Source organism: Rhizobium aethiopicum (assembly GCF_900094625.1).
GTDB classification, from domain to species: domain Bacteria; phylum Pseudomonadota; class Alphaproteobacteria; order Rhizobiales; family Rhizobiaceae; genus Rhizobium; species Rhizobium aethiopicum.
The window spans coordinates 1-54,582 of sequence record NZ_FMAJ01000001.1; the positions used below are offsets into that span (position 1 = coordinate 1).

General features: G+C 61.5%; 57 protein-coding genes and 5 pseudogenes (1 of these 62 only partly in view). 39 read left to right on the plus strand and 23 right to left on the minus strand.

Features of this window, described 5'->3' with window-relative positions; translation table 11 throughout:
- On the plus strand, positions 1 to 1,002 hold a 1,002-nt coding region (locus tag GA0061105_RS00005), incomplete at its 5' end, for a calcium-binding protein (RefSeq protein ID WP_425348738.1).
- A 255-nt stretch (positions 1,003 to 1,257) separates the two neighbouring features.
- Here GA0061105_RS00005 and GA0061105_RS32685 read toward each other — a convergent pair.
- The gene (locus tag GA0061105_RS32685) at positions 1,258 to 1,431 is read right to left on the minus strand and encodes a hypothetical protein (protein ID WP_020921649.1); all 174 of its coding nucleotides are present in this window, start codon (positions 1,429 to 1,431) and stop codon (positions 1,258 to 1,260) included.
- A gap of 125 nt (positions 1,432 to 1,556) precedes the next feature.
- On the opposite strand from GA0061105_RS32685, the gene GA0061105_RS00015 reads away from it, so the two are divergent.
- Entirely contained in the window at positions 1,557 to 1,757 is a 201-nt protein-coding gene (locus tag GA0061105_RS00015; protein ID WP_064692058.1) for a hypothetical protein, read from the plus strand.
- A 1-nt stretch (position 1,758) separates the two neighbouring features.
- Entirely contained in the window at positions 1,759 to 1,968 is a 210-nt protein-coding gene (locus GA0061105_RS00020; RefSeq protein WP_064692057.1) for a hypothetical protein, read from the plus strand.
- 131 nt (positions 1,969 to 2,099) lie between these two features.
- Here the strand turns inward: GA0061105_RS00020 and GA0061105_RS00025 are convergent, their stop codons facing one another.
- A complete protein-coding gene (locus tag GA0061105_RS00025; RefSeq protein WP_245304179.1) occupies positions 2,100 to 2,384 on the minus strand; it encodes a hypothetical protein in 285 nt (94 codons plus the stop codon).
- A gap of 310 nt (positions 2,385 to 2,694) precedes the next feature.
- Positions 2,695 to 3,717 carry a cell division protein FtsZ gene (ftsZ, locus tag GA0061105_RS00030; RefSeq protein ID WP_064692056.1) on the minus strand — a complete coding sequence of 341 codons (1,023 nt, stop codon included), beginning with the start codon at positions 3,715 to 3,717 and terminating at the stop codon, positions 2,695 to 2,697.
- Between the two features lie 311 nt (positions 3,718 to 4,028).
- Here ftsZ and GA0061105_RS00035 point away from each other — a divergent pair, with 311 nt between their 5' ends.
- From GA0061105_RS00035 to GA0061105_RS00125, 18 genes are all read left to right on the plus strand, one after another.
- The gene (locus GA0061105_RS00035) at positions 4,029 to 4,439 is read left to right on the plus strand and encodes a hypothetical protein (protein WP_092747193.1); all 411 of its coding nucleotides are present in this window, start codon (positions 4,029 to 4,031) and stop codon (positions 4,437 to 4,439) included.
- Between the two features lie 393 nt (positions 4,440 to 4,832).
- Positions 4,833 to 6,113, plus strand: a complete 1,281-nt coding sequence (blh, locus tag GA0061105_RS00040) for a bifunctional sulfur transferase/dioxygenase Blh (RefSeq protein WP_092747195.1) — start codon at positions 4,833 to 4,835, stop codon at positions 6,111 to 6,113.
- Between the two features lie 101 nt (positions 6,114 to 6,214).
- On the plus strand, positions 6,215 to 6,778 hold the full coding sequence (locus GA0061105_RS00045) for a hypothetical protein (protein ID WP_092747197.1): 564 nt from the start codon (positions 6,215 to 6,217) through the stop codon (positions 6,776 to 6,778).
- 157 nt (positions 6,779 to 6,935) lie between these two features.
- Positions 6,936 to 7,859, plus strand: coding sequence for an MYG1 family protein (locus tag GA0061105_RS00050; protein WP_092748231.1), 924 nt, complete (start codon positions 6,936 to 6,938; stop codon positions 7,857 to 7,859).
- 255 nt (positions 7,860 to 8,114) lie between these two features.
- The gene (locus GA0061105_RS00055; protein ID WP_245304181.1) at positions 8,115 to 8,504 is read left to right on the plus strand and encodes a c-type cytochrome; all 390 of its coding nucleotides are present in this window, start codon (positions 8,115 to 8,117) and stop codon (positions 8,502 to 8,504) included.
- Positions 8,505 to 8,646: 142 nt separating this feature from the next.
- Positions 8,647 to 9,462: a cytochrome c oxidase subunit II gene (locus tag GA0061105_RS00060; RefSeq protein ID WP_064692051.1), complete on the plus strand. Its 816-nt coding sequence runs from the start codon at positions 8,647 to 8,649 to the stop codon at positions 9,460 to 9,462.
- Between the two features lie 69 nt (positions 9,463 to 9,531).
- Positions 9,532 to 11,307 carry a cytochrome c oxidase subunit I gene (gene ctaD, locus GA0061105_RS00065; RefSeq protein WP_092747201.1) on the plus strand — a complete coding sequence of 592 codons (1,776 nt, stop codon included), beginning with the start codon at positions 9,532 to 9,534 and terminating at the stop codon, positions 11,305 to 11,307.
- Entirely contained in the window at positions 11,304 to 12,017 is a 714-nt protein-coding gene (locus GA0061105_RS00070; RefSeq protein ID WP_092747203.1) for a cytochrome c oxidase subunit 3, read from the plus strand. The genes ctaD and GA0061105_RS00070 overlap by 4 nt, the downstream gene beginning before the upstream one ends.
- Before the next feature lie 24 nt (positions 12,018 to 12,041).
- On the plus strand, positions 12,042 to 12,764 hold the full coding sequence (locus tag GA0061105_RS00075) for a heme-copper oxidase subunit III family protein (protein ID WP_092747205.1): 723 nt from the start codon (positions 12,042 to 12,044) through the stop codon (positions 12,762 to 12,764).
- Between the two features lie 7 nt (positions 12,765 to 12,771).
- The gene (locus GA0061105_RS00080) at positions 12,772 to 13,137 is read left to right on the plus strand and encodes a cytochrome C oxidase subunit IV family protein (RefSeq protein WP_092747207.1); all 366 of its coding nucleotides are present in this window, start codon (positions 12,772 to 12,774) and stop codon (positions 13,135 to 13,137) included.
- Positions 13,138 to 13,292: 155 nt separating this feature from the next.
- Entirely contained in the window at positions 13,293 to 13,874 is a 582-nt protein-coding gene (locus tag GA0061105_RS00085; RefSeq protein ID WP_064692046.1) for a dienelactone hydrolase family protein, read from the plus strand.
- 143 nt (positions 13,875 to 14,017) lie between these two features.
- The gene (locus GA0061105_RS00090) at positions 14,018 to 15,025 is read left to right on the plus strand and encodes a helix-turn-helix domain-containing protein (protein ID WP_092747209.1); all 1,008 of its coding nucleotides are present in this window, start codon (positions 14,018 to 14,020) and stop codon (positions 15,023 to 15,025) included.
- 244 nt (positions 15,026 to 15,269) lie between these two features.
- A complete protein-coding gene (locus GA0061105_RS00100) occupies positions 15,270 to 16,631 on the plus strand; it encodes an efflux RND transporter periplasmic adaptor subunit (protein ID WP_092747211.1) in 1,362 nt (453 codons plus the stop codon).
- 85 nt (positions 16,632 to 16,716) lie between these two features.
- Entirely contained in the window at positions 16,717 to 17,421 is a 705-nt protein-coding gene (locus GA0061105_RS00105; protein WP_092747213.1) for an ABC transporter ATP-binding protein, read from the plus strand.
- Positions 17,418 to 18,554 carry an ABC transporter permease gene (locus tag GA0061105_RS00110; protein ID WP_092747215.1) on the plus strand — a complete coding sequence of 379 codons (1,137 nt, stop codon included), beginning with the start codon at positions 17,418 to 17,420 and terminating at the stop codon, positions 18,552 to 18,554. Before GA0061105_RS00105 ends, GA0061105_RS00110 begins: the two co-directional genes overlap by 4 nt.
- A gap of 4 nt (positions 18,555 to 18,558) precedes the next feature.
- The gene (locus tag GA0061105_RS00115; protein ID WP_092747217.1) at positions 18,559 to 19,785 is read left to right on the plus strand and encodes an ABC transporter permease; all 1,227 of its coding nucleotides are present in this window, start codon (positions 18,559 to 18,561) and stop codon (positions 19,783 to 19,785) included.
- A gap of 380 nt (positions 19,786 to 20,165) precedes the next feature.
- Positions 20,166 to 21,653, plus strand: a complete 1,488-nt coding sequence (locus GA0061105_RS00120) for a right-handed parallel beta-helix repeat-containing protein (protein WP_092747219.1) — start codon at positions 20,166 to 20,168, stop codon at positions 21,651 to 21,653.
- A gap of 312 nt (positions 21,654 to 21,965) precedes the next feature.
- Positions 21,966 to 23,432 (plus strand): right-handed parallel beta-helix repeat-containing protein, encoded by a 1,467-nt coding sequence (locus GA0061105_RS00125; protein WP_167358497.1) that lies wholly within the window; start codon positions 21,966 to 21,968, stop codon positions 23,430 to 23,432.
- Between the two features lie 53 nt (positions 23,433 to 23,485).
- Here the strand turns inward: GA0061105_RS00125 and GA0061105_RS00130 are convergent, their stop codons facing one another.
- From GA0061105_RS00130 to GA0061105_RS00140, 3 genes are all read right to left on the minus strand, one after another.
- On the minus strand, positions 23,486 to 23,767 hold the full coding sequence (locus GA0061105_RS00130) for a nodulation protein (RefSeq protein ID WP_092748233.1): 282 nt from the start codon (positions 23,765 to 23,767) through the stop codon (positions 23,486 to 23,488).
- Positions 23,768 to 23,873: 106 nt separating this feature from the next.
- Positions 23,874 to 24,653, minus strand: a complete 780-nt coding sequence (locus GA0061105_RS00135) for a dioxygenase family protein (RefSeq protein WP_092747223.1) — start codon at positions 24,651 to 24,653, stop codon at positions 23,874 to 23,876.
- 119 nt (positions 24,654 to 24,772) lie between these two features.
- Positions 24,773 to 26,674, minus strand: a complete 1,902-nt coding sequence (locus GA0061105_RS00140) for a potassium transporter Kup (RefSeq protein ID WP_092747225.1) — start codon at positions 26,672 to 26,674, stop codon at positions 24,773 to 24,775.
- Between the two features lie 124 nt (positions 26,675 to 26,798).
- On the opposite strand from GA0061105_RS00140, the pseudogene GA0061105_RS00145 reads away from it, so the two are divergent.
- Both GA0061105_RS00145 and GA0061105_RS00150 read left to right on the plus strand, forming a co-directional pair.
- Positions 26,799 to 27,017 (plus strand): annotated as a pseudogene (locus GA0061105_RS00145) (Na+/H+ antiporter); the annotation flags it as partial.
- A gap of 403 nt (positions 27,018 to 27,420) precedes the next feature.
- Entirely contained in the window at positions 27,421 to 27,843 is a 423-nt protein-coding gene (locus GA0061105_RS00150) for a TIGR02594 family protein (RefSeq protein ID WP_092747227.1), read from the plus strand.
- Positions 27,844 to 27,885: 42 nt separating this feature from the next.
- On the opposite strand, the gene GA0061105_RS00155 is transcribed toward GA0061105_RS00150, so the two are convergent.
- The 4 genes from GA0061105_RS00155 to GA0061105_RS00170 form a co-directional block, all read right to left on the minus strand.
- Positions 27,886 to 28,374, minus strand: coding sequence for a hypothetical protein (locus tag GA0061105_RS00155; RefSeq protein WP_092748235.1), 489 nt, complete (start codon positions 28,372 to 28,374; stop codon positions 27,886 to 27,888).
- 11 nt (positions 28,375 to 28,385) lie between these two features.
- Positions 28,386 to 28,682 carry a hypothetical protein gene (locus GA0061105_RS00160; RefSeq protein WP_092747229.1) on the minus strand — a complete coding sequence of 99 codons (297 nt, stop codon included), beginning with the start codon at positions 28,680 to 28,682 and terminating at the stop codon, positions 28,386 to 28,388.
- Positions 28,683 to 28,817: 135 nt separating this feature from the next.
- A complete protein-coding gene (locus GA0061105_RS00165; RefSeq protein ID WP_092747231.1) occupies positions 28,818 to 30,221 on the minus strand; it encodes a pyridoxal phosphate-dependent decarboxylase family protein in 1,404 nt (467 codons plus the stop codon).
- A 100-nt stretch (positions 30,222 to 30,321) separates the two neighbouring features.
- Positions 30,322 to 31,299, minus strand: coding sequence for a LysR family transcriptional regulator (locus tag GA0061105_RS00170; RefSeq protein ID WP_092747233.1), 978 nt, complete (start codon positions 31,297 to 31,299; stop codon positions 30,322 to 30,324).
- A 94-nt stretch (positions 31,300 to 31,393) separates the two neighbouring features.
- On the opposite strand from GA0061105_RS00170, the gene GA0061105_RS00175 reads away from it, so the two are divergent.
- Positions 31,394 to 31,903 carry a YybH family protein gene (locus GA0061105_RS00175; RefSeq protein ID WP_092747235.1) on the plus strand — a complete coding sequence of 170 codons (510 nt, stop codon included), beginning with the start codon at positions 31,394 to 31,396 and terminating at the stop codon, positions 31,901 to 31,903.
- A 48-nt stretch (positions 31,904 to 31,951) separates the two neighbouring features.
- On the opposite strand, the gene GA0061105_RS00180 is transcribed toward GA0061105_RS00175, so the two are convergent.
- Positions 31,952 to 32,875 (minus strand): phytanoyl-CoA dioxygenase family protein, encoded by a 924-nt coding sequence (locus GA0061105_RS00180; RefSeq protein ID WP_092747237.1) that lies wholly within the window; start codon positions 32,873 to 32,875, stop codon positions 31,952 to 31,954.
- Positions 32,876 to 32,969: 94 nt separating this feature from the next.
- Here GA0061105_RS00180 and GA0061105_RS00185 point away from each other — a divergent pair, with 94 nt between their 5' ends.
- The 4 genes from GA0061105_RS00185 (at position 32,970) to GA0061105_RS00205 (ending at position 36,556) form a co-directional block, all read left to right on the plus strand.
- Positions 32,970 to 33,791 carry a helix-turn-helix transcriptional regulator gene (locus tag GA0061105_RS00185; protein ID WP_092748237.1) on the plus strand — a complete coding sequence of 274 codons (822 nt, stop codon included), beginning with the start codon at positions 32,970 to 32,972 and terminating at the stop codon, positions 33,789 to 33,791.
- 171 nt (positions 33,792 to 33,962) lie between these two features.
- Complete coding sequence (locus GA0061105_RS00190) at positions 33,963 to 34,310, plus strand: hypothetical protein (RefSeq protein WP_245294294.1); 348 nt, start codon at positions 33,963 to 33,965, stop codon at positions 34,308 to 34,310.
- Positions 34,311 to 34,796: 486 nt separating this feature from the next.
- Positions 34,797 to 35,303, plus strand: a complete 507-nt coding sequence (locus tag GA0061105_RS00200; protein WP_092747241.1) for a GNAT family N-acetyltransferase — start codon at positions 34,797 to 34,799, stop codon at positions 35,301 to 35,303.
- A gap of 320 nt (positions 35,304 to 35,623) precedes the next feature.
- Positions 35,624 to 36,556: an ornithine cyclodeaminase family protein gene (locus tag GA0061105_RS00205; RefSeq protein WP_092747243.1), complete on the plus strand. Its 933-nt coding sequence runs from the start codon at positions 35,624 to 35,626 to the stop codon at positions 36,554 to 36,556.
- 302 nt (positions 36,557 to 36,858) lie between these two features.
- On the opposite strand, the gene GA0061105_RS00210 is transcribed toward GA0061105_RS00205, so the two are convergent.
- Positions 36,859 to 37,074 carry a hypothetical protein gene (locus GA0061105_RS00210; RefSeq protein ID WP_064692110.1) on the minus strand — a complete coding sequence of 72 codons (216 nt, stop codon included), beginning with the start codon at positions 37,072 to 37,074 and terminating at the stop codon, positions 36,859 to 36,861.
- Between the two features lie 195 nt (positions 37,075 to 37,269).
- Here GA0061105_RS00210 and GA0061105_RS00215 point away from each other — a divergent pair.
- Both GA0061105_RS00215 and GA0061105_RS00220 read left to right on the plus strand, forming a co-directional pair.
- Positions 37,270 to 37,675: pseudogene (locus GA0061105_RS00215) on the plus strand (VOC family protein).
- A gap of 75 nt (positions 37,676 to 37,750) precedes the next feature.
- Positions 37,751 to 38,224 (plus strand): VOC family protein, encoded by a 474-nt coding sequence (locus tag GA0061105_RS00220; RefSeq protein WP_092747245.1) that lies wholly within the window; start codon positions 37,751 to 37,753, stop codon positions 38,222 to 38,224.
- A gap of 36 nt (positions 38,225 to 38,260) precedes the next feature.
- On the opposite strand, the gene GA0061105_RS00225 is transcribed toward GA0061105_RS00220, so the two are convergent.
- Positions 38,261 to 38,662: a GFA family protein gene (locus tag GA0061105_RS00225; protein WP_092747247.1), complete on the minus strand. Its 402-nt coding sequence runs from the start codon at positions 38,660 to 38,662 to the stop codon at positions 38,261 to 38,263.
- Positions 38,663 to 38,847: 185 nt separating this feature from the next.
- Between GA0061105_RS00225 and GA0061105_RS00230 the strand changes: the two genes are divergently transcribed.
- The gene (locus GA0061105_RS00230; protein ID WP_092747249.1) at positions 38,848 to 40,728 is read left to right on the plus strand and encodes an ABC transporter ATP-binding protein; all 1,881 of its coding nucleotides are present in this window, start codon (positions 38,848 to 38,850) and stop codon (positions 40,726 to 40,728) included.
- Between the two features lie 128 nt (positions 40,729 to 40,856).
- A pseudogene (locus GA0061105_RS00235) lies at positions 40,857 to 41,427 on the plus strand (demethoxyubiquinone hydroxylase family protein).
- A gap of 72 nt (positions 41,428 to 41,499) precedes the next feature.
- Here GA0061105_RS00235 and GA0061105_RS00240 read toward each other — a convergent pair.
- The 3 genes and pseudogenes from GA0061105_RS00240 to GA0061105_RS00245 all read right to left on the minus strand — a co-directional run.
- Positions 41,500 to 42,276 (minus strand): phosphodiester glycosidase family protein, encoded by a 777-nt coding sequence (locus tag GA0061105_RS00240; RefSeq protein ID WP_092748241.1) that lies wholly within the window; start codon positions 42,274 to 42,276, stop codon positions 41,500 to 41,502.
- A 276-nt stretch (positions 42,277 to 42,552) separates the two neighbouring features.
- The gene (locus GA0061105_RS32690) at positions 42,553 to 42,726 is read right to left on the minus strand and encodes a hypothetical protein (protein ID WP_167358498.1); all 174 of its coding nucleotides are present in this window, start codon (positions 42,724 to 42,726) and stop codon (positions 42,553 to 42,555) included.
- Positions 42,727 to 42,962: 236 nt separating this feature from the next.
- Positions 42,963 to 43,175 (minus strand): annotated as a pseudogene (locus GA0061105_RS00245) (argininosuccinate synthase); the annotation flags it as partial.
- A 12-nt stretch (positions 43,176 to 43,187) separates the two neighbouring features.
- Between GA0061105_RS00245 and GA0061105_RS00250 the strand changes: the two are divergent.
- Positions 43,188 to 43,592 (plus strand): Lrp/AsnC family transcriptional regulator, encoded by a 405-nt coding sequence (locus GA0061105_RS00250; RefSeq protein WP_245304206.1) that lies wholly within the window; start codon positions 43,188 to 43,190, stop codon positions 43,590 to 43,592.
- Between the two features lie 128 nt (positions 43,593 to 43,720).
- Here the strand turns inward: GA0061105_RS00250 and GA0061105_RS00255 are convergent, their stop codons facing one another.
- From GA0061105_RS00255 to GA0061105_RS00265, 3 genes are all read right to left on the minus strand, one after another.
- Positions 43,721 to 44,719 (minus strand): DUF808 domain-containing protein, encoded by a 999-nt coding sequence (locus tag GA0061105_RS00255; RefSeq protein WP_064692029.1) that lies wholly within the window; start codon positions 44,717 to 44,719, stop codon positions 43,721 to 43,723.
- A gap of 150 nt (positions 44,720 to 44,869) precedes the next feature.
- Positions 44,870 to 45,355, minus strand: coding sequence for a hypothetical protein (locus GA0061105_RS00260; protein ID WP_092747251.1), 486 nt, complete (start codon positions 45,353 to 45,355; stop codon positions 44,870 to 44,872).
- Positions 45,356 to 45,421: 66 nt separating this feature from the next.
- Complete coding sequence (locus GA0061105_RS00265) at positions 45,422 to 46,234, minus strand: hypothetical protein (protein WP_245304186.1); 813 nt, start codon at positions 46,232 to 46,234, stop codon at positions 45,422 to 45,424.
- A 150-nt stretch (positions 46,235 to 46,384) separates the two neighbouring features.
- On the opposite strand from GA0061105_RS00265, the pseudogene GA0061105_RS00270 reads away from it, so the two are divergent.
- Positions 46,385 to 46,657: pseudogene (locus GA0061105_RS00270) on the plus strand (GNAT family N-acetyltransferase); the annotation flags it as partial.
- An 18-nt stretch (positions 46,658 to 46,675) separates the two neighbouring features.
- Here the strand turns inward: GA0061105_RS00270 and GA0061105_RS00275 are convergent.
- Positions 46,676 to 46,879: a hypothetical protein gene (locus tag GA0061105_RS00275; RefSeq protein WP_064692026.1), complete on the minus strand. Its 204-nt coding sequence runs from the start codon at positions 46,877 to 46,879 to the stop codon at positions 46,676 to 46,678.
- 289 nt (positions 46,880 to 47,168) lie between these two features.
- Here GA0061105_RS00275 and GA0061105_RS00280 point away from each other — a divergent pair, with 289 nt between their 5' ends.
- Positions 47,169 to 48,614, plus strand: coding sequence for an adenylate/guanylate cyclase domain-containing protein (locus GA0061105_RS00280; protein WP_092747255.1), 1,446 nt, complete (start codon positions 47,169 to 47,171; stop codon positions 48,612 to 48,614).
- A 43-nt stretch (positions 48,615 to 48,657) separates the two neighbouring features.
- Here the strand turns inward: GA0061105_RS00280 and GA0061105_RS00285 are convergent, their stop codons facing one another.
- Positions 48,658 to 49,299: a dihydrofolate reductase family protein gene (locus GA0061105_RS00285; protein WP_092747257.1), complete on the minus strand. Its 642-nt coding sequence runs from the start codon at positions 49,297 to 49,299 to the stop codon at positions 48,658 to 48,660.
- An 86-nt stretch (positions 49,300 to 49,385) separates the two neighbouring features.
- Here GA0061105_RS00285 and GA0061105_RS00290 point away from each other — a divergent pair, with 86 nt between their 5' ends.
- Entirely contained in the window at positions 49,386 to 49,904 is a 519-nt protein-coding gene (locus GA0061105_RS00290) for a winged helix-turn-helix transcriptional regulator (RefSeq protein ID WP_092747258.1), read from the plus strand.
- 345 nt (positions 49,905 to 50,249) lie between these two features.
- Here GA0061105_RS00290 and GA0061105_RS00295 read toward each other — a convergent pair whose 3' ends face one another.
- Positions 50,250 to 50,735, minus strand: a complete 486-nt coding sequence (locus tag GA0061105_RS00295; RefSeq protein WP_092747260.1) for an SRPBCC family protein — start codon at positions 50,733 to 50,735, stop codon at positions 50,250 to 50,252.
- A 501-nt stretch (positions 50,736 to 51,236) separates the two neighbouring features.
- Here GA0061105_RS00295 and GA0061105_RS00305 point away from each other — a divergent pair.
- The 3 genes from GA0061105_RS00305 (at position 51,237) to GA0061105_RS00315 (ending at position 54,223) form a co-directional block, all read left to right on the plus strand.
- On the plus strand, positions 51,237 to 51,908 hold the full coding sequence (locus tag GA0061105_RS00305; protein ID WP_064692020.1) for a response regulator transcription factor: 672 nt from the start codon (positions 51,237 to 51,239) through the stop codon (positions 51,906 to 51,908).
- The gene (locus tag GA0061105_RS00310) at positions 51,908 to 53,254 is read left to right on the plus strand and encodes a sensor histidine kinase (RefSeq protein ID WP_092747264.1); all 1,347 of its coding nucleotides are present in this window, start codon (positions 51,908 to 51,910) and stop codon (positions 53,252 to 53,254) included. Before GA0061105_RS00305 ends, GA0061105_RS00310 begins: the two co-directional genes overlap by 1 nt.
- A gap of 105 nt (positions 53,255 to 53,359) precedes the next feature.
- Positions 53,360 to 54,223, plus strand: a complete 864-nt coding sequence (locus GA0061105_RS00315) for a DUF3313 domain-containing protein (protein ID WP_092747266.1) — start codon at positions 53,360 to 53,362, stop codon at positions 54,221 to 54,223.
- Positions 54,224 to 54,316: 93 nt separating this feature from the next.
- Here the strand turns inward: GA0061105_RS00315 and GA0061105_RS00320 are convergent, their stop codons facing one another.
- Positions 54,317 to 54,582, minus strand: partial view of a GNAT family N-acetyltransferase gene (locus GA0061105_RS00320; RefSeq protein WP_092747268.1) — the 3' portion only. It continues 322 nt past the right edge of the window; the window shows 266 of its 588 coding nt (coding positions 323-588); its start codon lies beyond the right edge, outside the window; it ends in the stop codon at positions 54,317 to 54,319.

A 54,582-nucleotide genomic window follows, 5' to 3' on the forward strand; every position in this document is an offset into this window, starting at 1 on the left:
GACACGCTGAGCGTCAGCTCGCTCGACGGCACGGCCAGCTACAACATCGTCGTCGCCATCACCGGCGCAGATGATGGGCCAGCTAGGCAGGCACCGACTGACATTAGGCTGACGCCTGTCGTTCCGGCGGACAGCGTCAACTTCAATAATTTCGAGTTCAGTGGTCTGCTGTCAGCGACTGATCCCGACGCAGGTGGGTTCAGCTTCAGCATTGCTTCGCAGTCTAATCCGGGCTTGTTTTCGATAACCGGCAATACGCTTAATTCGGGTGCGCTATCGACGAACGGCACATTTTCAGTGACGGTAACGGCAACGCAGACCGGTGATCCTATAGGGCCGGCCTTCGAAATGACCGAGACCTTCACCGTTATCACCGGTGGCAATGGCAACTCAGTCGACAATCCGACCGGTGGAACGGGCGACGATGTGCTCTACGGCGGTGGCGGTAACGATATGATGTTTGGGCTCGGAGGTGACGACACTCTTTTCGGCCAAGACGGCAACGACACCCTCAACGGTGGTGCCGGCAACAACACCCTGACCGGGGGCGTGGGAAATGACACTTTCTTTTTGCAGAAGTTTGCCAACACCACGAACCATATGACTGACTTCAACGCTGGGACGAATAGCACAACCGTGGACAGGTTCCAGTTGGACGTTGGAGGTGGCACGTTCGAGTTCGCGGTCGGCAACAACGATACAAACGTGGACAATGTGAAGGTGGGGAACAACGGCACGATCAATGTTGCCGGAACGGAGGTTGCCGTGAAAACGGACGTGAGTGTCACGAATGCAACCGTCCAGAGCACCATCAATGGTTACAGCAACATTACCACAGGTGCATTGTTCGTGTTCCACAATACGGATCTCGGCCATGCGGCGGTCTACTACGATCAGAACCCAAGTTCAGCCGGCGGCGCGGTGCTCGTAGCTGAATTCGACAACATCACCACCCTCGGCGGGCTTGCAAATCTCAACTCCGGCGACTTCTTGTTTGGCTGAGCCGGTCTACGATCACCACCAGCATTCACAGGGCCTGCCGACCATGAGCGCAACCCGATGGAGACCTCGCCTAAGGCGTCAGTGTTAGGATCGGTCGGCGGCGCTGGCAGATGCTCTTCCGACAGCAGCGAGACGCTACGCTCATTCTCGTGCTCGGACCTGACGGGGACGTCGCGGAAGTTTGTGCGCCCAGCACACTGGGCGCGAAGGAATTCATCAGGCAGGGTCATCACAGGCGGTGCGGCCCTGCCGCCCTCAATTGCTCCCGTCGTTCGGCCGGGCCTTGGCACTGTCGTTGGTGGTGTCCGAAGCGGTCTTGCCGTCCGGCTGCTGGCCGAAATAAGTGCCGCCGAGGTGGCCGCCGGCGCTGGTGTTTCTGACCTGCTGTTCCGCGCGTTTTTGCAGTTCACGAACGTTGGTCTTGCTCATGTTCGGCTCCTTTTTCGAGGTTCACGACTTTTCACCAACCGATGGGGGCCGACACGGTTCCAAATTTTCTGCCGGAACACTTCCCGGCTTTCGCGGTTTCCCTTACTCAACAGGGAGTAACGACGATGGGCATGACAACCCCCAAGGACGGGCCTCCGGGCACCACCGATCAGTCCCCCCGCTGGGAAGGACCGAAAGGAAACACTCCGCGCGGTTACCTCAAACCCAAGGACGATCCGGATAAAAACCGCGATGCCAACGGCGAGAACAACCGCGACCCGGAAATGAGCGACATCTCGGACGCGCTGAAGCAGAAGGGCGAATGACATGGGCGATCCGAAAAAGGACGCGGCTGGCCAGTTCGCCAAATCCCAAGCCGACCGCAAAGCCAGCGGCGTGGCGAGCGCCAAGCCAACCGTGATCACCGGCTCCGAGGATGCCACGGTGAACAAAAATCCGCCGGGCAAGAAGAAGCCAGAGAAGGACTGGGACATCAACTACGATCCCGCCGACACGAACGAGGGGCGGATGCGCTGAGCTGTCGGTGCAACCGCCTAATCCGGCGTCCTTCGGCTTAGGTAACCCGCCGAGATGATCCGCCGCGGGACTCAACAAGTCCCGCCTCATGGGGATTTTACCGGCAGCAATTGATCTGCTGGCGGCGGCATTCAATTGACCACTTTCACGCTCAACACGCCATCTTCGGTCTTCCCCTCCTCATAAGGCGAGCGGATGACGAGCCGGTCGATACCGGTGTAGCCTTTGTCAGCCGTATAATAGCCGACGACGCCCTTGGTCTTGACGGTTTCGCATTTCGAGGTTTTTCCGTCGAGTTTGGGGAAAAGCGGCTCGTGGACGATTTCGAGGCGCCCGTGTTTGGGCTTTTCGACAACATCCATGGCCGGATAGTCGATATGGCGGCAGTCGTCGTCGATATGCCAGTTCTTGGCCACCAGCGTTCTGACGCCGCTGCGTACCGTGACTGACAGCGAATGCTGTCGGGAGCCCCCGGAGGTTGTCGTGCAGCTCGAAAGGAGAACCGCCGTTAGTGATAATGCGGCTGATACGAATAGGTTTTTCAATTTTTTGCTCAATTTCTGCCGAGCCCGCTGGCATTTTGACGCGCATCCTCCGACTCCCCTCATGCTGAGGCGCGTAGCGTGAAGGGCGACGAAGCAATGCGCCGCAGCATTCGTCTTGCATTTTTGGGAGCGATGTTTATCCGGCCAGTGCTGGCAAACCGGCCGGTATAACTGCGGTCGTTTACTGCAGCGTACGCGTCTGAATCGGTTCGGCAGGCGCGTGAGAAGGGGACGCGGACAGAGAGGTTGCTTCCAGGCCGGTCGCCACCACCGAGACGCGGAATTTGCCGTCGAGGCTGCGGTCGAAAATCGCGCCGACGACGATATCGGCGTCGTCCTGTACTTCGTCGCGGATCCGGCTTGCCGCCTCGTCCACTTCGAACAGGGTCATATCCGAGCCGCCCGAAATCGAAATCAACACGCCTCTGGCGCCTCTCATAGAGATGTCGTCCAGAAGCGGGTTGGCGATTGCCGCTTCCGCCGCCTTCATCGCCCGGCTTTCGCCGGCGGCTTCGCCCGTACCCATCATCGCGCGGCCCATGCCCTGCATGACGGACTTCACGTCGGCGAAATCGAGGTTGATCAGGCCTTCCTTGACGATGAGGTCGGTGATGCAGCCGACGCCGGCAAAGAGCACGCGATCGGCGGTCATGAAGGCATCGGCGAAGGTGGTTTTCGCATCAGCGATGCGGAAGAGGTTCTGATTGGGAATGACGATAACGGTATCGGCGGCCTGACGAAGCGCCTCGATGCCGGCTTCCGCCGTCCGCATGCGGCGATTGCCCTCGAAGGTAAACGGCTTGGTGACGACGCCGACGGTCAGGATGCCGGCCGCACGTGCGGCGCGCGCGATGACAGGGGCGGCACCCGTTCCCGTTCCTCCACCCATGCCGGCGGTGACGAAGCACATGTGCGACCCCGCCAGATGATCCATGATCTCATCGATCGATTCTTCTGCCGCCGCATGGCCGATTTCCGGCAGGGAACCGGCGCCCAAGCCCTCCGTCACATTCGCGCCGAGCTGGATGCGGCGCGACGCCTTTGAGGTGGCGAGAACCTGGGCATCGGTATTCGCGGCGACGAATTCGACGCCTGCCAGCTTTTCCGCGATCATATTGTTGATCGCATTGCCGCCGCCGCCGCCGACGCCGACCACGGTGATTTGCGGCCGCAGCCCGGTAATGCCGCTCTTGGCGTCCGTCATCGCACTCTCCTTTGATATCTCGTTCCCGCACGCCCTCATCGCGGACAGCGAATCGGCGTTGAGCATAGTCGTCCAACAAGGCAGAGGCGAGGCGAAAGAAGCGGCGCCGGCCTTGAGTCGCGCGAAGTTCTTGTCAGTTCTCTGTCGGCTAGTCCGAAACGGCGGGCACGCATGGCGTCTCCTCTCACCGCCGTGGCGTCTTTGCAGGCGGAACGTTCAGGCGCGTTGCAGATCACAAGCTCCCGCGTGGTGTGAACTAAAGCCGCGCCTCGGTGTTTACAGGCATGTGTCTTCTCTGAAAGGAACATCCCATGCAAAGATTTCTGCTATCCGGTCTTGCCCTTGCAGCATCGGTCGCCACCGCCTTCGCCCAGCAGCCGCCCGCCTCATCATCCGCCCCACCAGCCTCCGGGGAGCCGCCCGCAGCGACCGAGCCGGCGTCGCCCCCTCCGCCGTCTGCGACTGATGACGAGGAGGGGATGCGTCGCGGCCAGGACGAGCCGTCACGAGACCGCCCCGACTACCGGTGGCATGGTTCGAAAGGTGACATGGGCTTCCATGGTTACCGGGGTCATCGCCTGCCGCCGCAGCCCAAGGCAGCCCATTTCGAGATCGAGGATGGAAACACCCGGATCGATTTGAAATGCGCCGAGGACGAACCGATGAAGGTGTGCGCCGATCTGTTGCTCCAGGTGATAGATCGCCTGCAGGGCCAGGATTGACTTCACGCATCCGCTTGACGCGAATGCGTTACGACGACCTAACGCCCGCGTTCTCTTAGGGGCGCGGGCTTCACCAAAGCTCCGGCTTGGTGCGATCTGCTGCTTCAAGCACTGGCAGAAGGGAGGAACTCTTCAGATGTCGATTGCGCAAGGCTCGCGCCAGCTTCGATTGGCAGAAGGGAAGCATTGATTCCTCCCAGGATTTAATCCCAACCGATTTTGAGCATAAGCAGCCCCGCCAATGATTGGCGGGGCTTTTTCGCTGACGCTCGGCAAGGAGGGCGTGTTCTGTGAGCGGGAGAGCAGCCTCCTCTATTCTTGCGCTAATACTTGTGAGATTGTACCACCATACATGCGATACTGCTGCGTAATCAGGGCGGCGCGGAGGCTTCGATGATGCCCGTGAGGGTCAATGAGCGGATATCGGTGGCGGGGCAGCCCGATCCAGCCGATTTTGCCGATTTCGCCACGCAGGGCTTCGCCGCCGTCATCAACGCCAGGCCTGAAGGCGAGGAGCCGGGCCAGCCGGGCAATGCGGCGGAAAAGATGTCCGCTGCCGCTGCCGGGCTTTCCTACAGCTTCGTGCCGGTGAAGGGGAACGAGATCACCGAGGCGGATATTCGCGCCTTTCAGGCGGCGATGGCTGAGGCGAAAGGGCCAGTGGTCGCCCATTGCAAGAGCGGCACACGAGCATTGACACTTTATGCGCTGGGCGAGGTGCTCGACGGGCGGATGAAGGCGACAGATGTTCAGACGTTCGGCGAAGGCCTCGGCTTCGATCTTGCCGGCGCCTGCCGCTGGCTGGAAAAAGTGGCAAGCCAGCGGCCTCAGGTGAAAGCCTTCTTCGAGCCGCATACCTGCAGCGTACAATATGTCGTTTTCGATCCGGTGACGAAACGCTGCGCGATCGTCGATCCGGTGCTCGACTTCGACGAGATGTCGGGCGCGACCGGAACGGTGAACGCCGATGCAATGCTTGCCTTCATCGAGAGCGAGCGGATGACGGTCGAATGGATCCTCGACACGCACCCGCATGCCGATCATTTCTCCGCCGCCCATTATCTCCAGGAGAAGACCGGCGCGCCGACGGCAATCGGCGTCCATGTCACCGATGTGCAGAGGCTTTGGAAAGCAATCTATAACTGGCCGGCGCTCGCAACCGACGGCTCGCAATGGGACCGGCTCTTTGCCGATGGCGACACGTTCGAAATCGGCGGTCTTACGGGCCGTGTGATGTTTTCGCCCGGCCACACGCTGGCATCGGTCACCTACGTGATCGGCGACGCCGCCTTCGTGCACGATACGATGTTCACGCCGGATTCGGGGACTGCGCGAACGGATTTTCCGGGCGGCAGTGCGACCGCCCTCTGGCGCTCGATCCAGGCGATCCTGTCGCTGCCCGAGGATACCCGACTGTTTTCCGGCCACGATTACCAGCCGGGCGGTCGTCACCCGCGCTGGGAAAGCACGGTCGCAGCCCAAAAGCGCGCGAATACGCATATTGCAGGCATAGACGAGGCCGGTTTCGTGGCGCTGCGTCAGGCGCGTGACCGCACGCTGCCCAAGCCGAAGCTGATGCTGCATGCGCTGCAGGTCAACATCCGCGGCGGCCGATTGCCGGAACCAGAGGATAACGGCCGCCGGTATCTGAAGATCCCGCTGGATGCCTTATAGCGGCGGCGAGGAGGGGACGGCCACCATGAGCTGACTGGCCATTTTGCCGGACTGGTCTATGATTTCTTGGGATGTGTCGCCCGGTGGAACGGAGTTTCGAAATGCTGGAACGAAATCAGCTTCCTTTGCGCCCGGCAACGCCCGGTTTCGCCGTCGCTTGGGTCACGGTCATTGCTAGCGCCAGCGTCGCTCTCAGCCTGGTTTTTGCCTGCGTCACGCCATTCGTTGCCCTGGCGGCAGTCTCAGCGGTCGCTCTTCCCCGGCGGATGGCGATTGTGGCGGTGCTGCTCGCCTGGCTTGCCAACCAGACGGTCGGATATCTCGTACTCGGCTATCCCCAAACCGTCGACAGCTTTGCCTGGGGGGTGACGATCGCTATTTCGGCATTTGCATCGCTCGCGGCATCACTCGGCGTACTCCGGTTCAATGCCAGCCCTGCCGTTACCATGGCCGGCGCATTCATGGCCGGGTTCGTTGCGTATGAAGCTGTGCTCTTTGCCGCGACCGCAGCGCTTCCGTCGGGCGATGGCGCGTTTTCGGCAGCAGTCGTCGCCGAGGTTCTTTTGATCAACGCTCTAGCCGTGACCGGGCTGATCTGCCTGCATATCGCAGCAGCGGCCGGCCGTGCGCTTGTCACAGCACAGCCGGGACCGGCGCTGCCATAGGCCTTCGTCACCATATCAGCCGTCGTGCCAAAACTGCCGCGCGCTTGTCGGCGCTTTGCGGAGTGCGCGAAGACGGGTTGAGATCGTGGCCGGCAACGGCTATCTGGTTCCGACCCGCAAGCGGATACTCCCGCGAACGACAAGGCCCGTTGCTTCCATGATCCCCGATTTTCTCATCACCCATTCCGGTGGTTTCCATGCCGACGAACTGCTGTCGAGCGTCATCCTGACACGGCTTTTCCCGCTCGCGCATCTGATTCGCAGCCGGGCGCCGGAATGGATCACGCCAGCCCCGGACCGGATCATCTATGATGTCGGCGGAGCCTACGATCCTGCGGCCGGCATATTCGACCATCACCAGCGCGGCGCGCCACTGCGCGACGATGGCCAGCCCTACAGCTCGTTCGGCCTGATCTGGAAGCATTACGGCCGCGAATATCTCGCAGCCTGCGGTCTTCCCGACGATCATGTCGAGGCCCTCCATGCCTCTTTCGACACCGGCTTCGTGCTGCCGATCGACCTGACCGACAATGGCGCGCTCAGCCCCTCAGGTCCTTTGGCGAGCCTGACGCTGCCGGCGCTGCTCGAAACCCTGAAACCGGTGTTTGATGAGGCCGAGCTCGAGGCCGACGATCGCGCCTTCCACGCGGCGCTGGCCATTGCCCGCAGTTTCGTCGAGGCGGGAATCGCCCAGAGGGCCGCGAAATTGCGGGCCGAGGCGATCGTGTATCGGGCAATCGAGGCTGCCGGGCAGGAGCGTGTTCTGGAATTGCCGAGAGGAATGCCTTTCCGTCCCGCCATCGTCAAGGCCGGCGCAGATCACCTGCTGTTCGTCGTCCACCCGCGCGAAAAAGACTGGTGCGTGACCGGTATCCGCCGCACCGACGAGGGGTTCGAGCTCCGGGCCGATCTGCCGATGGTCTGGGCCGGACTTGCCAATAGTGAGCTCGAAGCTGTTTGCGGCATAAAGGGTGCGAGCTTCTGCCATAATGGCCGCTTCATCGCTGCCGCCAAAACCCGCGAAGCGGCGCTTGCCTTGGCCGAACTGGCGGTGCAAGAGGCGCTTTCGGACGGTATATAGGCGTGATGGCGGCAATGGAGATGGCCCGAGGCGGCGCCGCTCTCCAGTACATTATCGCGCTGGCTGAAAGTCGGTCCGGATGGTTTTTGCGTCGGGCGGATAGGGTATCGAATTGCGCCCAGATGGCAGCGATCGTGGAAGCGATTGACTTGCAGCCGCGAAGGACTAACTTTAACCAATAGCAACCACCACCCCCGCGCGAATGATCGCGGAGGGTGAGAGTGGCTGGCGACCTTGAGGAGGATGAGGTTTGCCGTGGACTACCGTGTTGTTCTGCTGATCGCTACATCCGTCATTAGCTTTTTGCCTGCTGGCGCCGGGGCGCAGGAAGGCGACGCGACGGCGGGAGCTACCGTTTTTAAGAAATGCGCGACCTGTCATGTCGTCGATTCCGACACGAACAAGGTCGGTCCGTCGCTGAAAGGGTTGTTCGGCCGCAAGGCCGGAACGCATCCGGGTTTTGCCTATTCGAGCGGGATGAAGGCGGCCGGTGAGGGAGGGCTCGTCTGGGACGAAGCGACGCTGCGTGACTACCTGCATAATCCGAAAGCGAAGGTGAAGGGCACGAAGATGGCTTTCGTCGGAGTGAAGGATGATCAGGAGATCACCAATCTCGTCGCTTATCTCAAGCAATACTCACAATGACGGCAATACTCCAAATGGCGGGCGGGGCCGGCCATGCATGCTTAAATCGCGGTAATTGCCGACATTTTCTATTTATGCGATAATAAATTCGACAGTTTTGAGGAATGCGGTTTCGCGGTCGGTCGGCCCAGGAGGGGCGGAAATGGCTGTTGTGCTGATTCTCGTCCTGCTTGTCGTCGGCTCCGTGTTGTTCCACGTGCTGAGCCCGTGGTGGTGGACGCCGATCGCGTCAAACTGGACCTATATCGACAGCACGCTCGTCATCACCTTCTGGATCACCGGCATCGTCTTCGTGGCGGTGATTTCCTTCATGGCCTATTGCGTCTTCCGCTTTCGACACAGACCGGGCAACCGGGCCGCCTACGAGCCTGAGAACCGCAGACTGGAATGGCTGCTGGCGGGGGGAACCGCGCTCGGCGTCGCCGCCATGCTCGCGCCGGGCCTTGTCGTCTGGAACCAGTTCGTGACGGTGCCAGACGATGCCGCACCTGTGGAGGTCGTCAGCCAACAATGGCTTTGGAGTTTCCGCCTGCCGGGCGCAGACGGCAAGCTCGGCCGCGCGGAGACCCGCGACATCAGTGCCGACAATCCGCTCGGGCTGGACAAGAACGATGCAAACGGGCTCGACGATGTCATCGTCGAAGGCGGTGAATTGCATCTGCCTGTGGGGAAACCGGTGCGCATGTTGCTGCGTTCGGTCGATGTCCTTCACGATTTCTATGTGCCGGAATTCCGGGCCAAGATGGACATGATCCCCGGCATGATCACCTATTTCTGGTTCACGCCGACCCGGACCGGAAGCTTCGAGATCCTATGCGCCGAACTTTGCGGCGTCGGCCACTCGCAGATGCGCGGCACCGTCGTGGTCGATGAAGCCGCGGACTATCAGGCTTGGCTCGAGCAGCAGCAGACATTCACCCAGCTCATGGCATCGGGAGAGGCGCCGCCGGCAAACTGAACCTGCAGAGCGGCCGGAGGACGCGTGCCGGTTGATATCAACCGGCGGGAAGGAAACGGAGGAGATATCATGGTCGAGATTCCGTCCGGCGGCGCAGATGTCATCCCGCCCGCCGAAGTCGAGGATGTCGAACTCTATCATCCCAGGAGCTGGTGGACGAAATATGTGTTCAGCCAGGATGCCAAGATCATTGCCGTGCAATATTCGCTGACCGCCATCGCCATCGGCCTGGTGGCGCTGGTGCTTTCCTGGCTGATGCGGATTCAGCTCGCCTTTCCCGGCTATTTCACATTCATCGATGCCGATCACTATTACCAGTTCATCACCATGCACGGCATGATCATGGTGATCTATCTCTTGACGGCGCTCTTCCTCGGTGGCTTCGGCAACTACCTCATTCCGCTGATGGTCGGCGCCCGCGACATGGTGTTCCCTTACGCGAACATGCTGAGTTACTGGATCTATCTGCTCGCCGTTCTGATCCTGGTCGCGGGCTTTTTTGCCCCCGGCGGCCCGACGGGGGCGGGCTGGACGCTTTATCCGCCGCAGGCGGTTCTATCAGGCACGCCAGGCGGCAAGGACTGGGGCATCCTGCTCATGCTCTCTTCGCTGATCGTCTTCATCATCGGCTTCACCATGGGCGGGCTGAATTATGTGGTGACCGTGCTGCAGGGTCGGGCGCGGGGCATGACGCTGATGCGGATGCCGCTCACCGTCTGGGGCATTTTCACCGCGACCGTGATGGCGCTGCTCGCCTTTCCCGCGCTATTCGTCGCCTGCGTCATGATGATGTTCGACCGCCTGCTCGGCACCAGCTTTTTCATGCCCGCCATTGTCGAAATGGGCGAGCAACTCCAACATGGCGGCGGCAGCCCGATCCTGTTCCAGCACCTGTTCTGGTTCTTCGGCCACCCGGAAGTCTATATCGTGGCGCTTCCGGCCTTCGGCATCGTTTCGGATCTGATCAGCACCCATGCGCGCAAGAACATCTTTGGCTACCGCATGATGGTCTGGGCGATCGTCATCATCGGCGCCCTGAGCTTCATCGTCTGGGCGCATCACATGTATGTCAGCGGCATGAACCCGGCCTTCGGCTTCTTCTTCGCCACCACGACGCTGATCATCGCCATCCCGACAGCGATCAAGGTCTACAATTGGGTGCTCACGCTGTGGCGCGGCGACATTCATCTGACGCTCCCCATGCTCTTTGCCCTCGCTTTCATCGTCACTTTCGTCAATGGCGGGCTGACCGGCCTGTTCCTCGGCAATGTCGTCGTCGACGTGCCGCTGTCGGATACGATGTTCGTCGTCGCGCATTTCCACATGGTCATGGGCGTGGCGCCGATCCTCGTCATCTTCGGGGCGATCTATCACTGGTATCCGAAGGTCACGGGGCACATGCTGAACGAGGCGCTTGGCCAGATCCATTTCTGGGTCACCTTCCTCGGCACCTATGCGATCTTCTTTCCGATGCATTATCTCGGCCTGCTCGGTGTGCCGCGCCGCTACTTCGAGCTCGGAGAAATAGCCTTCGTTCCGCCGTCGGCCCACACGCTGAACGTCTTCATCACCGTCATGGCGCTCGTCGTCGGGGCGGCGCAGATCGTCTTCCTGTTCAACCTGGTCTGGAGCCTTTCGCGGGGCAGGGAGGCGGGCGGCAACCCATGGCGGGCAACGACGCTCGAATGGCAGACGCCGCAGACGCCGCCGGCGCACGGAAACTGGGGCAAGGAGCTGCCGGTGGTCTATCGCTGGGCTTATGATTACAGCGTTCCGGGGGCGGCAGAGGATTTCATTCCGCAGACAGAGCCGCCAAGCGGCGTCACGCGGGAGGTTCCGGCATGAGCGTCACGCTGATCTTCCTTGCCTTGATCGGCGCCATCATCGTCTGGTGGCTGGCCGGACAGCGGCTGACCTCAAAGCCCTGGCTGGAGACCGGATCCATTCCTCCGCCCGACATTGCCGGCGCCGACCCGCGGCCGGCGCCGGCGGTCAAAATCGGCCTCTTCGTCTTTCTCGGCGTCGTCGGCGCCGTCTTCAGCCTTTCCGTCAGCGCCTATTTCATGCGCATGGCATCGGCGGACTGGTGGGCTACACCGGTGCCGCGGCTGCTCTGGATCAACACCGCTGCGCTGGCATCAAGCAGCGCTGCGCTGGAATGGGCGAAAAGCCAAGCGAGGCATGAGCGCATGGAACGCCTGCGGCCGGCGCTTGTCGCTGCATTTGTCCTTGCCGGCTTCTTTCTCGTCGGCCAGATCCAGGCGTGGCGAGAGCTTGCGGCCGCCGGCTACGTACTTGCCGACAATCCCGCCAATAGTTTCTTCTACATGCTGACCGGCCTGCACGGTCTGCATATTCTCGGTGGGCTTGCCGTGCTCGCTCACACGACCTTGAAGGCATTCACGAGCGAGGCAACGACGGAGCGGCTGAACCTCAGCGTCGACCTTTCAGCGATTTACTCTCACTTCATGCTCGCCGTCTGGCTCATTCTCTTTGCGCTCTTTGCCGGATGGGCGAACGATTTCGTCGATCTCTGCCGCACATTGCTCAATTAGAGCGCCGAACCGGGAGATTTGCAGATGGCACAGACTGTCGAAACACACGGCGACCCCAACGTCATCAGACCGGCGGGCCTGCGCGGTGTCGCTGCGGATTTCGCCTCGGATCAGCGCGCCTTCAAGAGCGCCTCCTGGGGCAAGGCGATGATGTGGATCTTTCTCCTCAGCGACACTTTCGTCTTCGGCTGTTTCCTGATTGCCTATATGACCGCCCGCATGTCGACGCCCGTTGCATGGCCCAATCCGAGCGAGGTCTTCGCGCTACATATAGGTGGCCAGAACGTTCCGCTGATCCTGATTGCGATCATGACCTTCGTGCTGATCTCGAGCAGCGGCACCATGGCGATGGCGGTCAATTTCGGCTATCGACGCGACCGCGGGAAGACGGCGGCGCTGATGCTGCTGACGGCGCTTCTCGGGGCAACCTTCGTCGGCATGCAGGCTTTCGAATGGACGAAGCTGATCACCGAAGGCGTGCGCCCCTGGGAGAATCCCTGGGGCGCGGCGCAGTTCGGATCGACCTTCTTCATGGTAACGGGCTTTCACGGCACCCATGTCACGATCGGCGTCATCTTCCTCCTCATCGTCGCGCGCAAGGTCTGGCGCGGCGATTTCGATGAGGAACGGCGCGGCTTCTTCACCAGCCGGCGAGGGCAGTACGAGGCCGTCGAGATCATGGGCCTCTACTGGCATTTCGTCGATCTGGTCTGGGTCTTCATCTTTGCATTCTTCTATCTGTGGTGAGGTCGTCATGAGCGAGACAACGGTACACGGGCAGACCCATACGGCGCATGCACAGGCACATACCGGGCAGCAACACCCGATCCGGCTCTATCTCTTCGTCTGGGGCCTGCTTTTCGTGCTCAGCGCCTTTTCCTACATGATCGATTATCTCGGCATTCAGGGTTATGTCAGGTGGACGCTGATTCTTGTGTTCATGATGCTGAAGGCCGGCCTGATCGTTGCCGTCTTCATGCATATGGCGTGGGAGCGGCTGGCGCTCGTCTACGCCATCCTGCTGCCGCCGGTGCTGGTGCTGGTCTTCGTGGCGCTGATGGTATCGGAATCGCAGTATACGATTTTCACCCGGCTCGCCTTTTTCGGCGCTACGCCCTGAGCGGCGCTATTCGCTTTGGCGAACTCGCGCCTCCCAGCCCTGACTGTAAAGCGGGCAACTTCCTCTAGTAAGACAGCATGCGCCCATCGACCCGAAAATCGATTCCGATTTTTGGGCCGATGCGCTAGAGCTTTGATCGTCAGGAGGGGCTTGATATGGCTGAAGTGTTATTGTTCCACCACGCACAAGGGTTGACCCCCGGCGTGCGTGCCTTCGCCGACGAGATCGAGGCAGCCGGCCACATAGTGCACACGCCTGACCTATTCGAGGGCCGGACGTTCGCGAGCATCGAGGACGGGCTCGCCTATGTCCGCGAGATCGGATTCGAAGCCGTCCGGGAACGTGGCGTTCGGGTCGCCGACGAACTGCCTGCCGAACTGGTCTATGCCGGCTTCTCATTCGGTGTGCTGCCGGCGCAGAAGTTGGCGCAAACTCGACCTGGCGCCCGCGGAGCTATGCTTTTCCATTCCTGCCTGCCGATCAGCGGCGAGTGGGCCTTCGGACCTTGGCCGGACGGTGTCCCGGTCCAGATCCACGGCATGGACAAGGATCCGATCTTCGTCGGCGAGGGCGACATCGATGCCGCCCGCGAGATCGTGGCAAAGGTCGCCGACGCGGAGCTCTTCCTCTATCCCGGCGACCAGCACTACTTCGCCGACAGCTCGCTTCCGTCATTTGACGCTGATGCAGCCGCGCTCCTCACTGCCCGCGTGCTTGCGTTTCTGGGGCGCGTCTGATTTCGGCGTTCATGGCTTGCTCGTACCCAGCGGCCGACAATCCAAAAAATGTCAGATAAACGCGTCCTAAAACACGATGGAGGTCGCGCTCAAAGGCAGACTCGGCAATGATGGCGCCGTTTGCCATACCGGTCTTAGACCCCATGATCTTCATTCCTCTTCCCTTCGTCGCTGCCCTCCTGCTGCTCATCCTGTTCGTCGTGGTCCTCAGGCGCGACGAGGAGGCGGCGCCAAACCTGCCTTTTCTGGCGCTGATCCTGCTTTCGGCGCTGCAATCCGTGCTTTCCGGCCTGCGTTGGGGTTATGGCATGCAAGCGGTGGGGCTGGTTGCGCCCGTGATGGCGGCGATGGTGCCGCCGCTTGCTTATGCCGGGGTTTCCAGACTGATGAGGACGAGCCGGCAGCCGCTTGCGGCACGGATCGGGCTGCATGCCGTGCCGGCTATCCTCATCCTGCTGCTGGTAGCCTTATGGCGGGACGCCATCGACATGGCGCTGGTGCTCGTCTTCGTCGGTTATGCGCTGGCGATCCTGCTTCTCATGCGCCCGGGGGCGGATGCACTGCGGCTCGCGCCATTCGAGGGGGCCGTGCCGGCCTATCGAGCAATTATCTTCGCGGCCGCCGCACTGTGTCTCTCGGCCGCCGTCGATATCTTTGTCTTTTTCGATTTGACCTCGGCACATGGCGAGCGGGCGCTGGCGCTGATCAGCGTGGGGAACCTCGCCGCCCTGGTTATTCTCGGCATCGCGGCGGCGGCCGCCAGCCGCAGCCGCGCGCCGGCGGAGGTGGCGGAGGCAGCGTCGAGGCCCGAATCCACCGAGGACAAGGAAACAATTGCGGCGGTCGATGCGCTGATGGAGGCGAAGAAGCTCTACCGCGACGCCAATCTCAACCTCGACAGGCTCGCCCGCAAGGCAGGCATCCCCGCCCGCCAGATCTCGGGAGCGGTCAACCGGGCGATGGATAAGAACGTCTCGCAATATGTCAATGACTACAGGATCGGCGAGGCCTGCCGCCTGCTGTCCGTCACGGAAAAATCGGTGACCGAGGTGATGTTCGAGGTCGGCTTCCAGACCAAGTCGAATTTCAATCGGGAGTTCAGGCGTGTGACCGATATGACGCCAGTGGCTTGGCGGCAGAGGAGGGAGTAAGGTGCGGGGCCACCCGGCCTTGCTCTTCTATTCGGGACTCGCCATTGATTGTTGTGGCGGGCATGCCATGGGACACCCCCCTCTGCCCTACCGGGCATCTCCCCCACAAGGGGGGAGATTGGCTGGGCGACATAGCTTTCTCAAACAACTAAAGCCCAAAACAACCAAAGCATTGTAATTGTCGATGCCGTTCGAGAGGGACCGATGGTCAAGCCTCTTGCCGATCTCCACCCTTGTGGGGGAGATGCCCGGCAGGGCAGAGGGGGGTGCCACACGGCAATACAGTTGTTGGGCGAGGCGCGCATGCGCAGTCACGGCCGCCAACAGTGCAGCCACCACGTACATAATCGCGATCGAGGACCGCCTGAAACATGTTCGAGGTCGCGGTTTTATCGCCGGCGGCCATTCTGTGGGCATGAACACGACATCGGAACATGAACGACACCTTGCCGCCAGCCTCAGATCGCTTTCGATTGTGCCCGCGGCCGTCGAGACGCAGCCGCCGGAACGCCGAGCCCGGCGGCTGGGAGTGTCAACGATGCTGGTCCTTGCGGGGGCGGTGTCGCTGACGGCGGTTCTTCTTTATCGGCCGGATGCGCTGGAGCGGATCGAGGCGACGCTTGCAAGGCTTATGGATGGCGACGCAGCGTCATCGGCTGGTGGAGCGGCGCTGCCAGTCATGGCTTTGCCCGAGGATACGGCGGTCGACAAAGCCGCGCCTAATCAGGACACGGTCGCACCGATCAGGGGTACGACCGCGCCGAGCCGCGAGATCAGCGGCTCCGGTTATGTCGTAGCGCCCGACATCACCACCGTCTTTTCCAGATATGAGGGGCGGATCGTCGCCGTCGAGGTAGAGGCGGGCGATCGCGTCGTCGCCGGGCAGGTGCTCGTGCGGCTCGATGATGCGGGTGCAGGCTTTGCGCTTCGAGGCGCTTACATAGAAAGGCGGGCGGCGGAGCTAACGCTGGAGGCGAGGAATATTACGCTCGTTCAGGCGCGGTCTTCGCTGGATCGTGCCGAGCGGTTGGCCGGGCGCGACGCCATGTCGGCCGAGGCGCTGGAGGCAGCGCGCACTGCCTTCGACACGGCCGGCAATGCCGCGGCACAAGCAAGGCAGGATCTCGAAAAGGCGAAGCTCGATATCGACAGGGCGCGCGAGCAGGTCGAGGCGCTGACCGTGCGGGCGCCGATTGCTGGCACCGTGACGCGGCTTGATGCGCATTCCGGCGACACGGTGCTGTCACGCGAGGACAGCGTGCGTGAGAATGAAAGCCTGCTCGCCATCACCGATATGACCAGCCTGGCGATCGATGCCGATGTCGCCGAGGCCAACATGGCGCTGCTGCGGCCGGGTCTCAAAGGCGAGGCGGTGCTCGACGGCTTTCCCGATAAGCCCTTCGCGGTCGAAGTGGCCAAAGTTGCGCCGGTCATTTCCAAGGAGAAGGGCACGGTGATGTTGCGCCTGTCGGCCTCTTCGCCGCCACCGGGCATGCGGCCTGCGATGGCCGTGCGCATCCGGCTGGTAGTTGGCGAGGAGCCAGCGGGTACTCACACAGCACCGTCCTTCGAGGCTCCGGCCGCTGGCCTGCGCATCTCAGGATGAGGGCTGATCGGTGTGCCGCGAGTTGAGCGGTTCCGTTGCCGCGAACCTTCAAGCCGATGACCAGTAACCGCAAAGGAACAGAAGCATGACAGACACCACAGAAGCCTATATCGCCCTTGCCGGCGTCAGGAAGTCCTTCAGGATCGGAGCGGGGACGATACCGATTTTTTCCGGACTCGATCTTTCCATTCCTCGCGGGGATTTCGTCGCTGTCATGGGGCCTTCTGGTTCCGGGAAGTCGACATTGCTCAATATGCTCGGTGGTATCGACAGCCCCGATGCCGGCAAGATCAGGGTCGGCCGCAGCCATCTCGAGCAGATGGGCGAAGGGGCAAGAGCGGTCTGGCGGGCACATGCCATGGGCATCGTCTTCCAGTTTTACAATCTGCTGCCGATGCTGAATGCGGCGGAGAACATCGAGCTGCCGCTGCTATTGAAGCCGCTCGGCCGCAAAGAGCGGCGGGCCCGCGTCGATACGGTCATGGATCTCGTCGGGCTTGCGGGCCGGCAGCGACAGTTTCCGTCGAGCATGTCCGGCGGGCAGCAGCAGCGCGTCGGCATTGCGCGGGCCATCGTCACCGATCCCGATCTCATTCTCTGCGACGAGCCGACCGGCGATCTCGATCGCAAATCGGCCGATGATATCCTGGAGATGCTGAGCTTTCTCAATCGCGAGCTTCAGAAGACCATCATCATGGTCACGCATGATCCCGAGGCCGCTTCCTTTGCCCGGCGCACGCTGCATCTCAACAAGGGCGAATTCGTCAGCGAAGAAAGGCCGGGCAGATGACCTTCTTCCAGCTCATGCGGCGCAATGTCTGGCGCAAGCGGCTGCGCGCCATTTTGCTGATGTTCTCAGTCGGCATCGCCTTCCTGATCTACGGCCTTACGGCCAGCTTCGTCAGCGGCAGCCAAGGGGCGGCGGGCGCCAGCGACAATCTGCTCGGCGTCTTTAACAAATCCAGCCGCGGGCTGCCGCTGCCGCTGGCTTACCTCAGCCGGATCGCGGCCGAGGGCGATGTCGCGGCGGTCGCCTATACCGCGCGCATGCGGGGTTTCGTCGACGTAGAAAAGAACGTGGTTGCCGTCAGCGCCGTCGATCCACTGGCGATCGCCGCGGCCAACGGCGACGAGCTGAGACTGACGCCGGAGCTGATCGCGGCAATGGAAGAGGCTGGCGATCGGGTGCTGGTCGGCAGGGCTCTAGCAAAAGCTGAGGGCTGGTCGATCGGCCAGCGCATCGGCTTTACCGGGCAGCTTAGGGCTGACGGCAGCCGGAATTGGAGCTTCACGATCGCGGGCATTTTTGAGGGCGCAGATGCCAGCTCGGACACCTATTTCATGCTCGCCCGCTACGACGCCATCAATGCCGCCCGTGCGCGCGACAAGGATACGGTCGACGCCTTCGTGGTACGTCCGCGCCCGGGTGTATCGCCAAGTGTGCTGGCAGCCCGCATCGATGCCCTATTCGCCAATTCGGCGGCGCAGACGAGGACGCAGTCGGAAAAGCAGTTTCTTGAAGCGTTTCTCCGGCAATTCGCTGACATCGGCCTCATCGTGAGCCTCGTCGTGGGGGCGGTCTTCGTCACTATCCTGATGATCGCGGTCAACACTATGATCTTCGCGGTAAGGGAGCGGCGTTTCGAGATCGGCGTTCTGAAGGTGCTCGGCTTTTCCAGTCCACGGATTCTCGCGCTCATTCTTGGCGAGACGTTGTTTATCTTTCTTGTCGGCGGCGCCGGCGGACTTGGTCTCGCCAAGCTTGCGACGCTTTCCATCGGCCCGGAGTTCGGCCTCGTCTTCGGCACGACAGTGCTCGCGAAATCTCTCGCCATCATAGCGGGGCTCGGCCTGCTGACCGGGCTGCTGCCTGCGGTGATCGCCGTGCGCCTGCCCATCATCAACGCCTTCAGAACGAGATAATCCAATGTCGTCAACACTCAAGCAGACCTTTCTCATGATCAGAGTCAACCTCGGGAGCCTGCCGCGACGGCTGTGGATCTCGTTGTCGATGGTGTTGTCGGTCGCCCTCGTGGTGGCGGTGCTCTCAGGTTTCCTGGCGATGGCGCGCGGTTTCGAGGCCGCGCTCGCGGGCGCCGGCTCGCCTGATATAGCTGTGATTCTCGGCGGCGGCACCAACCAGGAGACTGGTTCGGAGGTGCCGGCCGAGGCAATCCGCAGTCTTGTGGCCATGAGCGGCGATACGGGCGTTGCCCGCGACGGAGCGGGCTTGCCGGTATTGTCACGCGAGACCATCGTTCCCGTCGATGTCAGACAAGGCGAAGGCGTCGAGCAGACGCTGTCGCTCAGGGGGATGGATCCGGCCGGCCCCGGTCTGCGCAAAGGCACGCGGCTTGTGCGGGGCCGGATGTTTTCGCAGGGCGCGCGCGAGATCGTCGTCGGCGCCCGCATAGCCGATACCTTTCCCGGCTTCGCAGTCGGCGACACGATCCGCTTCGGCGCGCTCGACTGGAGGATCGTCGGACATTTCAGTTCAGGCGGCAGCGCGTTTGAATCCGAGATCTGGGCGGATCTGGAGGCGGTGCAAGCGGCCTTCGACCGGCAGGGGCAGGTACAGAGCCTTCGAATGCGGCTCAACGGCGGAGGCGATCGCCCAAGAGCGCTGGCGGCGTTGCGTGATCGCCTGTCGGCCCTGCCCGGAACGCCGCTCGTCGCCGTCTCCGAGACTGACCTCTACACCGGCCAGGCCCAGCGGACTGAAAGCCTGATCCGGCTGTTCGGCTGGCCGGTCGCGCTGCTGATGGCGGTCGGTGCGGCGGCGGGCGCATTGAATACGATGATGAGTTCGGTTTCCGACCGCAGCATCGAGATCGCGACGTTGCGCCTCCTCGGCTTTGCCCGCCTGCCGGCCTTCACCGCCACCTGGGTGGAGGCGGTGCTGCTGTCGGTGGCCGGCGCCGGCCTCGGCGTCTTCGCCTCCAGGCTCGTTTTCGACGGTTGGCAGGCAAGCACGATGGGCGCCAACAACACCAGGATGGCCTTTCAGCTCGACGTCACTCCTGACGTGGTCTTCACCGCCGGCCTGCTGGGCCTTGCCATCGGCATCCTCGGCGGCGCGCTGCCTGCGATTGTCGCCGCGCGGCTGCCGCTGACTTCGGCATTACAGGCGAGGGGAGAAGTGACGCAGAGATGATCACCCATCCCCGTGTTGGGAGACGGCCTCGCGGGCCTTCTCACCACGGGGCTGATCGGCATGCGTGTCGCTGTGCCCGGGGATTAGCGAGCAGAATCAGGGGCTGTGCAGCCTTGACGCGAGGTACTTCCCGCCCGTGGTTCCCCGATTTATTCGCCTCTGAGTCGTTGTTTTCCCGGCTTGAGTTGCAGCTTTTCGGCGCCTCATCAGACCCGGCGCCAGTGCTTGTGGAATAAGGCTCGCAAACAGGTCCGCTGCCGCATTGACAACATTTTCTCGCCTTGTTGCCATGGCCGTTTGCCCCCGCCGCAGGAAATCGGCTGATCCCGGTCGATCCCGATGGCGACATAGCGATCCGACGAACAGGGCAACATGGCGATATGACAATCTACTATGTGAACTCAGCAGCTGGTTCCGACCGCAACAGCGGAACGACCCAGAACTCGGCTTTTGCGACTTTGTCCAAAGTGGAATCCTTGACGCTGAAACCAGGAGACAGCGTGCTTCTCGCCAAGGGGAGCGTGTTCAACGAACAGTTCGATATCAAATATTCCGGCAGCGAGAGCGCGCCGATCACGATCGGCAGCTACGGCACCGGCGCCGCACCTGTCATCCATAGCGGCGGTGACGGCATTCATAGTCTCTATGCCTCGAACATCGTGATCGAGAACCTCAAGATATCGAACACCGGCGGCCCTGGTATTTATGCTGGCAACGTCAAGAACTGGACGGTCCGAGACGTCGAGATCGCCAAGACGGGATTGTCGGAAAGCGACGGTGCCGTCACCTTCAGGAGCAGCCAGAACGTCACGATCCAAGACAGCAAGATAACGGGCGTTAACGGCGACGGCTTCTGGATCGAGAAGGTTAACGGCATAAAGCTTCTCAACAACACCGTCACCAGCGCGAACGGCTCGAGGGCCGATGCCGTACAGATCAACGACAGCAGCAATATTCTGGTCAAGGGCAATCATCTGGATCAGACCGATGCCAATAGTCCAAAGGGCGTAATAGCGCTGGTGCGGGCCACGGACGCGGTGATCGAAGATAATGTGCTGACCGGCGGCGGCTTCGGCATCAGCGCGCCAGCCGGCAATAATATTGCGATCCGCGACAACGACATCTCCGGATATCACGGTTACGACTGGTCCTTCGCAATCGGTCTCGGCGATCAGGGTGATTCGCGGGATTATGATATATCCGGCAACTACATCCATGACGGCGCGTGGGGGGTGGTCGTCACCGCCTCCAGCGGCACCAGCTATGTCCGCACCAATATCAAGGTCCATGACAATGTCTTCGACGACCTCACGCAGGCGGCGCTGAAGGTCGACAGGCCGGCATCCGGCTCCTTTTACGACAATACGATGGAGAGCGGCGTCAAGGCCACCAGTATATCGCCGGCCATCGCCGACGCGCACACCTTCACGGTCAAAAACAACCAAACGGTCGCCGATGTCGACACAATTCTGGCGAGCTCGGTTGCCGAGACTGCAGTACTGACGGAGGCGTCCGCCGATCAGGCCGTTGTCGCCGTGCACGACAATTTGAAGATCTTCACCGATACGGGAGCGGCCCATCGCGGCAACCTCCTCGAAAACGACAGCTCGGAGAACGGCACGCTGGCGCTGCGCCGCTTCGGTGATGAAAGCGTCGGCAAGCATGGTTTGACGTTGACTGGCGACTACGGCGTCATCCACGTGGATCGGCAAGGCAATTACGCCTATACGCTCGATGAAACGAAGCTTCCCGATCACAGCGGACATGTGAGCGAATCCTTCAGTTACCGGATCAATGACGGAACCTCGCATCATAGCGACACCGATACGCTGACCGTCTTCGTCCATCTGGATGGCTTGCTGAGCTGAATGTGAGGGGCGGGCTGATCACCCGCCCTCGTCCTTCGGGGCAGGCTCGCCCCGACCCTTCGCGACAGCATGGCAGGTTACCGTTTCATTCACCTTTCGGTCTTTGTTTTCTAGATTATTTTCTCGTAAGTTGTATTCTTCGGGACGTAGCCTCCGCCAGGCGCTTCCCGAGAGCAGGCAGGTCCATAGGCCCGCCTACCGTCGTCACGGCAATAGAACGCCATTTCAGCGTGGCCTTCAGCTCTCGACCGCATCCGATTCACTCGTTGCAGCCGGCCAGACGGCTGCGCGACAATGCGAGAACAAGGCGATATGACAGTCTATTATGTGAATTCAGCGACCGGCTCCAACACCAATGCCGGAACCAGTGCCGACGCGCCCTTTGCGTCGTTCTGGGCGGTGGAAAACCTGAAGCTGCAGCCGGGCGACAGCGTGCTGCTCGCCGCCGGCACCGTGTATAATGACCAGCTTGACCTGAAATACTCCGGCACCGTCGATGCCCCGATTACCATCGGCAGCTACGGCGTCGGCGACGCGCCTGTCATTCACAGCCCCAATGACGGCATTCATAGTCTCTATGCGTCGAACATCGTCATCGAGAATATAAAGATATCAGACACCGGCGGCGCAGCCATCTATGGCGGTTATGTCTCAAATTGGACCGTTCGTAACGTCGAAGTCGATCATACCGGCTTGACGAAATCCGGTTCCATCACCTTCCGCACCGGCTCGAACATCACGATCGAGAACAGCACGATCAACGACGTCAACGGCGACGGCATCTGGATCGAGAAGATCAAGGGCGTCACTCTTCTCAATAATACCGTCACCAATGCACACGGCACCGCGGCGGATGCCGTACAGTTAAACGACAGCAGCAACATCGTCATCAGCGGCAATTATTTCGATCAGACGGGTGCCGTGACGCCAAAGGGCGTACTGACGCTCGTCCGGCCCGTGGACGCTGTGATCGAGGGGAACACCATCATCGGCGGCGGATTCGGGATCAGCGCGCAGGCCGGCACGAATATCGCCATCCTTGATAACGACATCTCCGGCTATGGCGGTTACAGCTGGTCTTACGCCGTCGGCCTCGGCGATTCGGGCGACACACGCAACTACGACATATCCGGCAACTACATCCATGACGGCGTCTGGGGCGTATCGGTCAGCTCCGCCGGCACGGCGACCTATGTTCGTGAGGGCATCGATATCTATGGCAACCTCTTCGATGACCTGACCCAGGCAGCGTTGAAGGTCGACCGGCCGGCGTCCGGATCATTCCACGACAATTTCATCGCGAGCGATGTCACGCCATATAACATCTCCCCCACGGTCATCGCCGCAGGTACCTTTCCCGTCAGCGACAATACGACGATCGAAGAAGGTTTCACCACGCTCGCAAGCGCTGACAGTCTCGTCACAACGGATGCAAGCGTCAGCCACATGTGTGATGCCGGGCTCACTTCCCACGACGGTATAAATCTTACTTCCGACCAGACCGCATCAGACAAGGCCGGCCCCCAGAACGATCTTGTCAGGGAAAATGGTGTATCGGATGGAACCCTGCTGCTTCGTCACTTCGGCGAGCCGGCTTTCGAAAAGCACGGGCTGACACCTGGCAACGGCGATCACGGCGTTACGATTGAAGCCGCGGATCTCGCTGGCCCGGAAAGCGGCGGCGGCATTTCCCATAATGAGACCGCGCCTGTGCCACTGCATCATGCAGAGGCAGACGCCCCGACTTCCTCCATCCTTCAAGATAGCCTGCTGCACTGAGAACAGTGCCAGCATATCGCCGCCGCGGGAAGGTGCCGTGGCGGCAAGAGCGCTCAGCGGTCTTCGAACAGGGTTCGCAAGACGTCGGTTTCAATTTCAGCACAGATGATCTCGTATTCAGTGACGATCGCGGGGTCGGCCGACATATCCTTGCGCAAGCGGTCGAGGACGGAGCAGGCTTCGCCGTAAGCGCCGCACAGTTCATAGAGATGGGGCTGGTCCGCTGCGGCGGCTTTGATCGTCGCCCGCGTTGCGGGCAACCTCATCATCAACCTCGCCAGCCCCTGTTCGGCAGCAGGCTTGGCTATATGAGCAATGCCTTCCTGTCTGACCATGTCGTCATCCCTCGCGGCCTGAATTCTGCTCTCGAGGGTAGTACGCATAAATGCCGCGTCTGGTTTCATGCTTGATGCGGGAAAATGTCGCTCCGCCGCGATCGGCTCAGGAAGAAAGGCCGATTGTAATCGTGGCGGAAAGAACGCCGCCTTCGAGTTTTTCGAAATCGAATATGTGATCGGCAGCGTCCCTACCAGGGATGAGGCGGTCATCGTCGTTGCGCGTATTGCGGGGAGGGCGTCCAAGATAATCGGGATGCTCGCCATAGATCAAGTCGCTCAGTGCATCGTCGAAATAGACCTGGCTGACGAGAAGTTCGTTGCGTTCGACCAGGATGCGGCAGTGTACATGCGGGGTGCGGCCCTCATACCATCCCGGATAGGTCGTTAAAAAACTTGCCTGCCCGGCCTCATCGGTCAACTGACGGCCGCGAAAGGCGAGCCCGCTCACCGCCTCAGCATCGCCAAGCGTACACATTCTTGCAGCTTCCCGGCCGGAATAGATGCCACGATGATCGGTATGCCATATTTCGATATCGGCGTTGTTGACAGGACGGCAATCGGCTGCATGGACGATACGGACGGCCAGCCGCAATGGCAATCCGGCTTTACCTTCCGAGATGTCCTGCCGGACCGGGACATCGTTGACATAGCAGGGGCCAAGGGTCTGGGCGACGGTTATCACGCAATTTGGACGAGTGCGGAAGAGCGGCGCGGGCAGCTTTGCCAATGCGACGGACTTGGTACCGCCGCTCAGGAAATCACTGCCCTTCCAGTCGAATGTCCGGGCTGCCACCACGACGTGTCGCCGCGGCCAGATTGCCGCCGCAGCGATCGATGATGCGACAATAACTGCGCCACCAAGTACAAGGGTCCGCCTCTTCATATGTCCTCCTTGCCTCACGAAGTAGCATGTAAGGTGATAGGCCGGGGCTTCCAGTTAAATCACGGCAATGGTCGCCGGTGACGAGGCGGCGCCAAAGCGGGCCGAGGCGCCATCAGGCTCTAAATGGCAACCTGTTCGCCAAGCTCGACGACGCGATTTGACGGCAGATTGAAATAGTCGGAGGGATCGATTGCAAAGCCTTCCAATCCCATGAATATCCGTTCCTGCCAGCCGGGCAAACCGGTGTTCGGTGTCCTGACCAGGTTGCGGCGACCGAGGTAGAAGGACGTTTTCATGATCTCGAACTTGAAGCCTCCCTCCCGGCAAAGAGCCAAGGCTCTTGTGACATCCGGATCGTCCATGAAGCCGAAGGTAATGTCCAGGCGCACAAACCGCGGCGAGAGCTGGCTGAGTTTGATGCGTCTACTGTCGGGGACGTAAGGCTCGTCCTCGGTCCAGACGGTCAGGATCACGTTCTGTTCGTGGAGCACATGATTGTGCTTGAGATTGTGGAGCAGAACGCTCGGCGTCCGGTCCGGGACGCTAGTCAGAAAAACCGCGGTTCCCGGAACGGTGACCGGCGAATGGTCCGACTTCCGCTCGATCGACCGGATGAAGGAATCGAGCGGAATTTCGTTGTTGGCGCGCAGTCTCTTCAGGTAGGCCTGGCCGCGAGTCCACGTCCACATCAAAATCATGATCGCCAGCGCCAGGGCGATCGGAACCCAGCCGCCGTCATGGATCTTCAACAAATTGGCGGCCAGGAACAAGACTTCGATAATGAAGAGCGGCAGCAGCAGGGTGACTGCGAGCATGAGAGAGTAGCCCCAGACAGCCCGCAGGAACTGGAAGGACAGCATGGTCGAGATGACCATGGTTCCGGTCACAGAGATGCCGTAGGCAGTCGCCAGCGACTCGGAGTCGCCGAAGGAAAAGATCAGCATCAGTACGCCGACCAGCAGCAGAAGATTGACGCTCGGTACGTAAATTTGGCCGGTGTTGGTCTCCGACGTGAACTTGATCCGCAGCCTTGGCAGGAAGCCGAGATGAACCGCCGAGCGGGCCAAGGAAAACGCGCCGGTGATGACAGCCTGGCTGGCGATGATGGTCGCCATCGTTGCCAGGATGACCACCGGCAGCAGGATCCAATCCGGATACATCAGAAAGAACGGATTGGTGGCCGTTTCGGGATGGGCGAGAACAAGCGCGCCCTGGCCGAGATAGTTCAGGAGCAATGCCGGAAAGACGAGCACGAACCATGCCGTCTGGATGGGGCGGCGTCCGAAATGCCCGAGATCGGCGTAGAGCGCTTCGGCGCCCGTCACCGTCAGAAAGACGGCGCCGAGCACGATGAGCCCGACGCTGCCGGCATGAGCGAGGAATGAGAGCGCATTGATCGGATTGAGGGCGGCCAGAATCCTCCAGTCGTCGCCGATATGGATCAACCCGCCGACAGCCATGGCCAGAAACCACAAGACCGTTATCGGCCCGAAGAACGTAGAGACAGCTGCAGTCCCCCTCGACTGCGCCGCAAAGAGAACCATCATGATAGCAGCCGAGGCGAGCGGGACATAATCGGCGAAAGCCGGCGTGACCAGCTTCAGGCCTTCGAGCGCTGACATGACCGAGAGAGCAGGCGTGATCATCGCATCGCCTATGAAGAGCGCAGCTCCAATCAAGCCCGCGAAGAACATCACAGGCACGTTTCGTCCCATCTTCTTCATCAGGAGGGCAAGAAGCGAGAGAGTGCCACCTTCGCCGTCATTATCCGCCCTGAGAAGAAACAGAACATATTTGAAGGTCACGATGACGGTCAGCGTCCAGACCATCAGCGAAATCAGCCCGATCACCTCCGGCTCGTGTACGCCATCGGCGGCGAAGGGCCTGAGCGCCTCGCGAAAGGCATAAAGCGGACTGGTGCCGATGTCGCCATAGACGACGCCGACTGCGCCGACGACCAGTCCGACAAAGCCGCTACGGCTGGCGACGTCGCCGGTTTTGTCTGCATGTGTTGAAGTCATGTTTCCCCGCTCATGCCGCTTACCTACAGACAGAAACATATGCCGCATTGAGAAGGGCAAGTAAATTTGTGTCGGTGCAAACGTTTCGTGACGAGGCGAGCATGTACGCCCGCCGGAATGATCCCAACGCCGTGCCACGGCGATCGTGGACTATGCCGCGAGAACGGAACACTACATGCCGGTCCTCCATGCTCACTTCGATGTGGTTCATGAGGCGGTCGCAACCGGACGCCGGGAACTCATCCGACTCCACAGGGCAGGCGATATCGATGACGAGACGCTGCAGGAGCTGGAACGGGACCTCGATCTCGAGGAGTTCAGCGCGATCTCAGCCAAAGCCTAAATTTTGCGGTCCGGCCAGATCGAAGACAGCAGGTCAGAACTACTTACAAGAATTCGAAGTATTCGATCCAATTCTTGGAAACATAATCGCATCGTAACAAACGCCCGCACCTCTGCGTCGTTGTGAGTGTCGGCGGCCGTTCCGCTGAGGCATTGTTATAGAGCTGGCGGGGCGTCGCCCAGGGGATCGAAGTTTCCGGATGCGCCAACCGAGCTTCGAAGGTTGCCACATTGTTTTCACAGCGGTGTCACATGCCGCCTAAGGTTTCTTTTCTGTAAAGACTGACAAATACTCGGTTAAATTGCTTCTAATTGCCGCCATGATTCAAATATACGTTCCGGCCGCGAGTTTTTCTTCGCCACATTTCGGATGTTCCAAATTATCCAAACAATGGTGAGAAACAATGAAAATTATTCTCGTCATAGCCCTCACGGTTTTTGCCGTACCGTGTGAGGCCGACATGCTCGTTACGGCTTCGAAATATAATCGCATGCACGAACGTTCCATTTCGTTTCTCAGCATCAATCCCCGCCGAACGTCGTGGTGCGGAGCCTTCCTCGCCTTCGTCGCCAAACGATCGTCCCGCCAGCCGCCGGCCAATCCGAATATGGCAGTGTCCTGGAAAAGGTTTGGCAAGCCGGTCTTCTTCCGCTCGGCGAAGCGGGGAGATGTCGTTGTCATCCGAAGCGGCAGGCGGTTCCATGTCAGCCTGTTCGATCATTTCGATCAGCGGCGCCAGTACGTCTATCTCTTCGGCGGCAATCAATCCAACCGGGTCCAGCTGTCACGCTACCGAGCCAGCTCGGTCGTTGCCGTTCGACGATGAAGCCCGCTTGCCTTCGGATGCATCCGAATTGCTGATCGACCGTCAATCGACGGCGTCAAGTTCGCACAGCACGCCGTCGACGGGGATGACGGTCAGCCTTTCGCGTTTGATATCGAACCTCCAGGCTTTGACCAGCTTCTCCGATCGATAGGAGCCGTCCGGCTGTTCCGCCATTCTGCCGAGCGCGAAGACGGAGGCATCGGGAAACCGGCTCGATGAGCAATAGGCCGGCTGCAGAAGTTCGTGGCGGGGGCTCGGCTTAGTGATCGTTACCTGGTCGACCATGGTCCAGACGGGGAGGTTTCCATTCATGCCGGTCTGGCGTTGAAGTACGAGCGACAGCTTTGCGCCGCATTTGAGCTCGGCTGCCGCATAGGGCGGGCCTCCGGCCATTCCCGGCAAGACGATCCCGCCGACTTCCACGCAGTCTTTCGCAGGAGGAAGCGTCAATTTTCCACCCGCCTCACTGGTATGGCCGGCGGCCGGGATCAGGGTGAGAAGAGCGACAATCGCGGGGAGATATCGAGACATGGGAAAAGCCATCATTTCTGTTCAATCGCCTTCTCGTTGCGAAACAGGCCGCCACGATGCAGGCGCCAGACACACAGCGCGATGAGCGTGACACAAGTGAAGGATAGAAGGACGGCAATCCACATCACGTCCACGGCGTCCTCGCACTGGACGGCATGGGGGCAGCCGCGGTCGGCGTAGTCTGCCCATGCGATCAAACCGCCGATGCCAGAGAGGAAGAAAACCGGCAATGCGCAAGCCAGAACGATCACCATCAGGAAGATGGCTGCCGTTCCCGGAACCGCGTGTGATGGCCGTGAGCTATTCATATCCGTTTCTCATCTCGGTTATCGGGTCGTTCCGATAGGAGCGACTTAGAGAGGCACGTTTCCCCTCAATCCAGAAGAGAGGACCGTAACCCTGCTCGGGGAGGTGTCAATGGCCGATGCCCAAGTGGAATAAGGTCAGCTGCGGCTGACGCTCCGGAACGCGGCGACGATGCTTTCCGCTGCCAGCCGGGCCTCGTCCGCGGTCGTCTGAAAATTGGTGACGGAGAGCCGCAGGACGTCGCGGCCGCGCCATTTGGCGCCGCCGGCGAAGAGGGTGGCGTCCTCGCGGATCTTTGCGATTGTTTTGCGGGTGATCGCGTCGCTTTCATCGTCCGGGAGGTCGGCGGCGAAGCGGAGGATGAGCTGGTTCAGCGTGATCTCGTTCAAGATGGTGATGCCGGGTTCGCGCTGGAGATGCTCGGCCAGCAGACCGGCGGAGGCGCAGCATTGGTCGATGAGGGCGGCGATGCCGTCGCGGCCGAGATGTTTCAGCATCGCCCAGGTGGCGAAGCCGCGGGCGCGCCGGGAAAGCTCCGGCACGTAATGGGAGGGGTCGCGCTCGCCCTCGGCCGCCAGCGGCAGGTAGCTCGCGGCGATCGTCATGGCGCGGCGGTGGGCGAGTTCGTCGCGCACGATCGCATAGCCGCAGTCATAGGGCGTCTGCAGCCATTTGTGACCATCGGTCGCCCAGCTGTCTGCCGCCTCGACGCCGCGGCTGAGATGGCTAAATTTTTCCGAAGCCTGCGCCCAGAGGCCGAAGGCGCCGTCGATATGCACCCAGGCGCCTTTTTCCTTCAGGGCCGGAATGATGCGGGGAAAATCGTCGAAGGCGCCGGTATTGATTTGTCCGGCCTGGAGAATGGCGATGGAAGGACCGCTGACCGCTGCAAGCGTGCCGGGCAGGGCGGTCGGATCGATCCGGCCCACCCGATCGGTTGGCAGGCGCAGCACGCGGTCGTGCCCGAGGCCGAGGAACTGAAGGGCGGAAAAGACGGTCGTGTGGGCGTCGTCGCCGATGAGCACGGTAATCTCGGGCGCGCCGAACAGGCCCTTGGCATCCGCATCCCAGCCAACCTTGCGCAGCACTTCGCCGCGGGCGGCGGCAAGGCAGGTGAAATTGGCGACCGTCGCACCCGTGACGAATCCGACCGAGCTTTCGGCCGGCAGTTTCAATATATCGAGAAGCCATCTTGCCGAGACGGTTTCGACGGCGGCGGCGGCCGGGGCGGCGACGTGGTTTCCGGCATTCTGGCCCCAGGCGCTGGTCAGGAAATCGGCCGCGACGCCGACCGGGTGCGAGCCGCCGATGACCCAGCCGAAGAAGCGCGGGCCGGTCATGAAGTGCAGGCCGGGCTCGGCGTCCGCGGCGAGCTGCCTGATGACATCGGCCATGTCGGCGCCGGCCGTCGGCAGCGGCTCGTCGAAGGCGGCAAGCGAGGCGGCATAATCGTGCCGCGGCACATGGCGGATGGGCGCGCGCTCACGGAACCCGGCCGCGAGCCGGGCGGCTTCCTGAAATAGAGATGCGATTGCCGACATGCGGTTCCCCTCAGCCGAACGCCCGCCGGTCCTCGGGACCGCCTCCAAGCAAGCTGTCGGCGTCGGCAGTCTAAAACCTTTCCCAACCGGATTGAAGGGCTCAAATGGCGGCGGGAGATCGGCCGGCCGGCGGCAAGGGCGGCTGCGCTTTCTCGAGGATGGCAAGCAGCCAGGCGACGCCGGCATCCATCAGCGCGACCTTGGGGAGCACGGCATTGATGCGGAACCGCGTGAGCTCCAGCGGCGCGTCGACGCATTCGAGGCCGAGGCGCGCCGCGTGCATGGCGGCAAAGCGCCTCGGCAGGGCGCAGAGCAGGTCGGTTTCAGCAAGAATAGCGAGCGCGAACATGAAGTTCGGCACGGTCAGCGCGACGCGGCGCGTGCCGCCGAGCCTTGCCAGCGCCTCGTCGACGAAGCCGTGCGGATCGCCGCCGAGCGAGACGACCAAGTGCTGCAGCTCGCCATACCGCGCCAGCGTCGGCTCGCCGGCGAAGGCATGGCCGGCGCGCATCGCCACGACGAAATCCTCGTCATAAAGCCCGCTCACATGAAAGCGCTCGGGAATGTGCCCGGTCGGGATGACCGCAATATCGGTGACCCGCTCGTCGAGATCGGCGAAGGCGCCGCGCCAGGCGCGCTCGGGACTGGCCTCGCCCGGCGCCGGCAGCAGTTGCCGGATGCCGATATCGATGCCGGGCGCGGTGCGGGAAAGCTCGGCGATAACGGGCGCCAGCAGCACGGCCGAAATGCCGTCCGGAGCGCCGATGGTGAAACGGCGCGTCGACCTGGCCGGATCGAAGGGTTCGGCTGCCGACAGCACGCTGCGCACGCGGGCGAGCACATCGGCGATCGGGGCGGCGAGCTCCAATGCCCGAGCCGTCGGCACGACGCCCTTCGGCGTGCGCAGGAACAGCGGATCGTTCATGAGCCGCCGCAGCCGACCGAGACCGTGGCTGACGGCCGAGGAGGTGAGGTTCAGCCGCTCGGCCGCGCGCCCGACATGACGCTCCTCCAGCACCGCCTCGAAGAGCACAAGGAGGTTGAGATCGGTGCGGGAGAGATCAGCCAGATTCAGCATATCGATGAAATCATATCATTGGATTCATGATGGCTGAAGTGGGATCGTCCGGCGGCGGCGCAAACGGCGTTCGCATCGCTGAGGGAGCAAGCTCATGCCATCAAGATGCAATTCAATACTGGCCGAAGCCGATCGTGGTTTCCCCGGCGCGGGCAACGGCGGTTTCGCCGCCAACTATGCGTGCGCCGAACTCGTCTGCCGCACGGCCGAGGCGAATGCGGCGCTGATGCGCGGCGATATCGAAGCCTACCGCGCCCTCAACCCGCATGCGGCCGATTTCACGCTGATGTCTCCCTTCGGCGGCCGGCCGACGCGCGAGGCCGAGCTGAGCGAGGAGCTCTGGCAGTCCGTCGGCCGCTTCTTTGCAAATGGCAGTTTCGAGCAGGAGGTGGTGCAGGCCTACGGCTCGGCCGATATTGTCGTGCTCGCCGTCATCGAGCGCTGCCGGGTCGAGGTCGGCGGCCTGCCGATGCAGGACTGGTCGCTGCGGGTCACGCTGGTCTATCGCCGCGAGGACGGAGAATGGCGGCTGGCGCACCGTCACGCCGATCCGCTCGCCAACGGCATCAGCCTGGAACAGGCGGCGGCGCTGACGGCTTTATGAATCATGTCGCAAAAATGTGCGGCGATTTCGCTTCAAAGACACGAAGCCCTACAGCATATCCCCGAGGCTCCAGTGGTTGCTCCAGCGGACGTCGATTTCGTCGTCGACGTTCTGGTAGCGGATGTCGGTGGAGAGGCGCAGCCGCCGGGCGCGGTCCCCGTTCGTGGTGGACGCGTGGATCATGTAGGGGGAGTGCAGCACGACATCGCCGGCCTCATAATCGGCGGCGAGCCAGCGGGTGTCGAAGCGTTCGGCCATGTCGGGCAGATCCTTGGAGATCCAGCCGCCTTCGGCCATGTGGCGGTTATAGGCGCTGATCCGCTCTTCCGGCGAGAGATCGCCGCTGCGAGCCCCGAATTCCGCCTCCATGCCGCGGCCGAGCGCATGCGAGCCTTCGAGATAAACCAGGCCGCCCATTTCGGCGGGGGTGTCGCCGATCGGGATCCAGGCCGTCACGAGCCGGCTGGTGCCGCCGCGGAGGTAGACGAGGTCGTAATGGGCGGGGGTGGCCGTCGGCGTTCCCGGTTGGACATAACGCATCAGCTTGCGCTTGTGTAGGTACGAAATGCCCTCGAGGAAGGCGTCCATGAAGCGCACGAGCGGAGGCTGCGCGCAGAAGCCTTCATAGGCGGCGGAGCGGACGATCGACATTAGCCGGCGGTTGGCGAAGTTCCAGTCGACGACTTCGGCGGCGGCGATGCCGAGGGCGAAATCGTGCCCGGGTTCGAGCAGGCCGGTTTCGGCGAGGCGGGTGAAGACCCAGCGGCGGAAATCGATCACGTCGGCCCTCGGCAGCAGGCCTTTCAGCCAGACATAACCATCCTCTTGATAGCGGCGGCGGATGGCCTCGATGCCGATGGCGGGATCGGTCGGCGTAAGCGCGCCGAGCCGTTCGGCCGGGATCGTCTTGCCATGGGCGGCGAGCGGTATTTGCATCGTCCTCATTTCGGCGGCTTTCGCGGCAATTGACATTTCACTCATCCGTGGCTTGACTTAACCTGCCTCCAATTAACGTGCTGCGTGCGTCGGTCGCCATGGAGGAAAGTTGCAGCTGGACTTTTCGCTCATGAGACAAGCCGAGGCCATCTATCGATCTCCCCTTGCCGCCGCCGGCGGGCTTGCCGTGACCGGCAGCGGCAGGCAGCATGCGCGACATGCGGTAAAGGACCGGAAACTGCCGAGTTTTGCGGTGGTCCTGGTTGAGCGCGGGCAGGGTTTTCTTGAAACCGCCGCCGGCGGGCGCCAGCGCGTGGAGGGCCCGGCGCTGTTCTGGCTGTTTCCAAGCCGGCTCCATTCCTATGGGCCTGACGAAGCCGGCTGGGACGAGCGCTGGGCGCTGTTCGAAGGCTCGTTCCCGCGGGATTTCGTCCGGATGCGGCTGATGGCCGAGCGCCACCCGCTCGTGGGGCTGCGCCATATCGAAGAGATGGCGCGGCTCTTCGGGCAGCTTCATGCCGATCTCAGCGACGACAGCCATCTTGGCCGGGCCTCTGCGGCATCGATGCTGCATCGCATTGTGATCGCTGCTGCGCGGCAAGCGAGCTCTGCAGTAGGTGTCGAAGGTGGGGCGGCCACCGGCGATCTCGTCGAGACGCTCAGGGGCAGGGCGCTGCAGCCGCTCGACCTCGCAACTTTTGCCGCCGATCACGGCATGTCGCCTGCCACGCTGCGGCGGAAATTCCTCGCGGAAACGGGCCTGCCGCCCAAGGCCTTCCAGCTTCGGGCGCGGATGGACTATGCCAAGCAGCTGCTCGTCACTACCGACGAAAAGATCGAAATTGTTGCCGCCTCGGTCGGAATCGATGATCCGTTCTATTTCTCGCGGGTATTCCACGAGCGCGAGGGCTGCAGCCCCCGTGAATTCCGGATGCGATACAAGCGCGGTTGAGCTGCTCCTGCCCTGCGCTCCTCGCCTTCGCCGAGATAGTAAATATAAATCCAGCATTACGGGAGCTGCTGGGTTTTTCACCAATAACTATTTATTCTGTGCTGTTTGTTTCTGAAACTTACCAGTCTTTGCTAAAATCTATTGCCTTCTCCGATAGTATCCATCAATAATGTGCGAAATATCATTCGCGCCGCTGTCAAGGCCGCTCTGTCGATTAGCGAGGGATATGCACTGAAATATTTCATTCTCTATGCGCTCGTGTGCTCGGCGGTCGGGATAGTTCTTCTCGTCGTCATCCATCAGATCGCACCGTTCCAGATGGAAAGGCCGAGCGATCAGACTGCCTTCGAACCAGCAGAGCAGCCGGACGATCTGGTCGTGAGATCGACGCGCGAACCGGCTACGAGTGGCCAGCAGCCAACCCGAGAACCGGGCGTCCGCACCGATCAGTGGGATCTCCGCCCAACCGGCGAGCCGACTGTCCGCAAGGGTGGCCGGGTGGGAACTCCGGCGCAGTGATGGTGGCTGATGTTGCCCTTGTGTTTTGACGACGTAGGACGTGGATGCCTCGTTCTTCGAGGCTTTTTTGGGCGCCTGAGGATGAAGCTCTTTCGAGGCTTCTCCTTTATTGGCCTACCGTGTGGCGCCCCCTCTGTTCTGCCGGACATCTCCCCCACGGGGAGGGAGAACGGCTGGGCTCAACGGTTTCCCCAACCAACTGCCGTATGATTGTTCCTCTACGGCAGCGAGGGAACGATGGTCCAGCCTCTTGCTAATCTCCACCCTTTTGGTGGAGATGTCCGGCAGGACAGAGGGGGTGACCATGGCACACCCATCCTAGCTCATCCTGATACGCGCATCCTCCGCAACGGCAACGTAAGGGACGAGGTTCGCTCGAGCCTTGGCGCGCCGCGACGGGACAACAGAAGCCGAACCCGCCGCTTTCCGATTGCATCCACTGCAGCCGACTGCGATGACATATCTCCAGTATTCCGGGAGGTCGCGATGAATGTGGACGGCGTGACGATCAGGCTGATAGGGGCAGACGAGGTAGAGGCTTTTCGGCATATCCGCCTGGAAGCGCTTCGCGCCGAGCCGTCCTCCTTTGCCAGCCGCTACGAAGACTGGGAAATTCTGCCTCTCGAGGAATGGCGCAATCGGCTGAACGAACCGGTCTTCATCGCCTTCCAAGAGAGCGAGCCGGTCGGCATCATGGGGCTGTTTCGGCAGCGGTCGAGCAAGATGGCCCACCGCGCCACGATCGTCATGGTCTATGTCCGCGCCCAGTTGCGCGGAACGGGCCTTGCCGTCAAACTGTTGGAGGCGATTTCGAATCACGCGCGCGATATCGGCATCCGGCAGCTGGAGCTGTTCGTCAATGCCGAAAACCCCGGGGCGATGCGTTTCTACGAGCGGCAGGGTTTTGTTGAGATTGGCCGCGTTCCCTTCGCCGTGCTGGAGGATGGCAGGGAGATCGACGATGTGATGATGGCGCGGCGTTTGGTGGGGTAGGATGCTGCGGCCGGGCCGAGATTTCGGCGCAAAGGAACTGATGCCGCAGTGCACCTTGCAGTCATAGTGGTGAGCACCCACCTCGCCCTTCGAGGCCCTGCGGGGCACCCCAGGGTAAGGCTTTCTTGAGCTTGGGCGCGATATCCGTGTGTTTCTTCTGTTGTGGCGCGGCATTCTACCACATTGCTCATGCTGAGGTGCGCAGTCCCGATGGGCGGCCGTGAACGGTTGGCGACACTCGCCTCGGTGGGGAACCATCCGGCCTCTTGACCTCAAGCTGGGTTGGGGTTGCAGGATGCCACCCGAAAGGGAGGACTGCCGTGATGAAAATTCTGAGGGACGAGGATCTTGACGAGCGCGGGTTGATGGCGGTCGCGATCGATGCGGTGGAAACCGCGTTTCGCGCCAGGGCCGCCAATCGGCTGATCTCGCCGCCGAGGCATCATGTATCGTTTCCCGATCGAGGCGATCTCGTCTTTACCGTCGGCGGCATCTTTGGCGACAAGCCGCTCGCGGGTTTTCGCGTCTACGATACATTCGATGGGGTGGAACACACGCAGATAGTCGCCGTTTGGTCGGCCGACGACGCCAGGCTCAAAGGCATCGTTTTCGGATCGCGCCTCGGCAACCTCAGGACCGGCGCGATCGGAGGGCTCGCCATCCGACATCTCAGCGCGCCAGACGCCAGGGTTGCAGGCATCATCGGCAGCGGAGCGCAAGCGCGAACCCAACTCGCCGCAGCCGCCGCCGTTCGAAACCTCGAGCATGCCCGCGTTTACAGCCGGGATGAGAAAAATTGTGCTGCATTTGCAAGCGAGATGCAGTTCGTCCTTGGGCTTGAGGTGGAGGCTGTCGGCAGCGTCTCAAAAGCGGTTGATGACGCCGACATCGTCATCTGCGCGACGACGAGCCAAACACCCGTCCTCCATGTGCGGAATTTGAAAGCCGGCGCGCACGTCAATACCGTCGGCCCGAAGACGCTTCACGGGTACGAACTCGGCCTGGATGTCGCCGATGCCGCAGCGGTGATCGCGACGGATTCTCCCGAACAGGCGCGCGCCTACGCGTCGCCCTTCTTCCTGGCCGGCTCCGCCAGCGACGGCCGCCTAGCTGACCTCGCTGACATCGTTGCCGGAAAGGCGGCCGGGCGGGGATCATCCGACGAGATAACGCTATTCTGCTCCGTGGGTCTCGCCGGAACCGAGGTCGTCGTCGCCTCGGCGATCCTCGATAGCTTGTGTGTGTCGGGATAGATTGGGATTCCGAGCGGCCTTCAAGCCCTTGTCCTCATCCGCTCATCGCCAGGGGCGCGCAGGATTCGAGATGAGGGCAGAGAGATCTACGAAGTCAAATGAAAGCGCGGTGTCTTTGCAATTCCTAAGGAGCGTAGCCTATGGGCGGCAACCCTAAAGGCATGCCGCAGCGTTGCTCCTTGCGTTCCACAGACGGTTGAGCATGTCGTTCGGGGCTCTAAAAGGGACACCTCAGAGCCGGGCTGTCGCGGGCGTGGCGCGAATAGCGAGAGGTGAAGCTCGCCCGGCGTGAGATCTGGCTCCTACCAGTTCCCAGGATCCGCGGTGTGATCGATGCTGGCGAATTCATCGGCCTTGTTCCGGTCCAGGTTTATCTCCGTGGTCACCTTCGTCTCGTCGGTGACCGCGTAGCTGTCAGGGACGGGTCCCTTCGAAAGTTCCTGGTACACGAGCAAGGCGGCCTCCTCGGCGGTATCGGCCTCGATCTCGCGGGTGAGGGTAACGGTGAACTTGTGCATGGCTTCGGCCCTTTCGATCGGCGCGCAGGCGATGCGCAGCTTGCGCAGTCTGACACGAGTTTTGCCGCAAGGACACAAAAAGCGTGTAGCTGAGAATTCGATTCATGCGATGGTTTCAGCTCTTTGTTTTTTATGGATGTCGCGATGCCCCAGTCGCCGACATTTTTGATGAACGCAGTCGGGGGAGGATAGATCATGTGGCTGAACCAGGTGACCGTTACGATGCCTGACCTCGACTCGGGCTGGGATTTTTACTGCAGTCTCGGTCTCAAGCCGGTCGTCGACGCCCGTCCGCGGTATGCGCGCTTCGTCTGCCCGGATGGGGACAGTACCTTTTCGCTACATCAGGGCGAAGGTGGCGGGGGTGGAACCACAATATATTTCGAGTGCGAGAACCTGAACGAAACCGTCAGCCGTCTCTGCGAGGCCGGCCTTCACTTCGTGAGTGGTCCTGAGGACAAGAGTTGGCTCTGGCGTGAGGCGGAACTCCTCGATCGCCGGCAACCGTATCATCCTTTATTTTGCCGGATCCAACCGCGTCTCTCCGCCATGTCGGGTGGGTAAAGGCGGCCCGACCGAAACCACTCCGTCGCGGAAATAGCCGCTATGGACTGGAGAAAGAGGGTTTGCCTCTTATTTGAGTGGGAATTGCAAACCAAGAGGGAAGGCCCGTGCAATGGCAAAGAACACGATCTGCCTATGGTTCAACAAAGACGCTGAGGATGCCGCCCGCTTTTACGCCGCGACTTTTCCTGACAGCACCGTGGGTGCTGTCATTCGTGCGCCGGGAGATTATCCTGACGGTCAGCAGGGAGATGTACTGGTTGTTGAATTCACCGTTGCGGGCGTCCCTTGCATCGGTCTGAACGGCGGTCCTGCATTCAAACACAGCGAAGCCTTTTCGTTTCAGATTGCAACCGAGGATCAGGAAGAAACCGATCGCTACTGGAACGCCATCGTCGGCAATGGCGGCCAGGAAAGCGAGTGCGGCTGGTGCAAGGACAGATGGGGTTTGTCCTGGCAGATCACGCCGCGCGTCCTCTCCGAAGCACTCTCGGCCGGTGGTGACCAGGCAAAGCGCGCGTTTGATGCAATGATGACGATGAGAAAGATCGATGTCGCAGCGATCGAGGCGGCCCGGCGCGGTTAAGGCGTCATCGGTCCGAAGCCGATTGATGTCAGGCTGTCAGAACCAGAGATCGCGAACGCAGCGTCCGTCGGAGGGACGGTCTTCTAACGTGTCCAATCCGTCGAAATGATCGATGGGCAGATCGGCGACGAGCTCCGGCGGCGCAAGCCGAATGTGGACGGCCATGCGCCGGCGGCCATCCTCTTGCAGGCGCAGACCACGCCAGCTCAAGACGCAGGCGCAGGATGGGCAGAACAAAATTCCGAGAGAGGAGGTCTCTCTGCCGGAGCGGGTATAGGAGGCGGTGCGGCCGGTGAGGGTGATCCGCTCTCCCTCGTAATCATAGGCCCAGAGGGTGCCGTAGCGTCGGCAGAGGGTGCAGTTGCAGGCGGTGATCGATCCCGGATCGCCATCAAGCGTCCAGCTTGCCTTGCCGCAATGACATGAGCCCGTCAGCATGACCGCCCGTTCAATCCAGTTCCCTGTTCGACGATCGCATCCTGCCGTAATCGCGCCATCACCGCAATTGCCGCTCCTAGCGATCTATTCCGAAGTTTCTAGTTGCGATTGTACCTCGAAGGTGGTCCCATGCGACCCTGCGTAGCTGAGTCCACGCCTCTTCCCGATATTGATCCGAGCGGCCCATGTCGATTTCCGATGCGATCTACCGTCCATTCGAAACCTGGATCCGGCCGCTCGACATTCCCTACCGGCCGCTGCCGTCGAAGGGGCCTGTGGCCGTTCTTCTGCACTTCATCTCGATGTTTCGAGGCGTTCTGATCGCGCTTGCACTTGCCTCCATGGTATTCGAGGTGATCAACTTGACGATCGTCTGGGGACTTTCGGTCATAGTCGATGGCGTGACGCAACGGGGCGCTCCTGCCTTCCTGCGCGATGAATGGCTGTTCTTGACCATTCTCGGCTTCCTGATCTTTCCGATCATGCCAATCGTGTCCTTCATGCTCAATACGCTGAGCTCGCATACGCTCGGCATCGGCATGCCGGCTGCCATTCAGTGGCAGGGTCATAAGGCTGTCGAGCGGCAGGACCTTGCCTTCTTCCATGAACTCTACGCCGGCCAGGTTTCCTCACGACTGCAGCAGGTCTCTTCCGCCGTGCAGCAGCAGATCCTCGCCGCGTTCCAGTCCATCCCACGTTTCCTGATGCAGTTGGTGGGCTCCACGATCCTGCTGGGCGCGCTCGCGTGGCAGCTTGCCCTGCCTGTCGTCATCTGGATCGTGCTCAATGTTTTATTCACCGCCAGGATCGTGCCGATCTTCGTCGAGCGCTCGCGTCGTACCGCCAAGCAGCGCAGTCTGGTCGCCGGCGCCATCACCGATCTCTATACCAACATGCAGACGATCAAGCAGTTTGCGGCTGAAGATAGCGAGGCAGGCGCGATCCGCCGCATCATAGGAAAGGCCGTGCAGACGCAGCACAGCGAACAGCGCATCTATCGCTCATCGGAATTGACGGTCGTGGTTTTCAACACGCTGCTGTGGCTGACCATGCTGGCGATCGGATTTTCGGGCCTCGTCAAAGGCTTTCTCACTGTCGGCGAATTCGTCGGCGCGGTCTACATTCTCAACCGGTTATCGTCGCAGATCTTCGTCTTCCTGCAGATGGGCCAACAGATATTCCAGGCGATCGGCACGATCAAGGATGCCATGCCTGTTATGACGACGCCGCCCACCATCACCGACGCGGCGGATGCCAAGGACCTCGTGGTCGAGCGTGGTGAAATCCGTTTCGAGAATGTCCGCTTCGCCTACAAGTCTGGCAAGCCTGTCATCGATAATCTCTCGCTCACGGTCCGGCCCGGCGAGAAGGTGGGCCTGGTCGGCCTTTCCGGGGCAGGCAAGACCACGCTCGCAAATCTGCTCTTGCGTTTCTACGACATAAAGCACGGCGCCATCCTCATCGACGGGCGGGATATCCGCGCGGTGACGCAGGCAAGCCTTCGCCGCGCCATCGGCGTCATCGCGCAGGACGTCGCGCTGCTGCACCGTTCGGTTGGCGACAATATCCGTTACGGCCGGCCGGAGGCGACGAAGGACGAGATCGAAGAGGTGGCGAAAATGGCACGCGCCGATGCCTTCATTGCGGATCTATCGGACGGCGAGGGCCGCAAAGGTTATGAGGCCTTCGTCGGAGACCGCGGCATCAAACTTTCCGGCGGCCAGCGGCAGCGGGTGGCGATCGCCCGCGTTCTCTTGAAGGACGCGCCGATCCTGGTGCTCGACGAGGCGACCTCGGCACTCGACAGCGAATCCGAAGCCGCCATCCAGGAAAGGCTGAACCTCGTCATGGAGGGAAAGACGGTGATCGCCATTGCCCACCGCCTCTCGACCATTGCCAGAATGGACAGGATCCTCGTGCTCGACCACGGACACATCGTGGAAGAAGGCAGGCCGGACGAGCTCGTCGAACGGGACGGGCTGTTTGCCCGCCTGTGGAAGCGGCAAACCGGCGGCTTCATTCCCGAGGATATCGAGGAGGCCTTGCCGGGCTCGCCTGTGGATTGATGGTGCATTTTGCCGCGGCAGATTGAGCAAGGCCGGCGCCACTTGACGAGAGCGGCGGCGCTCCTGCCTATGGCCTCCAAGGCAATTGGGGCAAGGTGGTCATCGTGAATCCGTCGGGCGGCTCGGGTATGCGCGACCGCGACGTCACGATCCGTCGTATTCTGAAGGTCAATCATGCGGGCGAATTCGGCGCCATCAGGATCTATGGCGCCCAGATCCTGATGGCACGGCGGCTGTTCCCCGACATCGTCCCGGCGCTGGAGGAGATGCGTGAGGACGAGATCTCCCATTGCCGCCTTTTTCGCGAGGCGATGCCCGCAAGGAGCGCCAGGCCGTGTCGCGTCATGGCCTTCTGGAGTCTCGGCGGTTTCGTGCTCGGCATGCTCACGGCGCTTGGCGGGCGCGACATGATTTGGATATGCGCGGAGGCGGTGGAAAGCACGGTTCATCGCCATCTCGAAGATCAACTAAGCCTTCCTTAAAGAGCGCGATCCCGAGCTTCACGTGCTCATCGCGTCGATTCAGAAAGAGGAGCTGTCGCATCTACAGAAAGCCGAGGACAGCCAGAAGAGGCGGGGCGTGCGTCGCGCTTTGCTCCTGCCCGTCGTCGGCGCCCTGACGGACCTGATGATCTGGCTCTCCACCTGGGGAGATTCGAGCTGGATGCGCGCCGAGATGGCACGTGCGGGGAAGGAATAGATTTGGCTGGGAATTTCAGATGAAGCTAATGGCGTCAGAGGAGACCGGTCGGTGGGCATCGATCCCTCGTGCCTATTCCACAAGCCCGAAGATCGGGCCATAGCCGCCATGCCAGGACCAGTCGTTGCGGCCCATTGCCGGATAGTAAAGCCCGACACCTCGCCCGCCATCGAGAAACAAGGCGTCGGGGCATTGCAGCCGGTCGCGGAAGAGCCGTGCGAAAGCATGGAAATTGACGCCGTCTTCGCTGATTGCGAAGCGAACCACGCCGTCCGTGCAGACCCCGACCCCGCTTCGGCGGGTTCGGTCTGTCGAGCCGGGGATGAAGATCGGGTTCAGCGTGCCGGCGATGACGAGCATCGGGCCGGACTGCGTGGCGAACTGCACCTTTGGGGAACGCCTCAGAAATTCATCGGTCGGAAGTATGCCGGCACCCGCTTCACCAAGGAAAAACACGCCGTTCGGCTTCTTGTAGAAATTCGGGACCTGACCGGCGGAGCCTCCGGCCCCTGCGGTATTGGCGGGTTTCAATTCCCTGGTGTTTTCGACATACAGTCCCATCGGCGAAAAATCGGCCCGATACATTCCGGCATTGACGGCCAGGGCCAGCGTTTTCCCCTCGGCGCGAAGGGCTTCGGCGAGGTTTGGAAAGGTGCGGTATGGTTCGCCATCAGCGCCCTTCCAGAACAGGCGCAGGTCGGCTTTTCCCGCCTCCAGCGTGCAGACGACGTAGGTCGCCTCCTCGAACGTTTCCTCATCGCACGGCTCGGCATGCGCTTGACGCAGGGATGTCGTCATTACTGCCAGCATCATGACCGCGGCGAGCACGCATGGCTTGAGATAAGTCATCGCTGCCAGGGTGGTCATGATGTGTCAAATTCCTATAGTGCAGCTGGAAGCCCAGCTTTGTCACCGCATCGGCGGTGCCCAGAATAGGAATTTTTGCAGGCACAGCAATGATGTCGGCTGCGGTAAATTCGACGTTTTTGGGAAGCCGCAGAGGTCGTCCGGCCTTCATTCCGCGGGAACAACATCATTGGCTCCGCGTCTTCCGGCGGCAGAGGATGTCCAGCCAGCCGGGTGAGGGCCGATCAGCCTCAGCAGCCGCAAGACACAAACATTAATCTACCAGGCGGTGCGGGCGGTGCCGAGTGCTGTCGTGTGAGAGGATGTGACGTAGGCGACGTAGGCCTTGAGCGACACGACGCAGTTTCCGGGATAGCTGAGTTTGTGCAACGTCAAGTGTTTCAGCAACGCCTCGGCATCGCGCTTTTCGGTTAGCGGAAATGTCATCGTCATGCGAGTTCTCCAACGAACAGACCGAGCATCTGGAGAAGTAATGTTTAAATTCTTTTGCGCCGCAACAAGAAAATTTTAATAATAAAATTAAAATCGATTAGCTCTAGGCGGTGACTTTTTAAAATCGTTTGAAATGCTTTGGTACGGCTCCGCCGAAAGCGGAGCCGAAACGCTGCAAACGATGGAACTGATAGGGACACCGCAGCTGCTGAAAAGGCGATTGCCGGGTTGTGAGATCAAGCAGGCGGGCTGACGGCAGGCGCCCGTCTTCCGTTGCGGGCCGCACAATTCCTGAGCCGCAGCCCATTGAGCCTGATGAAGCCTTCGGCATCATGATGATCATAGGCGATGGAACTTTCCTCGAAGGTGACGAGGTCGGCGCTATAGACCGAGCAGGGCGAGGTGCGGGAGATGACCGAGGCGCTTCCCTTGTAGAGCCTGACCGTCATCGTGACGGGCATATTTCGAATGTCGAGCTGGCAAAAGAGGTGGGGCTGTCGCCTTCGCCCTGCCTGCGCCGCGTGCGCCTTTTGGAAGAGGCCGGAATCATCGATCGCTACGTCGCCGTACTGGATCCGGCAAAGGTTGGGGCGGGGCTGACGGTTTTTGCCCGCGTGTGGTTCAAGACCCAGGATGCCGGGGTCACGCTGCGTTTCGCCGAAGCCGTCAAACGGTTTCCCGAGGTGATGGAATGCTACCTGACGACGGGAGAATGTGATGCGGTGCTACGGATCGTCACGGCCGATCTGCACAGCTACTGGCGCTTTCAGGCCGACCACCTGACGCGTATTCCAAGCGTCCTCAGCGTCAAGACCGATGTGCCGATGGAAACGCTGAAGCGAAGCTTCGAACTGCCGTTGCGATGAGCGTCGCTTATCCGTGCCTTCCCAAGGATCAGTCTAGCGTGGCGCGGTGGCCAGCCCGGTCCTTTGAGGCAGAGCCGGCATGACGCCTCCTGCGCGACCAGGCGCTGTTTACATCTGGTGGTGCTTGCCTACGCGGTCCTCATCCTGCGCAGGCGTGTTACGCACCACTGCCATAGCGGCGCAACAATGTAGCCGACGGCCGGGATGGTCGCGAGCCCGAGGAGAATGCCGACGAGACCCGATCCGGCGGCCTGGACCAGCCAGGACACGACGCCGCCAACCGCGGGCATTGCATGCGCGGCGCGTTCCCCGGCATCGTGAAGAAGATGGCTCAGCCAGGCAAAGCCGAAGCTTTCGGCGCCGTGTACCATAATACCGCCGCCGACCCAGATCATCGCCGCCGTCCCGATGAGGCCGAGCACCTTGAGAAGGTACGGCATGCCCTGCACCAGCCCACGCCCGAACATGCGAAGGAACGTGCCTCCCGAAGTGGGGGAGGAGCGCTGGGCAAGCCAGAGGCCGAAATCGTCCGCCTTCACGATCAAGGCGACGACGCCGTAGACGGCGGCCGTAATCACAATGCCGACCAGGGCGAGAACCAGCGCCTGCATCGCCAGACCGGACTCGGAGAGGGAGCCGAGGGTGATCGCCATGATCTCGGCCGAAAGGATGAAATCGGTTCTGATGGCGCTCGCCACCTTTTCGTCCTCAAAGGTCTTGGGATCGACGCTAATCGTCTCGAGCGCGTCCTCGTGGGCATGGGCGGCGTGCGGCACCACAAGTTCGTAGACCTTTTCGGCGCCTTCGTAGCAGAGGTAGAGCCCACCCAGCATGAGCAGTGGCGTTACGGCCTGCGGCAGGAGAAGGCTGAGGAGGAGCGCGGCCGGCAGGAGGAACAGAAGCTTGTTCTTGAGAGAGCCGACGGCGATCTTCCCGATGATCGGCAGTTCGCGCGCCGCCGACAGGCCGGTCACATAACGCGGCGTGACGGCCGCGTCGTCGATCACAACACCGGCCGCTTTGGCGCCGGCTCTACCCGCCTGGGCAACCACGTCGTCCAGAGAAGCGGCGGCCGCCTTTGCAAGCGCGGCGACATCGTCAAGGAGGGCAATCAGGCCGACACTCACAAGCAAACCTCATAATCTACGGACAACGGATGGCGACAATATCCAATCGGGTGGCCGCCGCAATGGGGCGCCTTACAAATGGTTGTGCGGCGGATCGAAATGTCAGGGCGGATCAGCCATGGCCTTGGTAGCGGGCGCGCGCAGATCTAGCTAGTCGTCGTCTGCCTCAAGGCCCAGGTCTTCCAGGCGGCGGAAACGGTGAAGCCCCAAGGCGTCGAACTCATCGGCGTGGCCGGTCGCGTCCACCCCGAGCAGGCGCAAGGCCGTATTGATTGGATGGCTTGGGCGAACGGGTTCCTGCGCAACCGGTGTCGCGGCGGAAAACAGCATTCTCCCTTCCGCAAAGGCTGCCGCGGCCTGGGAGCCGGTGCCGCCGAAATAGGCCGTCTCGATGTAGGCCAGTTGGCCATTTTCCGAGGCGGTCGCGAAAGCTTGCGCAAGAGCGGCCGAAAGACTTTTGAAGCCTTGATGGCTGGGGCCGGGCTGCAGTTCCGTCAGCCGATCGATCTGCTGATCTCCCAGGGGCGCGATCGCCAGGCCGAACGGCAGTGTCGTCGGCTCGGGGCAGCCTGCCGCGTCGACAATTGCGCTGACGGCTGCCGGCGATCCGACAACCGCCACGACGTTATGTGACATGATCCACTCCCGGTTGGCAGGATGGTGCAGATCTTGCGGATATCAAGCCGTGTGCAAGCGACCCGCTCATTCGACCTGAATATGAATATGGTCGTCGTGACGCGCGGCTCGGCAGCCCTGGAAGCGGACATGGGCGTCGGAGATGCCGAGCGTGTTCTTCAGGTGCGGCTCGATGAAGATCTTCTGCAGGCCAAAGCGCGAGACCCCCTCCGTCGTCAGCCAGGCGACCGCTGCCGCGGTGCGCTTCTCCTCGATCCGGTAGGCCGGGAACAGTGCCTGCAGGACATTGAAATCCCAACGCGTGGTGAGCCAGTCGTGGCGACCCGCGCAGGGCAGTTCGTCACCGGCAGCGGGCTGTTCGAAGGCAAAATAGCCGATCGGGGAGCGCGTGGCGCCGTTCAGGAAGGCGCCATTGGAGTCTTTGTAATAATAGGCGAAATCGAGCTTTTTGCCGTCGGCATGGGACAGATGCGGCAGCAGCGGAAAACCGTCGACGAAGGGAAAGTTCGCATCCAGCGCGACGGTAATGGTACCTGGAAATTGCTTATTCATGTGCGTGGCGAGCGCTCCTGCCAGATCGCGCATTTCAGGCGTCACGTAGTTGCGGTTGAGCACGCAGTAGATCGGTGAACGGATGACCAGCGGATCTCCGGCGCCGGTGAAGCAGGAAAGGGGGAGGCGGCCGAATATCGGGGCAGTGAGGTTGGCGACCAAACTGGCGCCGGTGTAGAGAAGCAGGAAGAGCCCGAGGCTGGCCGGAAAACGGCGTATACGCATGGGACGTGCGACGGCAAGTGCAATCAGATAGGCAATGCCGCCGATCTGGGTGAGCAGCGTCAGGATGAGGACGATCATCATATGGAAGGTCAGGCGGAACACCGGGCGGCCTTGCTGAGGGAAAGCTGCATTCCCATAGGTGAGGCATGGGGGACGCGCAAGGCGCTCGTGCGCCGGCCGCACGCTCGAGGCACGCGGCCGCCCTCCTTGCAATCATCAACGGCCGCCGCATCAATTTCACCCTTCGAGTAGATCAAGCGGCTCTGGGTTGCCCCCTCCGCGCGTGGCCTCCGGCTCGCAAAACGGCTTATGTCGGCCGCCGAGACGATCGCCCGCGAGCTCTCCGCCCGGCTGCCGCGTCTGGATACCAACAGCGCACTTACCGAGGCGCAACATCTTTATCACGGCACCGGCTGGACCGAGATCGAGCGGTTCAACGACCATCCACATCCGGATACGTTTCGAAAAGCGTCTTTAGCCGGGACGGGGGGAGTTGACCGTTGTTGCAGCGGCTGTCAGAACTGACCGGACGGATATCGGTTTCTACGAATGGTCTAGCTGCCTTGACAGTTCGGCAAAAAGCCCGTCGCGGCCGATGTTCGTCTGAATGAGATCGACGGCGACGGTGATGGCGCGGTGACCTTCGATGCTGTCGATGTCGAGCTTTTTCTCGCAGCACCATTGCCGAACGGCATCGGTTACGATGATTATCTCACGATCGTCGAGTGAAATAAGCGACAGGAGCAATTCCGTACCCTCCAAGGAAGCGGCAAGAGCACTATGGTCTCTCAAGCGGTCGTGCCGTTAATCCGATGGGCCGATGGCGCTCACTTTACGCTCATTCCGCGGCAATGCCACAGCTATTTGGACACGGTTTGGTGACGGCGGTTGAGAAAGCCGGATACGCCTCTCCGGGCTAACCCTTAACACATGCGACAGGTCATGTTCCGTTCAATTCAACCGGACATCTGTCTGCTATAGTCATGGCGGTCCGAGATCGCATCGGCCGCCAAACCTTTAGTCGCGTAGGCGTGAAATGACTGACGTTGAGGAACGGCTCCTTGACAGCAAGATGACCGAGATCGAGCAGGCTCGATCCTGGAGCCCGCGCGTCATCTCCAAATTCGAAACGCTGATCCGCGGCGGCGACGACCTCTCGCTCTATCGCATCAATCCTCTCGCATTCGCCCGCGAGCGCAGCGTCAACGAGGCCGAGAGCATCGACCTGTTTTTGTACGCAACGCGCAGCGGACTATTCGATATGAGCTGGGACGTGGTGTGCCCCCAGTCCGGCATGGTGCTCGACAGCTTCGGCGCGTTGCGAACCTTGAAGACCCACTATGTCTGCGGCCTCTGCGACGTCACCGGCGAAACCGATCTCGACGATTTCATCGAGGTGACGTTCACAGTGTCGCCGCAGCTGCGCCGGCTGCCGTTTCATGATCCCGGCTCGCTCTCGGTCGAGGACTTTCACTGGAAGGCCCGGTTCTTGAGCGGCGCGCGGATACCCGGCCAACATGTCCGCTTTCTCGACGTCCTGCAGGGACTGGTTCGCGGCCTTTCCTTTCTGCCGCCGGGCTCGGTCACGGCGATGAGTGCGGAGCTTGGTCCCGGCGCGCTGGCGGGCGTCAATGTCGAGACCCAGGCGAGTTTTGCGCTCCCGGTCGCAGGTGCGCCGACAACCGTGCCGACGCAGCTCAGGATCGGATATGACGGGCAGCGGTTTTTCCCTTCGCTGCCGGCGGTTCCGCCCGGCCCAATCATTATCGAAGTGCAGAATTCCGGGGTGGCACGCGGTTCGGTGATGCTGATCAACTGGCCGCCGGAAATCCTGGCGCCGACGGTCAAGCCCGTTCTCGACTTCGATCCCTATGTGTCGGGCGGGATGCTGCTTGCCCGGCAGACGTTTCGGCGGCTGTTTCGTGCAGAACGCGTCGAGGAGAAGGAGGGTCTCGGCATTCGTCAGGTGACCCTGCTGTTCACGGACCTCAAGGGATCGACGGCGATGTACGAGCGGCTTGGCGATCTCAACGCCTATGCGCTGGTTCGGGAGCATTTTGCATTGCTTGGCGCGACTGTGCAGGAGCATTCGGGGGCGATCGTCAAAACGATCGGCGACGCCGTGATGGCTGCGTTCTCGCGCCCGGCGGATGCCGTCTCGGCGGCGTTGCACATGCTGGCGGAAATCGAGCGCTTCAACGGCGAGCATGGCGATCCCAGCATTATCCTGAAGATCGGCGCCCATTGCGGCCCGTCGATCGCCGTGACCTTGAATGAAAACCTCGATTACTTCGGTCAGACCGTCAATGTTGCCGCGCGCGTGCAGTCGCTGGCCGATGCCGGCGAAATCTGCATTTCCGAAGCCCTGTATTCGGCGCCCGGCGTCGGCGACCTGCTTTCCGGCCACCGGCTGGTTGCCTTCGAGGCTCCTCTGCGGGGCGTTGAGGGAACGGCTTGTGTCTACCGCGTGATGCCTGACTAGAGCATGTCGCGCTAAACCGTGCAGATCTCCACCCACAGTTCGATCATGTTGCCAGCACGATATGCGTGGCATGTTCGCTCGCCACATGCTCGACCACGCGGAAGCCAAGGGAGGGCAAGTCGATTCCGGTGAACATCGCTTCGCCCTTGCCGAGCATGACGGGCGAGATCGCGAAATGCAGTTCGTCGATCAGTCCGGCCTGTAGATATTGGCGGACGGTCTCGACGCCGCCGCCGATCTTGACGTCCTTGTCGCCGGCCGCAGCCTTCGCCTGATCGAGCGCCTCATGAATGCCGCCGGTGATGAAATGGAAGGTGGTGCCGCCCTCCATGGCGATCGGCTCGCGCGGGTAGTGGGTGAGGATATAGGTCGGCGCATGGTAAGGCGGGTTCGGACCCCACCAGCCTTTCCACGCATCGTCGGGCCATTCGCCGCGGATCGGGCCGAACATGTTGCGCCCGAGAATGAAGGCTCCGAAATTGGCCATGGCACGGGACGCATAATCCTCGTCTATGCCCGACGACCCATCGTCCTTGCCCATCGTCGCGCGGAAGGTGCGCGTGTGGAAGAACCACTGGAACATCTCCGGCCCGCGTTTTCCGAGCGGATCATTCAAGCTTTGCTCCGGCCCGGCGCCGAAACCATCCACGGAAACGGAAAAACCCGCCACGCGCACCTTGGGCATGCTCTCCTCCTGATTGCTTTTTGAAACTGGTTGTTTTCTCGCACATGTGATCCTATAATGCAACTGGTTTTTACTGGAGACGCCTAGTGGATATTGAATTACGGTCCGGCTGCCCGATCAACTTGACGATGGAGGTGCTGGGCGACCGGTGGAGCCTCATCATCATCCGCGATATCATGTTCGGCAACCGCCGGCATTTCCGCGATCTGCTCAACAATTCGGAGGAGGGGATCGCTTCCAATATCCTGGCGGCGCGGCTGAAGCGGCTGCTCTCACTCGGCTTCATCAGCAAGCGGGACGATCCGAGCCACAGCCAAAAAGCAATCTACAGCCTGACGGAGCCGGCGATCCAACTCGTTCCGCTCTTCGCCATGATCGGCGCCTGGGGCAGGCGGCATCTGCCGGTGACGGAGGATCTGAGCATCCGCGCGCAGCTTCTCGAAGAGGGCGGGCAGCCGCTCTGGGACGACTTCATGGTGGACCTCCGGCAGATCCACATCGCCGATCCGATCGGCGGGGCGAACGGGACGGTGACCTCGCCGGTGCTGGCGCGGCTGACGGCGGCGTTTCTGAAGGTACGGGAGAAGATGGTGGCGGGAGCCTGACGGTGCGCCGACAGAGTGCGCGCGGCCGCGGCCGCATGGTTCGGCTATGAAACTCCCATCGGGAGTGGAAGGGTTTGCGCCAAGGCCGCTAACGGTCTGTCTGCATTTGGCGCTCATAGCGTCCCCGCTCTGCCGGCGCTGCAGCGTGCAGCCATTGCGCTCGCGTCCGCGCCATTCTCATCATCCCGCCAAATGGGGTCGATCTCCGCAGACAGGCCGGCTACCGCGCCCATGCTCAGTGGGCGTGAGCGGATTGATTGCAGCTCATTCCTAATCTAGCAAGCCGATCCGTTCGTCCAAAGCGGCCTTCAAATAGAAGCCTCGAATACCAGATTTCGCAGTCAATCAGTCGTCCACAAACGCCGAGTAGTGTGCCTTTTGTGAGGGGTAATAATCCTCGAAGGACGGCAGCGTCTTGCCTTCGCGTGCGGCAACCAGCATGTCGAGGTAGTACTCCCAGCCCGGACCTATGTCGCCAGCGGCTTTCCGGTCGCTCAGGGGCTGCACGAAACGCAACTCCGTCTTGTCGTTCGTCTGTGTCAACGTCAGCTCGATGCGCCACTCGCCGTAGTCGTCCTTCATCGTGACTACCAGACGCCGAGGTGCCTCGCACTCCTCGATCATCAAGTTCGTCCACGGCTGGCCTTTTTCGTAACGCAGTTGCAGGCGTACGACCTTTCCTGGGCCGGCGTCGCCTTCCCAACCACCGAACCAGAGCGCGGTGTGTTCGGAACTCGTCAGGCTTGTCCATACGTCATCAATGGGGGCACGAAATGTGCGCTTCAGAATCAGTTCGTTTCCACGAACGTAGCCCGTAGGTTCGGGGGCCATGCCGCCTCCTTCTTCCGTCTTGCGCAAGTTTGCGAGCTTAAAGCGAGCGCCGCCGGCGCACCATAAACGTCAAAACGGTTCTCGGTCTAGTGGCAAAGCCCGTGTGGGCCTTCGGATCAATTCAAAACCCTTGCGAGCTCCAAGTGCTAACAAATTACCGACACCCTTTGTCCACGAGGGATGGAGCAATTGAAATGCCCCATCGCCTTATCGAAATGGGAATGAATGACCGCCAGTGGCGGATGAATAGTCTTCGCAGCCTTACCTCACGAACAATATGACTATCGGCCCTGCCAGCAGGCTGGCGAGGATGAAGGCGGAGGGGAGGTAAGTCTCCAGGAGGCGGAGGATCGATTTTAGGTGGATCATGTCGAGGTCCTGTATCGTGATGCCTGATCCTCTGATGGAACAATTGCAGCAGCATGACCGGCTGCCTTTCAAGTTCCGCAATGTTGCTGCAACCCTTGCGACCGAAATAGGGGCGCAAGGGTTGGTTTGGCGATGCGGATTCTGCTGATTGAGGATGAGAAGGAGCTGGCCGGGGCGTTGTCTGCGGCGCTTGGCAAGCATGGGATCGTGACCGATCACACGGCGCATCTGGGTGATGCCGTCGAGCTGACGCGGCAGAACCTCTATGATGCGATCCTGCTCGATCGGCGCCTGCCAGACGGCGAGGGGCTGCGCTTCATTCCGGAGCTCAGGCGCACGGGGAGGGATACGCCGATCATCGTGCTGACGGCGCTGAATGAGCCGAAGCAGCGGGTGGAAGGGCTCGATCTCGGCGCCGACGACTATCTCGGCAAGCCGTTTCTGGTCGAAGAACTGATGGCGCGGCTTAGGGCCGTGCTGCGCCGGCCGCCGAACCTTTCAGAACTGAAGATCATCGCCGGGCGGATGGTGATCGATCCGCTGCATCTGAGTGTCACCGTCGGCGACACGCCGCTCGACCTGCCCCGGCGCGAGCTTCTGGTGCTCGTCGCTCTCGCCAGGCGCAAGGAGAAGACGGTGCTGCGCTCGACGCTGGAGGCGGCGGTCTACAATTATGAGGAAGAAATCCAGTCGAACGCGCTCGATGCGCATATATCGCGGCTGCGCAAGCGGCTGACCGATGCCGGGGCCGAGGTTTCGATCCACAATATCCGCGGCGTCGGCTACCTCATGAGGGAAGAGTGATGGGCGGGGGGAGCAAGGCCAATCCTTCGCTCTGGTGGCGGCTCAGCTGGCAGCTCAGCCTCGGCTTCGTCGGCGTGGTGACGGCCGTCATCATCGGGCTCTGCTTTTACGGCGCGGCGATCCTGTCGCCGAATGTTGCGCTGGAGGACCACATCACCGCGGTGCTGGCTCCGGCCGTTGCGCTCGATGCCGAAGGGCGGCTTGAAATCAAGGATACGCCGGAGCTCGACGCGCTGAAGCGAGAATATGACGGGCTCTGGTATGTCGCGGCCACGACGAAGGGATCTTACGTGTCCTACGGAAGCATTCCTGCCGTCTACGGGGAACTTGCGCGCCTGACCTATCTGTTCGAAGGGGCCGATATCAGGGGATCGACCGCAACTGACGAGATCGCCTCCGTGGAAAGCGTGGAGACCGCGATCGGCGAGTTGAGGGTGCTGTTCGGCGGCGTCGCGGACAGGGGCTGGCCTGTCTTTACGCTGATGGGGATCGCCTATCCGATCTACATCCCGCTGCTCGCCATTGCCGTGCCCGCGGTTTTTCTCGCCGTTCCCAGGATCGTCGAGCGCGGCCTCGCCAGTGTCAGCGAGGTCGCTCGCAAGGCATCGGAGATCGAGCCGCGCCGCTACGATGCGCGCCTGCCGCTGGGCGGCATTCCGAGGGAGGTCGCTCCGCTGGTGATCGCCTTCAATGAGGCGCTCGACCGGCTGGAAAACGAGCACCGCAAACGGCAGCACTTCCTCATCGATGCCGCGCATGAACTGAGGACGCCGATCGCGATCATGCAGACCCGGATCGACGGGACGGCCGCAGGGCAGGAGCGCCGGCGACTTCTCGACGACGTCGCGCGTCTGGCCGAGACGGCCGAACAGCTGCTCGATTTCGAGCGTAACGACCAGGCGAGCGATCTTCATCAGAGCGTGGACCTCGTCGAAATTGCCCGCGGCGTCGTGGCCGATCTTGCGCCGCTGGCGATCGGTGACGGCTACCAGATCTCGTTTCAGAGCGAGGTCGAGAGGCTGGAACGCAAGGGCAGCCCTTCGGCCTTGCCGCGAGCTGTCAGCAACCTGGTGCGCAACGCCATCGACCATGGCGGCGGCAGCGGCATGATTACCGTGTCGGTGTCGGCTTCCGGCGGCGGGCGGATCAGCGTCACCGATGAGGGACCTGGCATTCCGGCCGAGCATCGCGAACTGGTGTTCGAGCCCTTCTACCGCGTCACCCCGAAGAGCAAGGGGGCGGGGCTCGGCCTCAGCCTCGTCAAGCAGATCGTGGTGAACCACGGCGGCGAGGTCCGCATCGAGAGCCGTGCGGTCGGCACCGAGGTGGCGATCCAACTGGGATAGGCCGGATTGTCTCCGGCGGCCGATGCTGCCGGAAAGGATGTAATGCTGCGGCAATTCTTCGCCGCCACTTTCGCCTGACATCATCGGCGACGGAGGCCAGACAGAGTGCGCAGCAATCCATTCTCTTCATCCTTTTCAAGGGCTTCGAAGGCCTATTTCATCGCGTTGCCGCTGGCGCTTGCTGGGGCCGGATGCAGCTCGGTGCCGCTCAAGGAGGGCGGGACGCTGACTTCTTATTCCAACCTCGGCACGCCCAAGGGGAAGCTCTCGAAATCGCGTGTCTATGTCGATGGTCTCAGCCTTGCGCCGATGAAGACAGTTGCCATCGCGCCGACGAGCTTCTCCTTCAGCGCGGCGAGCCGCATCAAATCACCTGATGACAGGGCGATGGTGTCGAACGCGCTCGACCGGGCGCTCTGCATTTCTCTCAGCGACAGGTATCGGATGGTGCGGCCTGGTGAGCCCGCGGACCTGACGATCCGCTCCGTCGTCACCGATATCGTGCCGACCAACAAGACGATGGCAGGCGTTTCAACCGTCGTGACCGTCGGCACGGGCTTTGCGCTGCCTGTCAGTGTGCCGCGTCTACCGGTCGGGCTCGGCGGGCTGGCTGTGGAGGCCGAGGCGGTCGACGGCTCTGGCGCGCAGCGCGCCGCCATGGTCTGGGCGCGCGGCGCGAACTCGCTGCAGAACAACCCGCGCGTTTCCCAAGTGGGCGATGCCTACGGCCTTGCGGCGAAATTCAGCAGCGAATTTTCCCGCATGCTGATTGCGGGCAAGGAGCCGAAGGGGCTGGACCTCTCGCTTCCCTCGCGCCAGCGGATAAAATCCTGGTTCGGCGGTAAGCCGAAATACGTCGCCTGCGATGCCTTCGGCCGCGAATCCGGGCTGGTTGGGGCGGTCGCCGCCAAATATGGCGCGCCGCCGCAATGGACCGAGAAGAAGCCGAAGCCGGTGGCTGGCTATTGACCGACGCTCAGCCCACCCCGAGCTGGGCCGATGGGACGGACGGAGAAGGGCGACAGCCTTTGCTCCGTTCGTTTTTAACGTACGGATGTGTTTTCAGGCGGCGGATGCGGGATGTAGCCAGAAATAGAGTTTGGTCCGCTCGGGTCTGTCGGAGGAGTGCGGACCGCACATGAAGAATTGCCCACCGTTGCGCTCGATCACGCGCCTCGAGGCATCGTTGCCCGCGTCGCAGAGAATAACGAGGCGGGTGAGGCCCTGCTTTGCCGCCACATCGAGCAGGAGGCCGAGCGCGGCAGTGGCGCGGCCGCTGCGTTGCTTCCATGGCACGACCGAATATCCGACATGGCCCGAGACTTCGG

Bases quoted from the DNA above. Each gene is read 5' to 3' on its own strand.
- GA0061105_RS32685 (WP_020921649.1), bottom strand. From the start codon at position 1,431: ATGAGCAAGACCAACGTTCGTGAACTGCAAAAACGCGCGGAACAGCAG.
- GA0061105_RS00015 (WP_064692058.1), top strand. From the start codon at position 1,557: ATGGGCATGACAACCCCCAAGGACGGGCCTCCGGGCACCACCGATCAG.
- GA0061105_RS00020 (WP_064692057.1), top strand. From the start codon at position 1,759: ATGGGCGATCCGAAAAAGGACGCGGCTGGCCAGTTCGCCAAATCCCAA.
- ftsZ (WP_064692056.1), bottom strand. From the start codon at position 3,717: ATGACGGACGCCAAGAGCGGCATTACCGGGCTGCGGCCGCAAATCACC.
- GA0061105_RS00035 (WP_092747193.1), top strand. From the start codon at position 4,029: ATGCAAAGATTTCTGCTATCCGGTCTTGCCCTTGCAGCATCGGTCGCC.
- blh (WP_092747195.1), top strand. From the start codon at position 4,833: ATGATGCCCGTGAGGGTCAATGAGCGGATATCGGTGGCGGGGCAGCCC.
- GA0061105_RS00045 (WP_092747197.1), top strand. From the start codon at position 6,215: ATGCTGGAACGAAATCAGCTTCCTTTGCGCCCGGCAACGCCCGGTTTC.
- GA0061105_RS00050 (WP_092748231.1), top strand. From the start codon at position 6,936: ATGATCCCCGATTTTCTCATCACCCATTCCGGTGGTTTCCATGCCGAC.
- GA0061105_RS00060 (WP_064692051.1), top strand. From the start codon at position 8,647: ATGGCTGTTGTGCTGATTCTCGTCCTGCTTGTCGTCGGCTCCGTGTTG.
- ctaD (WP_092747201.1), top strand. From the start codon at position 9,532: ATGGTCGAGATTCCGTCCGGCGGCGCAGATGTCATCCCGCCCGCCGAA.
- GA0061105_RS00070 (WP_092747203.1), top strand. From the start codon at position 11,304: ATGAGCGTCACGCTGATCTTCCTTGCCTTGATCGGCGCCATCATCGTC.
- GA0061105_RS00075 (WP_092747205.1), top strand. From the start codon at position 12,042: ATGGCACAGACTGTCGAAACACACGGCGACCCCAACGTCATCAGACCG.
- GA0061105_RS00080 (WP_092747207.1), top strand. From the start codon at position 12,772: ATGAGCGAGACAACGGTACACGGGCAGACCCATACGGCGCATGCACAG.
- GA0061105_RS00085 (WP_064692046.1), top strand. From the start codon at position 13,293: ATGGCTGAAGTGTTATTGTTCCACCACGCACAAGGGTTGACCCCCGGC.
- GA0061105_RS00090 (WP_092747209.1), top strand. From the start codon at position 14,018: ATGATCTTCATTCCTCTTCCCTTCGTCGCTGCCCTCCTGCTGCTCATC.
- GA0061105_RS00100 (WP_092747211.1), top strand. From the start codon at position 15,270: ATGCCCGGCAGGGCAGAGGGGGGTGCCACACGGCAATACAGTTGTTGG.
- GA0061105_RS00105 (WP_092747213.1), top strand. From the start codon at position 16,717: ATGACAGACACCACAGAAGCCTATATCGCCCTTGCCGGCGTCAGGAAG.
- GA0061105_RS00110 (WP_092747215.1), top strand. From the start codon at position 17,418: ATGACCTTCTTCCAGCTCATGCGGCGCAATGTCTGGCGCAAGCGGCTG.
- GA0061105_RS00115 (WP_092747217.1), top strand. From the start codon at position 18,559: ATGTCGTCAACACTCAAGCAGACCTTTCTCATGATCAGAGTCAACCTC.
- GA0061105_RS00120 (WP_092747219.1), top strand. From the start codon at position 20,166: ATGACAATCTACTATGTGAACTCAGCAGCTGGTTCCGACCGCAACAGC.
- GA0061105_RS00125 (WP_167358497.1), top strand. From the start codon at position 21,966: ATGACAGTCTATTATGTGAATTCAGCGACCGGCTCCAACACCAATGCC.
- GA0061105_RS00130 (WP_092748233.1), bottom strand. From the start codon at position 23,767: ATGGTCAGACAGGAAGGCATTGCTCATATAGCCAAGCCTGCTGCCGAA.
- GA0061105_RS00135 (WP_092747223.1), bottom strand. From the start codon at position 24,653: ATGAAGAGGCGGACCCTTGTACTTGGTGGCGCAGTTATTGTCGCATCA.
- GA0061105_RS00140 (WP_092747225.1), bottom strand. From the start codon at position 26,674: ATGACTTCAACACATGCAGACAAAACCGGCGACGTCGCCAGCCGTAGC.
- GA0061105_RS00150 (WP_092747227.1), top strand. From the start codon at position 27,421: ATGAAAATTATTCTCGTCATAGCCCTCACGGTTTTTGCCGTACCGTGT.
- GA0061105_RS00155 (WP_092748235.1), bottom strand. From the start codon at position 28,374: ATGTCTCGATATCTCCCCGCGATTGTCGCTCTTCTCACCCTGATCCCG.
- GA0061105_RS00160 (WP_092747229.1), bottom strand. From the start codon at position 28,682: ATGAATAGCTCACGGCCATCACACGCGGTTCCGGGAACGGCAGCCATC.
- GA0061105_RS00165 (WP_092747231.1), bottom strand. From the start codon at position 30,221: ATGTCGGCAATCGCATCTCTATTTCAGGAAGCCGCCCGGCTCGCGGCC.
- GA0061105_RS00170 (WP_092747233.1), bottom strand. From the start codon at position 31,299: ATGCTGAATCTGGCTGATCTCTCCCGCACCGATCTCAACCTCCTTGTG.
- GA0061105_RS00175 (WP_092747235.1), top strand. From the start codon at position 31,394: ATGCCATCAAGATGCAATTCAATACTGGCCGAAGCCGATCGTGGTTTC.
- GA0061105_RS00180 (WP_092747237.1), bottom strand. From the start codon at position 32,875: ATGTCAATTGCCGCGAAAGCCGCCGAAATGAGGACGATGCAAATACCG.
- GA0061105_RS00185 (WP_092748237.1), top strand. From the start codon at position 32,970: ATGAGACAAGCCGAGGCCATCTATCGATCTCCCCTTGCCGCCGCCGGC.
- GA0061105_RS00200 (WP_092747241.1), top strand. From the start codon at position 34,797: ATGAATGTGGACGGCGTGACGATCAGGCTGATAGGGGCAGACGAGGTA.
- GA0061105_RS00210 (WP_064692110.1), bottom strand. From the start codon at position 37,074: ATGCACAAGTTCACCGTTACCCTCACCCGCGAGATCGAGGCCGATACC.
- GA0061105_RS00220 (WP_092747245.1), top strand. From the start codon at position 37,751: ATGGCAAAGAACACGATCTGCCTATGGTTCAACAAAGACGCTGAGGAT.
- GA0061105_RS00225 (WP_092747247.1), bottom strand. From the start codon at position 38,662: ATGCTGACGGGCTCATGTCATTGCGGCAAGGCAAGCTGGACGCTTGAT.
- GA0061105_RS00230 (WP_092747249.1), top strand. From the start codon at position 38,848: ATGTCGATTTCCGATGCGATCTACCGTCCATTCGAAACCTGGATCCGG.
- GA0061105_RS00240 (WP_092748241.1), bottom strand. From the start codon at position 42,276: ATGACTTATCTCAAGCCATGCGTGCTCGCCGCGGTCATGATGCTGGCA.
- GA0061105_RS32690 (WP_167358498.1), bottom strand. From the start codon at position 42,726: ATGACGATGACATTTCCGCTAACCGAAAAGCGCGATGCCGAGGCGTTG.
- GA0061105_RS00260 (WP_092747251.1), bottom strand. From the start codon at position 45,355: ATGTCACATAACGTCGTGGCGGTTGTCGGATCGCCGGCAGCCGTCAGC.
- GA0061105_RS00280 (WP_092747255.1), top strand. From the start codon at position 47,169: ATGACTGACGTTGAGGAACGGCTCCTTGACAGCAAGATGACCGAGATC.
- GA0061105_RS00285 (WP_092747257.1), bottom strand. From the start codon at position 49,299: ATGCCCAAGGTGCGCGTGGCGGGTTTTTCCGTTTCCGTGGATGGTTTC.
- GA0061105_RS00295 (WP_092747260.1), bottom strand. From the start codon at position 50,735: ATGGCCCCCGAACCTACGGGCTACGTTCGTGGAAACGAACTGATTCTG.
- GA0061105_RS00305 (WP_064692020.1), top strand. From the start codon at position 51,237: ATGCGGATTCTGCTGATTGAGGATGAGAAGGAGCTGGCCGGGGCGTTG.
- GA0061105_RS00310 (WP_092747264.1), top strand. From the start codon at position 51,908: ATGGGCGGGGGGAGCAAGGCCAATCCTTCGCTCTGGTGGCGGCTCAGC.